At 71.7% G+C, this 55,786-nt stretch carries 54 protein-coding genes (1 of these 54 only partly in view); 32 read left to right on the top strand and 22 right to left on the bottom strand.

All coding sequences use genetic code 11. The features are described 5' to 3' along the window. The 3 genes from ABZ915_RS14565 to msrA form a co-directional block, all read left to right on the top strand. Window positions 1-558 carry the 3' portion of a hypothetical protein gene (locus ABZ915_RS14565; RefSeq protein WP_361801335.1) on the top strand. Its footprint begins 399 nt before the window's first position, so 558 of the gene's 957 nt are visible here — the last part of the coding sequence; its start codon lies beyond the left edge, outside the window; its stop codon occupies window positions 556-558. Window positions 559-920: 362 nt separating this feature from the next. Further along, window positions 921-2,045: a S8 family peptidase gene (locus ABZ915_RS14560; RefSeq protein WP_361802443.1), complete on the top strand. Its 1,125-nt coding sequence runs from the start codon at window positions 921-923 to the stop codon at window positions 2,043-2,045. A 212-nt stretch (window positions 2,046-2,257) separates the two neighbouring features. Next, complete coding sequence (gene msrA, locus ABZ915_RS14555) at window positions 2,258-2,779, top strand: peptide-methionine (S)-S-oxide reductase MsrA (RefSeq protein ID WP_361801332.1); 522 nt, start codon at window positions 2,258-2,260, stop codon at window positions 2,777-2,779. A 54-nt stretch (window positions 2,780-2,833) separates the two neighbouring features. On the opposite strand, the gene ABZ915_RS14550 is transcribed toward msrA, so the two are convergent. The 4 genes from ABZ915_RS14550 to ABZ915_RS14535 form a co-directional block, all read right to left on the bottom strand. Beyond that, a complete protein-coding gene (locus ABZ915_RS14550) occupies window positions 2,834-3,907 on the bottom strand; it encodes an acyl-CoA desaturase (protein WP_361801329.1) in 1,074 nt (357 codons plus the stop codon). Between the two features lie 134 nt (window positions 3,908-4,041). Further along, window positions 4,042-5,079 carry an NlpC/P60 family protein gene (locus ABZ915_RS14545; protein WP_361801326.1) on the bottom strand — a complete coding sequence of 346 codons (1,038 nt, stop codon included), beginning with the start codon at window positions 5,077-5,079 and terminating at the stop codon, window positions 4,042-4,044. Between the two features lie 136 nt (window positions 5,080-5,215). Further along, window positions 5,216-6,379, bottom strand: coding sequence for a permease (locus ABZ915_RS14540; RefSeq protein WP_361801323.1), 1,164 nt, complete (start codon window positions 6,377-6,379; stop codon window positions 5,216-5,218). Window positions 6,380-6,476: 97 nt separating this feature from the next. Beyond that, window positions 6,477-7,142, bottom strand: a complete 666-nt coding sequence (locus ABZ915_RS14535) for a TetR/AcrR family transcriptional regulator (RefSeq protein ID WP_361801320.1) — start codon at window positions 7,140-7,142, stop codon at window positions 6,477-6,479. A 109-nt stretch (window positions 7,143-7,251) separates the two neighbouring features. On the opposite strand from ABZ915_RS14535, the gene ABZ915_RS14530 reads away from it, so the two are divergent. Further along, window positions 7,252-8,679, top strand: a complete 1,428-nt coding sequence (locus tag ABZ915_RS14530) for an MFS transporter (protein WP_361801317.1) — start codon at window positions 7,252-7,254, stop codon at window positions 8,677-8,679. Between the two features lie 217 nt (window positions 8,680-8,896). Here ABZ915_RS14530 and ABZ915_RS14525 read toward each other — a convergent pair whose 3' ends face one another. Then, the gene (locus tag ABZ915_RS14525) at window positions 8,897-9,169 is read right to left on the bottom strand and encodes an SHOCT domain-containing protein (protein ID WP_361801314.1); all 273 of its coding nucleotides are present in this window, start codon (window positions 9,167-9,169) and stop codon (window positions 8,897-8,899) included. A 237-nt stretch (window positions 9,170-9,406) separates the two neighbouring features. Between ABZ915_RS14525 and ABZ915_RS14520 the strand changes: the two genes are divergently transcribed. Further along, on the top strand, window positions 9,407-12,040 hold the full coding sequence (locus ABZ915_RS14520) for a glycosyl hydrolase (protein ID WP_361801312.1): 2,634 nt from the start codon (window positions 9,407-9,409) through the stop codon (window positions 12,038-12,040). A gap of 49 nt (window positions 12,041-12,089) precedes the next feature. On the opposite strand, the gene ABZ915_RS14515 is transcribed toward ABZ915_RS14520, so the two are convergent. Then, a complete protein-coding gene (locus ABZ915_RS14515; RefSeq protein ID WP_361801309.1) occupies window positions 12,090-12,671 on the bottom strand; it encodes a hypothetical protein in 582 nt (193 codons plus the stop codon). Window positions 12,672-12,856: 185 nt separating this feature from the next. On the opposite strand from ABZ915_RS14515, the gene ABZ915_RS14510 reads away from it, so the two are divergent. Next, window positions 12,857-13,822: a D-2-hydroxyacid dehydrogenase family protein gene (locus tag ABZ915_RS14510; RefSeq protein ID WP_361801306.1), complete on the top strand. Its 966-nt coding sequence runs from the start codon at window positions 12,857-12,859 to the stop codon at window positions 13,820-13,822. After that, the gene (locus ABZ915_RS14505; RefSeq protein WP_361801303.1) at window positions 13,807-14,151 is read left to right on the top strand and encodes a hypothetical protein; all 345 of its coding nucleotides are present in this window, start codon (window positions 13,807-13,809) and stop codon (window positions 14,149-14,151) included. The genes ABZ915_RS14510 and ABZ915_RS14505 overlap by 16 nt, the downstream gene beginning before the upstream one ends. Window positions 14,152-14,182: 31 nt before the next feature. On the opposite strand, the gene ABZ915_RS14500 is transcribed toward ABZ915_RS14505, so the two are convergent. Both ABZ915_RS14500 and ABZ915_RS14495 read right to left on the bottom strand, forming a co-directional pair. Continuing rightward, entirely contained in the window at window positions 14,183-14,407 is a 225-nt protein-coding gene (locus ABZ915_RS14500; protein ID WP_361801300.1) for a helix-turn-helix transcriptional regulator, read from the bottom strand. Then, window positions 14,407-14,667, bottom strand: a complete 261-nt coding sequence (locus ABZ915_RS14495) for a hypothetical protein (RefSeq protein ID WP_361801297.1) — start codon at window positions 14,665-14,667, stop codon at window positions 14,407-14,409. Before ABZ915_RS14495 ends, ABZ915_RS14500 begins: the two co-directional genes overlap by 1 nt. 141 nt (window positions 14,668-14,808) lie before the next feature. Between ABZ915_RS14495 and ABZ915_RS14490 the strand changes: the two genes are divergently transcribed. Both ABZ915_RS14490 and ABZ915_RS14485 read left to right on the top strand, forming a co-directional pair. Beyond that, window positions 14,809-15,861 carry an NAD(+)/NADH kinase gene (locus tag ABZ915_RS14490; RefSeq protein WP_361801294.1) on the top strand — a complete coding sequence of 351 codons (1,053 nt, stop codon included), beginning with the start codon at window positions 14,809-14,811 and terminating at the stop codon, window positions 15,859-15,861. A gap of 48 nt (window positions 15,862-15,909) precedes the next feature. After that, window positions 15,910-18,468, top strand: coding sequence for a SpoIIE family protein phosphatase (locus ABZ915_RS14485; protein ID WP_361801291.1), 2,559 nt, complete (start codon window positions 15,910-15,912; stop codon window positions 18,466-18,468). On the opposite strand, the gene ABZ915_RS14480 is transcribed toward ABZ915_RS14485, so the two are convergent. The 3 genes from ABZ915_RS14480 to ABZ915_RS14470 all read right to left on the bottom strand — a co-directional run bounded on the left by ABZ915_RS14480 (window position 18,435) and on the right by ABZ915_RS14470 (window position 20,253). Then, window positions 18,435-19,142: an SDR family NAD(P)-dependent oxidoreductase gene (locus ABZ915_RS14480; RefSeq protein WP_361801288.1), complete on the bottom strand. Its 708-nt coding sequence runs from the start codon at window positions 19,140-19,142 to the stop codon at window positions 18,435-18,437. The genes ABZ915_RS14485 and ABZ915_RS14480 overlap by 34 nt on opposite strands. A gap of 81 nt (window positions 19,143-19,223) precedes the next feature. Beyond that, window positions 19,224-19,883 (bottom strand): YceI family protein, encoded by a 660-nt coding sequence (locus ABZ915_RS14475; RefSeq protein ID WP_361801285.1) that lies wholly within the window; start codon window positions 19,881-19,883, stop codon window positions 19,224-19,226. 199 nt (window positions 19,884-20,082) lie between these two features. Then, window positions 20,083-20,253 (bottom strand): hypothetical protein, encoded by a 171-nt coding sequence (locus ABZ915_RS14470; RefSeq protein WP_361801282.1) that lies wholly within the window; start codon window positions 20,251-20,253, stop codon window positions 20,083-20,085. Window positions 20,254-20,428: 175 nt separating this feature from the next. Between ABZ915_RS14470 and ABZ915_RS14465 the strand changes: the two genes are divergently transcribed. The 4 genes from ABZ915_RS14465 (at window position 20,429) to ABZ915_RS14450 (ending at window position 26,353) form a co-directional block, all read left to right on the top strand. Further along, window positions 20,429-22,513 (top strand): molybdopterin cofactor-binding domain-containing protein, encoded by a 2,085-nt coding sequence (locus ABZ915_RS14465; RefSeq protein WP_361802440.1) that lies wholly within the window; start codon window positions 20,429-20,431, stop codon window positions 22,511-22,513. A gap of 10 nt (window positions 22,514-22,523) precedes the next feature. After that, window positions 22,524-22,979 (top strand): (2Fe-2S)-binding protein, encoded by a 456-nt coding sequence (locus tag ABZ915_RS14460; RefSeq protein ID WP_361801279.1) that lies wholly within the window; start codon window positions 22,524-22,526, stop codon window positions 22,977-22,979. 96 nt (window positions 22,980-23,075) lie between these two features. Beyond that, window positions 23,076-23,837: an intradiol ring-cleavage dioxygenase gene (locus ABZ915_RS14455; protein WP_361801276.1), complete on the top strand. Its 762-nt coding sequence runs from the start codon at window positions 23,076-23,078 to the stop codon at window positions 23,835-23,837. Window positions 23,838-23,899: 62 nt separating this feature from the next. Continuing rightward, window positions 23,900-26,353 (top strand): tetratricopeptide repeat protein, encoded by a 2,454-nt coding sequence (locus tag ABZ915_RS14450; protein WP_361801273.1) that lies wholly within the window; start codon window positions 23,900-23,902, stop codon window positions 26,351-26,353. A gap of 10 nt (window positions 26,354-26,363) precedes the next feature. Here ABZ915_RS14450 and ABZ915_RS14445 read toward each other — a convergent pair whose 3' ends face one another. Then, the gene (locus tag ABZ915_RS14445; protein ID WP_361801270.1) at window positions 26,364-27,299 is read right to left on the bottom strand and encodes a serine hydrolase; all 936 of its coding nucleotides are present in this window, start codon (window positions 27,297-27,299) and stop codon (window positions 26,364-26,366) included. Continuing rightward, window positions 27,296-28,276: a LysR family transcriptional regulator gene (locus ABZ915_RS14440; protein WP_361801267.1), complete on the bottom strand. Its 981-nt coding sequence runs from the start codon at window positions 28,274-28,276 to the stop codon at window positions 27,296-27,298. Before ABZ915_RS14440 ends, ABZ915_RS14445 begins: the two co-directional genes overlap by 4 nt. Before the next feature lie 81 nt (window positions 28,277-28,357). On the opposite strand from ABZ915_RS14440, the gene bla reads away from it, so the two are divergent. Then, window positions 28,358-29,278: a class A beta-lactamase gene (bla, locus tag ABZ915_RS14435; protein WP_361801264.1), complete on the top strand. Its 921-nt coding sequence runs from the start codon at window positions 28,358-28,360 to the stop codon at window positions 29,276-29,278. Window positions 29,279-29,320: 42 nt separating this feature from the next. On the opposite strand, the gene ABZ915_RS14430 is transcribed toward bla, so the two are convergent. Next, window positions 29,321-30,499, bottom strand: coding sequence for a PP2C family protein-serine/threonine phosphatase (locus ABZ915_RS14430; RefSeq protein WP_361801261.1), 1,179 nt, complete (start codon window positions 30,497-30,499; stop codon window positions 29,321-29,323). A 141-nt stretch (window positions 30,500-30,640) separates the two neighbouring features. Between ABZ915_RS14430 and ABZ915_RS14425 the strand changes: the two genes are divergently transcribed. The 6 genes from ABZ915_RS14425 to pqqB all read left to right on the top strand — a co-directional run bounded on the left by ABZ915_RS14425 (window position 30,641) and on the right by pqqB (window position 35,034). Further along, on the top strand, window positions 30,641-31,120 hold the full coding sequence (locus ABZ915_RS14425) for an SRPBCC family protein (protein WP_361801258.1): 480 nt from the start codon (window positions 30,641-30,643) through the stop codon (window positions 31,118-31,120). Window positions 31,121-31,298: 178 nt separating this feature from the next. Next, window positions 31,299-32,267, top strand: coding sequence for a pyridoxal-phosphate dependent enzyme (locus ABZ915_RS14420; RefSeq protein ID WP_361801255.1), 969 nt, complete (start codon window positions 31,299-31,301; stop codon window positions 32,265-32,267). Between the two features lie 251 nt (window positions 32,268-32,518). Beyond that, complete coding sequence (locus ABZ915_RS14415; RefSeq protein WP_361801252.1) at window positions 32,519-32,926, top strand: SseB family protein; 408 nt, start codon at window positions 32,519-32,521, stop codon at window positions 32,924-32,926. A 48-nt stretch (window positions 32,927-32,974) separates the two neighbouring features. Next, on the top strand, window positions 32,975-33,811 hold the full coding sequence (locus ABZ915_RS14410) for a hypothetical protein (RefSeq protein ID WP_361801249.1): 837 nt from the start codon (window positions 32,975-32,977) through the stop codon (window positions 33,809-33,811). Continuing rightward, a complete protein-coding gene (locus ABZ915_RS14405; RefSeq protein ID WP_361801246.1) occupies window positions 33,715-34,080 on the top strand; it encodes a hypothetical protein in 366 nt (121 codons plus the stop codon). Before ABZ915_RS14410 ends, ABZ915_RS14405 begins: the two co-directional genes overlap by 97 nt. A gap of 63 nt (window positions 34,081-34,143) precedes the next feature. After that, on the top strand, window positions 34,144-35,034 hold the full coding sequence (pqqB, locus tag ABZ915_RS14400) for a pyrroloquinoline quinone biosynthesis protein PqqB (protein ID WP_361801243.1): 891 nt from the start codon (window positions 34,144-34,146) through the stop codon (window positions 35,032-35,034). On the opposite strand, the gene ABZ915_RS14395 is transcribed toward pqqB, so the two are convergent. From ABZ915_RS14395 to ABZ915_RS14380, 4 genes are all read right to left on the bottom strand, one after another. Further along, window positions 35,031-35,429 (bottom strand): MarR family transcriptional regulator, encoded by a 399-nt coding sequence (locus ABZ915_RS14395; RefSeq protein WP_361801240.1) that lies wholly within the window; start codon window positions 35,427-35,429, stop codon window positions 35,031-35,033. The genes pqqB and ABZ915_RS14395 overlap by 4 nt on opposite strands. Before the next feature lie 95 nt (window positions 35,430-35,524). Next, window positions 35,525-35,875 carry a VOC family protein gene (locus tag ABZ915_RS14390; RefSeq protein ID WP_361801237.1) on the bottom strand — a complete coding sequence of 117 codons (351 nt, stop codon included), beginning with the start codon at window positions 35,873-35,875 and terminating at the stop codon, window positions 35,525-35,527. Between the two features lie 117 nt (window positions 35,876-35,992). Next, the gene (locus tag ABZ915_RS14385) at window positions 35,993-38,302 is read right to left on the bottom strand and encodes an FtsX-like permease family protein (protein ID WP_361801234.1); all 2,310 of its coding nucleotides are present in this window, start codon (window positions 38,300-38,302) and stop codon (window positions 35,993-35,995) included. Further along, entirely contained in the window at window positions 38,299-39,006 is a 708-nt protein-coding gene (locus ABZ915_RS14380) for an ABC transporter ATP-binding protein (RefSeq protein ID WP_361801231.1), read from the bottom strand. Before ABZ915_RS14380 ends, ABZ915_RS14385 begins: the two co-directional genes overlap by 4 nt. A 140-nt stretch (window positions 39,007-39,146) precedes the next feature. On the opposite strand from ABZ915_RS14380, the gene ABZ915_RS14375 reads away from it, so the two are divergent. Together ABZ915_RS14375 and ABZ915_RS14370 are read left to right on the top strand one after the other, a co-directional pair. Further along, entirely contained in the window at window positions 39,147-40,001 is an 855-nt protein-coding gene (locus tag ABZ915_RS14375; RefSeq protein ID WP_361801228.1) for a histidine kinase, read from the top strand. Beyond that, entirely contained in the window at window positions 39,998-40,681 is a 684-nt protein-coding gene (locus ABZ915_RS14370; protein WP_361801225.1) for a response regulator transcription factor, read from the top strand. Before ABZ915_RS14375 ends, ABZ915_RS14370 begins: the two co-directional genes overlap by 4 nt. Before the next feature lie 9 nt (window positions 40,682-40,690). On the opposite strand, the gene ABZ915_RS14365 is transcribed toward ABZ915_RS14370, so the two are convergent. From ABZ915_RS14365 to ABZ915_RS14350, 4 genes are read right to left on the bottom strand one after another with little or no spacing between them, the layout of a single operon-like run. Further along, window positions 40,691-41,725 (bottom strand): LacI family DNA-binding transcriptional regulator, encoded by a 1,035-nt coding sequence (locus ABZ915_RS14365; RefSeq protein ID WP_361801222.1) that lies wholly within the window; start codon window positions 41,723-41,725, stop codon window positions 40,691-40,693. Next, a complete protein-coding gene (locus tag ABZ915_RS14360) occupies window positions 41,722-42,627 on the bottom strand; it encodes a carbohydrate ABC transporter permease (protein ID WP_361801219.1) in 906 nt (301 codons plus the stop codon). The genes ABZ915_RS14365 and ABZ915_RS14360 overlap by 4 nt, the downstream gene beginning before the upstream one ends. Beyond that, window positions 42,624-43,547 carry a sugar ABC transporter permease gene (locus ABZ915_RS14355; RefSeq protein WP_361801216.1) on the bottom strand — a complete coding sequence of 308 codons (924 nt, stop codon included), beginning with the start codon at window positions 43,545-43,547 and terminating at the stop codon, window positions 42,624-42,626. Before ABZ915_RS14355 ends, ABZ915_RS14360 begins: the two co-directional genes overlap by 4 nt. After that, on the bottom strand, window positions 43,544-44,857 hold the full coding sequence (locus tag ABZ915_RS14350; protein ID WP_361801213.1) for an extracellular solute-binding protein: 1,314 nt from the start codon (window positions 44,855-44,857) through the stop codon (window positions 43,544-43,546). Before ABZ915_RS14350 ends, ABZ915_RS14355 begins: the two co-directional genes overlap by 4 nt. A 230-nt stretch (window positions 44,858-45,087) precedes the next feature. On the opposite strand from ABZ915_RS14350, the gene ABZ915_RS14345 reads away from it, so the two are divergent. The 10 genes from ABZ915_RS14345 to ABZ915_RS14300 all read left to right on the top strand — a co-directional run bounded on the left by ABZ915_RS14345 (window position 45,088) and on the right by ABZ915_RS14300 (window position 55,642). After that, entirely contained in the window at window positions 45,088-47,115 is a 2,028-nt protein-coding gene (locus tag ABZ915_RS14345) for a beta-galactosidase (RefSeq protein ID WP_361801210.1), read from the top strand. 198 nt (window positions 47,116-47,313) lie between these two features. Further along, on the top strand, window positions 47,314-48,873 hold the full coding sequence (locus ABZ915_RS14340) for a glycosyl hydrolase 53 family protein (RefSeq protein WP_361801207.1): 1,560 nt from the start codon (window positions 47,314-47,316) through the stop codon (window positions 48,871-48,873). 193 nt (window positions 48,874-49,066) lie between these two features. Continuing rightward, complete coding sequence (locus tag ABZ915_RS14335; protein WP_361801204.1) at window positions 49,067-49,354, top strand: ArsR family transcriptional regulator; 288 nt, start codon at window positions 49,067-49,069, stop codon at window positions 49,352-49,354. Between the two features lie 83 nt (window positions 49,355-49,437). Beyond that, a complete protein-coding gene (locus ABZ915_RS14330; protein WP_361801201.1) occupies window positions 49,438-50,400 on the top strand; it encodes an SMP-30/gluconolactonase/LRE family protein in 963 nt (320 codons plus the stop codon). 78 nt (window positions 50,401-50,478) lie between these two features. Further along, complete coding sequence (crcB, locus tag ABZ915_RS14325) at window positions 50,479-50,994, top strand: fluoride efflux transporter CrcB (protein ID WP_361801198.1); 516 nt, start codon at window positions 50,479-50,481, stop codon at window positions 50,992-50,994. After that, window positions 50,991-51,356, top strand: coding sequence for a fluoride efflux transporter CrcB (gene crcB / locus ABZ915_RS14320; RefSeq protein WP_361801195.1), 366 nt, complete (start codon window positions 50,991-50,993; stop codon window positions 51,354-51,356). Before crcB (ABZ915_RS14325) ends, crcB (ABZ915_RS14320) begins: the two co-directional genes overlap by 4 nt. Before the next feature lie 75 nt (window positions 51,357-51,431). After that, entirely contained in the window at window positions 51,432-52,268 is an 837-nt protein-coding gene (locus ABZ915_RS14315) for an undecaprenyl-diphosphate phosphatase (protein ID WP_361801192.1), read from the top strand. Between the two features lie 148 nt (window positions 52,269-52,416). After that, a complete protein-coding gene (locus ABZ915_RS14310) occupies window positions 52,417-53,148 on the top strand; it encodes a FadR/GntR family transcriptional regulator (protein WP_361801189.1) in 732 nt (243 codons plus the stop codon). Next, window positions 53,145-54,581, top strand: coding sequence for an amino acid permease (locus tag ABZ915_RS14305; protein ID WP_361801186.1), 1,437 nt, complete (start codon window positions 53,145-53,147; stop codon window positions 54,579-54,581). The genes ABZ915_RS14310 and ABZ915_RS14305 overlap by 4 nt, the downstream gene beginning before the upstream one ends. 44 nt (window positions 54,582-54,625) lie before the next feature. Further along, a complete protein-coding gene (locus tag ABZ915_RS14300) occupies window positions 54,626-55,642 on the top strand; it encodes an asparaginase (protein WP_361801183.1) in 1,017 nt (338 codons plus the stop codon). Window positions 55,643-55,786: the final 144 nt, after the last annotated feature.

Here is a 55,786-nt window from a genome sequence, read left to right as displayed (position 1 = left end):
TGGGTGGTCGCCCTGAGTGCGGCACGCCTGGAACGCTGGGAGCAGCCGCAGGTCTTCGGAGTGTGGAACGAGGTGCTCGTGCGCGACCGCTGGAACCGCGAGGCCTACCAGAACATGCTGGGCTATCTCACCCCGGAGGAAGCGGGGTCGCGCATCCAGGTGCTGGAGTTCGTGGATGCCCTGCGCGCGCGCATGCCCGCGAACGTGCCCTGCGCGGCGACGGAACTCACCGCCCAGGTCCTCCAGTACCACTCCGTCCTCGGCCGGGGAGGCTTCGAAGCGCTGGTGGCGCGGAACCACTGGTCCCAGATGATGGCCGCCCAGGCCCTCGACCGCGTGGCCCACATCTGGGTGCGGCCGGGATCGATCCCGCACGCCAGGGCACTCGCCGACCTCAACGTCCTCGCCTACGCGCTGATGGCCGCCGACCGGCGTCACGAGGCCCGTGCGGTCTTCGAGGCGCTCGGCGGCGTCGTCACCCCTTGGCCCTGGCAGACGGGCGGCGACCCTCTGGACGAGTTCGAACAGGCACAGCGGAGGGCGTCCGTCGGCGGGTGATCCGCCTCCCGGCGGGGGCCCGTGGGCAGAAGGTGAAGAAATCGGCACGGATAATTCTGGGCTGTTCCTTGGTGATTCAACCAGCGTGACGTGCTGCACGTTTGCGCGTGGGTTGCCTCGTATGTGCGTGAATCCTGTGGAGATCCCTCATTCCCGAGCTGTCAGGGACCCAGCCAGGGATTGATCTGCTCGCGACAAGTCGGCACTCTCCTCAACACGCGCAGCGCTGCCGTTCGAACGCAAATCCCCCCACTCCACTCACGAGGAGACCCCTCTTGACGGCGCATCACAAACGCACGGGCAAGGCCAAGACCGCCACCGCGATCGCGGCCGCCGCAACCGTTGCCGGTACCGCCTTCTACGTGTCCCCCGTCGCCCAGGCGGGACAGCCCGCGGAGGGCACGGTCTACGGTCTGAACGCCCAAGGAGCCGTGGCCGGCAGCTACATCGTCCTTCTGGACCAGAAGGCGTCCACGGCCGACAAACGGGACCTGGCCACCGAGTACGGCGGCAAAATCGGCCGGACCTTCGGTTCGGCGGTCAACGGCTTCTCCGCCGACAGCCTCACCCGGACGGAGGCCAAGCGCCTCGCCGCGGACCCGGCGGTGGCCACGGTGGTCCAGAACAAGAAGTTCCACATCGACGCCACCCAGGACAACCCGCCGTCCTGGGGTCTGGACCGCATCGACCAGAAGGACACGGCCGGCGACGGCAAGTACACCTACCCGGACAAGGCCGGTGAAGGTGTGACCGCGTACGTCATCGACACCGGCGTACGCATCAGCCACAAGGACTTCGAGGGCCGGGCCAGTTACGGGTTCGACGCCGTCGACAACGACGACAAGGCCGACGACGGCAACGGCCACGGCACCCATGTGGCGGGCACCATCGCCGGCGCCGCCCACGGTGTGGCCAAGAAGGCCAAGGTCGTCGCGGTCAGAGTCCTCGACAACAACGGCTCCGGAACCACCGAGCAGGTCGTCGCCGGCATCGACTGGGTGACCAGGAACCACCACGGCCCCTCGGTGGCCAACATGAGCCTCGGCGGAGGCGCGGACCCCGCTCTCGACGAGGCGGTCAAGAAGGCCATCGCCTCGGGTGTCACCTTCGCGGTCGCCGCCGGCAACGAGACGGCGGACGCGGGGCAGAGTTCACCGGCCCGCGTCCCCGAGGCCATCACGGTCGCCTCCAGCACCAAGGACGACGCCCAGTCGGACTTCTCCAACTTCGGCAAGGTCGTGGACCTGTACGCACCGGGCTCGGACATCACCTCCGACTGGAACGACAGCGACCAGGGGACCAAGACGATCTCCGGCACCTCCATGGCCACGCCCCACGTCACCGGAGCCGCCGCCGTCTACCTGGCCGGACACCCGGACGCCACACCCGCTCAGGTCGCCACCGCGCTCACCGGCGCGGCAACCAGCGACAAGATCAGCAACCCGGGCGGCGGAACGCCCAACAAGCTGCTGAAGGTGACCGAGTAGGTCCGCAAGGTCACGAAAGCCCGGCGGTGCCGCCAGCGCGCGGCGGCACCGCCGTCAGGTGCGGCGAACGCCGGCCTCGTGCGGCGAGCAGGCCCGCTCCGCGCAACCGGCCCGCCCGATGATTACCCGCCGGTAGTAATAAGCTGGATGGACGTGAGAACCATATGTGAACGACCGTGCCGGACAGCGGCTCGACCGTGAGGGAGCAACCGATGACATCGCAAACCGAGCGTGCCGTGCTGGCGGGCGGTTGTTTCTGGGGCATGCAGGACCTGATCCGCAAGCAGCCGGGCGTGGTGTCCACCCGCGTCGGGTACAGCGGCGGCGACACGCCGAACGCCACGTACCGCAACCATGGCGACCACGCCGAGGCCATCGAGATCCTCTTCGATCCCATGACCACGAGCTACCGCGACGTCCTGGAGTTCTTCTTCCAGATCCACGACCCGACCACGAGCGACCGCCAGGGCAACGACATCGGGCGCAGCTACCGGTCCGCGATCTTCTACACCGACGAGGAACAGCACCGCGTCGCCCTCGACACCATCGCGGACGTCGAGGCCAGCGGCCTGTGGCCGGGCAAGGTGGTCACCGAGGTCGAGCCCGTGGGCGACTTCTGGGAGGCCGAGCCCGAGCACCAGGACTATCTGGAGCGCTATCCGAACGGCTACACCTGCCACTTCCCGCGAGCGAACTGGAAGCTGCCGCGCCGGACCTCGTCCCCGACGAGCTGAAGCCCATGGGGGAACGTGCCTCGTTCTGCTGCCGAGGCACGTTCCCCCTGCTGATCAGGCCCTGCGCCGCTGCCTGATCGGCTCTCCCACGCGGTGCATGTGCGTCAGGGCCTCGCGGTAGGACTGGATCAGTCCGGTCTCGTGGTACGCCACCCCGATCTCGGCGCAGTACTGCCGCACGATCACCTGGGCCCGACGCAGATGGACCGTGGGCATGCTCGGGAACAGGTGGTGCTCGATCTGGTAGTTGAGCCCGCCCAGCATCACGTCGGTGAACCGGCCGCCGCGCACGTTGCGCGACGTCAGCACCTGGCGCCGCAGGAAGTCGAGTTGCTGATCACCGGTGATCGTCGGCATGCCCTTGTGGTTGGGAGCGAAGGTGCAGCCCAGGTAGACGCCGAACAAGCACTGGTTCACTGCGAGGAACGCCACCGCCTTGCCCGGTGAGAGCACCAGGAACAGGGCGGAGAGAAGAGCGGCGAGGTGCAGCAGGAGCAGAGCGCCCTCCAGCAGCCGGTTCCTCATGGACGGTGAGCGCAGCGCCCGCAGGCTCGCGACGTGCAGGTTGAAGCCTTCCAGGGTCAGCAACGGGAAGAACAGCAGGGCCTGATGACCACCGACGAGGCGGGCCAGGCCCCGGCTGGCGCGGGCCTGTTCGGCGGACCACACCAGGATGTCCGGGGAGACGTCGGGGTCCAGCTCCTCATGGTTGGGATGGGCGTGGTGGCGGGTGTGCTTGTTCATCCACCACCCGTAGCTCATGCCGATACCGAGGTTGCCGAACAGCCGTCCTCCGATCTCGCTGTGCCGGCGACGCCGGAAGACCTGCCGGTGAGCCAGGTCGTGCGCCACCAGGGCGACCTGCCCGAACACCAGGGCCAGAAAGGCGGCCACGGCCAGTTGCCACCAGGTGTCGCCGAGAACGAGGAAGGCTCCCCAGCCGGCGGCGAACAGCCCGATCACGAGACCGAGCCGCACCGTGTAGTAGCCGGGGCGCCGCTCCAGCAGGCCTGCCTCGGCCATCCGTTGGGAGAGTCTGGCGAAGTCACTGCCGGAACCGGGACGCGGCGTGCCCGCGTCGACGGCGGAGCGACGGGTTGCGACGGAGGCATCGGGAGGGATCGTCATGCCGAGAATTCTGGTGACGGCCGTACGTCCCGAAGAAGCCTGCCAGCCACCGTATGCGCACGAGGCCCGCCCCACCATCCTCGGGGGGTTTTCCCCAGGGAGCGTCCGTCATCCCGGTTGAGCAGGGGTACGGGTCAGACGCGCACGCCGAACATGAACGGGCCGCCGATGGTGTCCATCGACTCGTACCGTACGACCGTGCCGGTGCGAGGGGCGTGGAGGATCTGGCCGTTGCCCGCGTACAGGCCGACGTGGTGCAGGTCGTTGAAGAAGAAGACCAGGTCGCCGACCTGGAGCTGGCTCCGTGTGAGGCGGGTGCCGATACCCGTCTGGGCCTCGGAGGTGCGGGGGATGGAGACGCCGGCCTGGGCGTAGGCCCAGGAGGTCAGGCCCGAGCAGTCGTAGGAGGAGGGGCCGGTGGCGCCGTAGACGTAGGGCGTGCCGATCTTGCTCTGGGCGGCGGCGAAGGCGGCGGCGGCACGGCCGGAGGCGGTCGGGGTGTCACCGAGGTCGACGCGCTCGGTGGAGGAGCGGTTGGCACGGTCCTGCTCGGCGGCGAGATCCGCCTTCTCCTTGGCGGTGAGGGTGTTGAGCACCTTCTGCGCCTCGGCGAGCTTGCTCTGGACTTCCTTCTTCTTGTTGCCCAGCTCGGTGCGGGTGGAGGCGAGGTCCTTGAGCTTCTCGGTCGCCTCGGCGCGCTCCTGGGCGAGTTCGCGCTGTTTGTCCTGGATCTTCTTCAGGGCCTCGACCTGCTGGCTGCTCAACTGGTCGAGCGTGGAGGCCTTGTCGAGGTAGTCGTCCGGGTCGGAGGACAGGAACAGCTGGACCGAGGGGTCGATGCCGCCGGAGCGGTACTGGGCGGTGGCCATCGAACCCAGGCCGTCGCGCAGCTTGTTGAGGTCCTCCTGGCCGCGGGCGACGCTGTCCTGGATGGAGGAGATCTCCTTCTGGAGCTTCCCCTGCTTCTCCTTGGCCCCGTTGTACTTCTCGGTGGCCTGCTCCGCCTCCTCGTAGAGCTTGTCGACCTTCGCCTTCACCTCGCTCTTGCTCGGCTTCTCGCTGGGCGCGGCGTTGGCGGCGTTCGCGCTGAGCGCGACAGCGGCTGCCGCTGCTGTGGTCAGCACGGTCACGCGCGTGCGACTGGGTTGCCTGGGCCGACGATGGGACGCCACGGTCACTCCTTCTGAGTGATCACCTGAGGGGGTTCGATCAGACCTTAATGACTTTCTTACGATCAGATCAAATGTTTGCATGGAGAACCCCGTTGGCTGTGCGCTGTCTTGCCCGCCGTTCGCGGTCGCCCCGGCGTCAGGAGCGACTGGGGTCACCGTGGGCCGGGTGATCGGGTGAGCCGCCCATCATCCGCAGCATCGCCGGACCGCCGGTGCGCAGGAAGCGCACCACCAGGGCCGCTGCCAGCAGCAGGAAGGCGATGTTGAGCCAGGTCGTGTAGTTCCAGCTCACACCCTCCTCGGGGATGCTCGCGTCGGCCTGGTCGGGGACGAGGCCCAGGCCGCCGAAGAGGAACTCCACGACGTACCCGGCGACCACCATGGCGGCGTAGAAGGTGGCCAGCAGGAACGCGGCCGTCCGGCCTCCGTAGTACTTCCGGTAGATGTTGAGGATCGGCAGGATCAGCAGGTCCGCGTAGATGAAGGCGATCACCCCGCCGAAACTGATGCCGCCCTTCCACAGCACCACCGCGAGCGGCACATTGCCGATGGAGCACACGAACGTCGCGATGGCCACCAGCGGTCCGACGAGCGGGCCGATCAGCTTCGCCGCGAGGGGGTGGCCGTCGAGGAAGAACGTGCGCCAGAAGTCGGCGGGCACCCATGCGGCGATCGCACCCGCGATCAGCAGTCCGGCCACCAGATCGCGCAGGATCGCCGCCCACTCCATGACGAAGATGTGCGACACCGAGGTGAAGCCGTTCCTGGACAACAGCCGGCGGGTGAAGCCGCCTTCGCCCCGCACGGACATGTCCATCGCCGCATGCCCCTCCATGGACCCCGCCAGTCCGCGCTCGGCCTGTTCCCGTGCTCGGCGCAGCAACCGCTCACGGAGGAACACGCGGAACAGCACGGCGAGTACGACGATCATGACCGGCCCGCCGACGAACTCCGCGGCGGTGAACTGCCAGCCCATCAGCAGGGCGAGGATCACTCCCAGTTCGACGACCAGGTTGGTCGACGCGATCTCGAAGGCCATGGCCGCGGTGAAGTCCGCGCCCTTGCGGAACAGCGAGCGGGCCAGGGCGACGGCGGCGTAGGAGCACGAGGACGAGGCCGCGCCGAACCCGGTCGACAACGCCAGCGTGCGCGGCCGGTCGTCCCCGAGCAGCCGTACGACCGTCTCCCGGCGGACCACGGCCTGCACGACGGCGGACAGCAGGAAGCCGAGGATCAGCGCCCAGGTGATCTCCCAGGTCATCGATCCGGCAATGGACAAGGCGTGTCCGATCGCGTGCATCGCTTCCGCACCCTTCGCCTCACGGGTACCGCAACCGCAACAGGTATCCCCCGAGGGGTACGGCACACACATCGGGCCCGCCATCCGGACCGGGCGGCTAGGACGCGGCGGGCCGCGGCGCGTAGTGGCCGAGGAACATGTCGACGCCGCCGGTGGTCACCCGGTCGGTGAGGTCGTTGTCGATGGCCGTGCCGTAGGCACTGAAGACGAGGTGCGGGAAAAGCAGGAGCGAGTACAGCTGGACGACGGCCACCTCGATGTCCGGGACGACGAGGCGCCCGTCGTCGACGAGGCGTTGCAGGGCTCCGGTCACCGCGGGGTGATGGCGTTCCGGTCCCGCCTCGTGCCACACGGTCCCGAGCTCGGGGAAACGGTGCAGCTCGCGAGCGACCACGTTGCGCAGGGCGAGGACATCGGGGTTGGTGCGGAGCTCGTGGACCCAGGATCGGGCGGCCGCGACAAGGACCTCCCGCAGGTCGTCGGAGTCCGTGAGGCGGTCGATCGCCGTGACCAGAGTGGCCCCGAGCGGGGCGTCGAGCGAGTCCTTGACGACCCCGATGAACAGGGCTTCCTTGCTGCCGAAGTGGTTGTAGACGGTCACTTTGGAGGCTCCGGCCGCCGCGGCGATCGCATCCACGCTCACGTCGAACCCCTCGCGCAGGAACAGCTCGCGGGCCGCCTTGACGATGGCCTGCCGCTTGGCCTCGGCGCGAGCGCCGGTGGGGGGTCGCTTGGCGGGTGACTCGGCGTCCATGGAGGTCATGGCCTCAGTCTACCGGCTACCTGAACTGAACGGTTGAGTTCATATGTACTGTGCCGTACAGTTCAGTTGCTCGATCGCGTCCATCACTCGTCCCTGCGAAGGGTTCGCCATGAGCCACGCCCACCACAGCCTCTCCGCGGAGCACATTCCCGCGCCGCCCTTACCGCGACGCTGGACCATGCTGGCGCTGCTCTGCCTGGCCCAGTTCATGCTGATCCTGGACGTCACGGTCGTGAACGTCGCCCTGCCCGACATGGCCGCCGACCTGCACCTCGGCCGCGAGGCACTCACCTGGGTCGTGACCGCCTACACCCTGTGCTTCGGTGGGCTGATGCTGCTCGGCGGCCGGCTCGCGGACGCCCTGGGCGCCCACCGCACGGTGCCGGCCGGCCTGACGGTGTTCACCGCGGCCTCCCTGGTCACCGGGCTCTCCAACGGCGCGCCGATGCTGCTGACCGGACGCGTCTTCCAGGGCATCGGCGCCGCGCTCCTGTCACCGGCCGCCCTGTCGGTCCTCACCACCAGCTTCCACGGCCCCGAGCGCAACAAGGCCCTCGGCATCTGGGCTGCGCTCGGCGGCACCGGATCCGCCGCCGGCGTCCTGCTCGGAGGCGCCCTGACCGACGGGCCGGGCTGGCAGTGGGCGTTCTACGTCAACGTGCCCGTCGGCATCGTCGCGCTGGTCGCCCTGCCCGCTCTGCTCCCACGTCGTGCCCCACAGCCCGCGCGCCTCGATCTGCCCGGCGCGGCCCTGGTCACCGCCGGTACGGGAGCGCTCATCTACGGGCTGGTGAAGGCGGGTGACGCGGGCTGGGGCAGCGCGACCGCCGTCCTGCCGCTGCTCGGAGCCGTCGTCCTCTACGCCCTGTTCGCCGCCGTCGAGCGGGCCAGCCGGGCCCCGTTGATGGACCTGCGGCTGCTCACCCGGCGTCCCGTGGTGGCGGGCGCGTTCCTGATGCTCGTCGCCACCACACTGCTCATCGGCTTCTTCTTCCTCGGCTCGGTCTACCTCCAGCAGCTGCGCGGCTACAGCCCGCTCAGGACCGGCCTCCTCTTCCTGCCGGTCGCGGTGGCCACGGGCATCGGCGCCCACCTCGGCTCACGGCTCGTCGGCCGGATCGGCAGTCGTGTGACCGCGGTGTCGGGTCTGGCCGTCGCGGCGGGCGGAATGGTGCCGCTGGCCTGGCTCCCCGCGGACGGCAGTGTGTACGCGCGGCTGCTGCCCGGTCTGACCGCCGCCTCGCTCGGCGTCGGCGCGGTCTTCGTCACCGCCACCGCCACCGCCCTCGCCCTGGTCGAGCCACAGCGGGCCGGGCTGGCCTCCGGCGTCGTCAACACCTTCCACGAGGTGGGCGGCTCGGTCGGCGTCGCCGTGCTGTCCACCGTCGCCGCCTCCGGCATCGACCAGGGTGCGGTCGGCGGATTCCGGGACGCCTTCGCCTTCAGTGCGATCGTGGCCGTGGTGGCTGCGGTGGCCTGCCTCGTCCTCGTACCGCACCTCAAGCCGCGGACGACCGACATCCCACATGTGCACTGACGAGCGGGGGCGACCGCGCGCTGCCGCCTGCCGCCTGCCGCTCGCGCCCGGCGACGCCGGCGGCATGCCCGGCGCATCCGGGAGCGTGACGGCCGGCTGCGCCGCTTCTGCGCCCTGGCGCCGCCGTGCCGACGGTCCGACGACTGCTCGAGCCGCTGATGGTCGCCGTCGCCGACGATCACCGACTGCGCCGTCCACCGCACCGGCTCCAGCCCGGTCACCGAGGTCTCGACTTGTGGGCGGCGAGGCGTTCGCGGGCCTGTGTGTAGGCGTCCGCGTCGATCTCACCGGAGGCGAAGCGACGGTCGAGGATCTCCTCCGGCGTCTCTCGTGGTGGCCGGCCGTGGTCGAGGCCGCTGTCGCGACCGGTGGCGTGCTGCGTGAGCCGGACCACCGCCCACACGACGACGCCGATCAGCACGATCCACAGCAGGGGCATGAAGGCCATCCAGGTCCAGCCACCGCCGTCCCAGTACATCACTGTGCCCACCTCCCCAGGAGGCTTCCTCTTCCACTGTCCTTCCTGACCGGGGGAGGCGCCAGGGCTCTTCGGCCCCCGTGCCGAGCCGTTCGGCACCTCTGGCCGGCCCGGCCCGCCCGGCGAGGTGGGCCGCCCGCGGTCGAGTGACAGGTTCGGGTCAAGGATTGACCAAACGTCAGAAGTTCCCTCCCTCAAGTGATCGGGTCTCCTGCGACGGCCGTATCACTGCCCGTTTGGGAGGTTCTGGTGTCTGCACCAACCCGTAAGAGACGATGGCTCACGATCTGCGCCATCGTCGCGTCCGCCGGACTCGTCGCGATACCCGTGAGCGCCGCGCCCGGTGGGCACGGCAGCCCCTTCGGGGCCCGTTCACTCGCCCGACTCGCCGCCCAGCGCGAGCACTCGGTGGGCACCGTCTCACCCAAGGTGAAGGCGGAGGACGACGACGGCAACGAGGCCGACGAGATAGCCGAGGGCGCGGACCAGTACGCCGAGGCCCGCACCTCGCCCGGGATCGTCGCGCCGGGCGCGTACGGCGCGGCCTGGCGCGGTCTGACCAAACTATCCAGTACGGGCGGCAGTTGGCGGCACATCACCGGGCTGCCGTACAACTCCGACGACCCGCGCTACCGGGACGTCGACTCCAACTCCAGCGGCGGCTCGGGCAACGTCACCGGGCGGATGGCCGCGATGGCCGCGGACGACGACGGCTACGTGTACGCGGGCAGCGCGGGCGGCGGAGTGTGGCGCTCGCGCACCGGCGGCGGGCACTGGCGGTCCATCAGCGACCGGCTGCCCTCCCAGTCCACGGGCGCGCTCGCCCTCGACGGCACCGGACGGCTGTGGCTGGGCACCGGCGAGGCGAACACCAACGCCGACGCGTACCTCGGCAGCGGCGTGTACGTGCTGTCCCACCCGCACCACGGCACCTTCTCCACCCGCAGCCGGGTCGGCGGTGACGAACTGGAGAGCACCACCATCCGCCAACTGCGGTTCGGCGGCGGCAAGGTGTGGGCGGCGACCAGCGAAGGCGTGTGGAGTCACTCCACGAAGCGCCTGAGCGGCCCCTGGAAGCTCGAGTTCGCGCCCAACCCCGACTATCTGCCGGGCGGTTCGAAGGCGACCGACGACGACGCCGCGTACAAGAACATCACCAACGACATAGCCATCGACCCCAAGGACCCCGCCAAGGTGATCCTCGCGGTCGGCTGGCGCAGCGGCGACGACTACAACGGCTTCTACAGCAGGGCCGGTGGCAGCTGGCAGCGGATCACCAGCGGTTTCGGTGACCTGCCGACCGACGCGGACAACGTCGGCACGGTCACCTTCGCCCGCTCCGCCGACGGCTCGCGCTACTACGCCATCGACCAGTCGCCCGAGCAGATGGCGTCCAACCCGGACAGCGGACTGGCAGGCATCTACAGCGCCGCCTCGCCGTTCGGCCCCTGGACGAAGGTCGCCGACTACAAGCAGCTGGCCGCCGACGGCTCGGCGCTGACCACCGCCGGGTACATGCCGGGAGTGCAGGCCTGGTACAACCAGTTCCTGACCGTCGACCCGGCCGACCCCAAGCACGTCTACGCGGGTCTGGAGGAGGTCTACGAGTCCAAGGACGGCGGCAGCACCTGGTCGACCGTGGGCCCGTACTGGAACTTCCCGTTCTCCTGCTGGAGCATCGACCCGGCCGCGCAGACCGGCAGCTGCAACCAGACGACGCACTCCGACCAGCACGGCGTCGCGATCGGCCGCTACCACGGCAAGAGCTACGTGTACGCCGGTAACGACGGCGGTGCCTACAAGCGCCCCGTCGATGGCGCCCAGGACACCTCCGGACACGCCACCGACTGGACGTCCCTCAACGACGGCACCATCGACACCCTCCAGTACTACTCGGTGGGCATCGGCAAGGACCTGGACCACGGCGGCGTCTCCGTCACCGGCGGCCTCCAGGACAACGGGCAGTCCGTCCTGCGCGGCGACGACAAGGTGATGGGCTCCAACTTCGGCGGCGACGGCGGCGACACCCTCACCGACCCCGCCAACGGCTGCGACATCGCCGAGGAGTACGTGTACCTCTCCGTCCAGGTCACCCAGAACTGCGCCGTCAACGACGGCTCCTGGACCAGCGACCCCGGCAGGGCCACGTCGTACAACGTCGCGCCGGCCGACAACGCCACCAGCGAGGCCCGCTTCATCGCCCCGCTGTCGACGGACCTGAAGAACAGCGCGACCTGGATCGCGGGCGGTCGTCACATCTGGGTGCAGACCCAGGGCTACGCCATCCGCAGCGGCTCGGACTGGAAGAGCGTGTACGACCTCGGCGCCGGCCGCACCGCCACCGCCGTCGCCGCCTCGGGCGGCAAGGTCTACGCGGCCTGGTGCGGCCCCTGCAACAACCAGGGCTTCGCCCGCGGTATCTCCGTCGGCAACGCGGACGGCACCGGCTGGCACGACATCAACCTGCCGGTGGCCGGGACCGTACCCAACCGCTACCTCAGCGGATTCGCCGTCGACCCCGGCAACGCCGATCATGTGTACCTCGCGGTCAACGGCTTCTCCCGGCACTGGACCGAAGGACCCGGCGCGGGTGTCGGCCACGTCTTCGAGTCCAAGGACGGCGGCACCACCTGGAAGGACATCTCCGCGAACCTCCCCGACGTGCCCACCAACTCCGCGGTGGTCACGGCGAACGGCGGCCTCGCCCTCGCCACCGACCTCGGTGTCGTCTACCGCGCGCCGGGCCGGACGACGTGGCAGCGCGTCGGCTCCCTCCCGGCCGTCGCCGTGCTGCAACTGAAGCTCAGCCCCGACGGCAGGACCCTGTACGCGGCCACGCACGGCCGCGGCATCTACACGATCAGGGTGCGCGACTGCGACTGAGGCCCACCCACGGCCGACGACGCGGTGGAGGGGTGGCCCCGGCTCGGGGTCACCCCTCCTTCGGGTGAGGGACCACACTCACGTCGACGGTGAAGGCGACGCGCGCCGCGCCCGCCACGTCCGGCTCCTTCGCCAGCGCGGTGACCCGGGCCGCACCGGCCCGTGTGCTCGCGCAGCGCAGGGTGGCGCGGGCGGTGCCGTCCGCGTCCACACGCCATCCGGACGCGAGCACGAAGACCGGCGCGGAACTCCGCACGGCCGTCCACCGCTTGCCGTCCGCCCGGGGCCGCAGGACCAGGGACAACACGGTCCCGGGCCGCGCGCACAGCCGCTGCCCGGGGGCGCCACCGGGGGCCGCGGTGACCTCCGCATGCCCGGAGACACAGCCACCCGCCGAACCGGAGGGCGTGGTGGCGGAGGCGGACGGTCCCGGCCGGCTGGGGCTCGTGGCCCTGGTCGAGGACGGGGCCGTGGACGGAGACGCGGAGGTGTGCACCGGCGCACCGGTCGACGGCTCTGTCGAAGGGCTGCCGGTCGGACCGCCCGCCCCCGCTCCGCCACCGGCTGACGTGCCGCATGCCGCGAGGACGAGCACCCCACCGACCAGCCACCCCGCGACCCACCACCGCATACCGGCACCTCCGCGTCCGCCCGTACGCGTACCAGCATGCCCCCGCATCGCCTGCGGGGTCTCCCCGGCGCGCAACTCCCGGCCGCGGACCAGCGGACGCCCGGTCCGGGACCGCTCCGGTGAGGACCGATGAGAGGGCGCACCCCCCGCCCGGCGTGCGAACCGGTGAAAGGCAGAATGTCCGCATGACCCTCCACTGCGCTGTGCTGGACGACTACCAGGGTGCCGCCCTGACCCTGGCGGACTGGAGCCCCCTCGCCGGGCAGGTCGAGGTACGCGCGCTCCGCGAACACCTCACCGACCGGGACGCACTCGTGGCCGCGCTCGCCGACTGCGAGATCATCGTGGCCATGCGGGAGCGGACTCCCTTCGACGCCGATCTCCTGCGCCGTCTGCCCCGGCTGCGGCTGCTGGTGACCACCGGCATGCGCAACGCCTCCATCGACCTCGCCACGGCGGCGGCCCAGGGCGTGACCGTCTGCGGTACGGCGAGCAGCTCCACCCCGCCCGTCGAACTGACCTGGGCGCTCCTCCTCGGCCTCGCCCGGCACGTCACCGCCGAGAACCGGGCCCTGCGCGAAGGTGGCCCCTGGCAGTCCACCGTCGGCCAGGACCTGCACGGCCGGACCCTGGGCCTGCTCGGACTCGGCAAGATCGGGACCCGGGTCGCCCGCGTCGCCACCGCCTTCGGCATGGAGGTCCTCGCCTGGAGCGAGAACCTCACCGCCGAGCGGGCGGCCGACGCCGGAGCGCAACTCGCGGCGAGTAAGGAGGACCTGCTGCGCCGCAGCGACTTCGTGTCCGTCCACCTCGTCCTCTCCGACCGCACCCGCGGCCTGCTCGGCGAGGCGGAACTGCGCGCGATGCGTCCGCACGCCCACCTGGTCAACACCTCCCGCGCCGCCATCGTCGACCGGAGCGCACTCCTGCGCGCCCTGCGGGACGGCTGGATCGCCGGGGCGGGGCTCGACGTCTTCGAGACCGAGCCGCTCCCCGCGGACGACCCCCTGCGCTCCCTGCCGAACGTGCTCGCCACCCCGCACCTCGGTTACGTCAGCGAGCAGAACTACCGCACCTTCTACACGCAGGCGGTGGAGGACATCACCGCCTTCCTCGCCGGCACCCCCGTCCGCCCGTGCACAGCAGCCTGACGGAGCACGCCCGGTGTCTCTACGGAGACGAGTACCGCCCGACGCCGGAGTGCGGCCTCGAACACCGGGAGCACTGCTTCGTCGAGGAGCTGACGTTCGCCGACGCGGACGCGATACTCGCGATGCTGCTTGAACTCTGCCCGCACGTGGTCGACGGCCGGCTGCCGGTCTGGGTCCGGAACCTCGCCTACCGGCTGGCGCTCCTGCAACGGCCGGACGATCCGGCACTGCTGCGCGAGGCGGCCCAGAACCTTTGGCTGCACGGCCCGGACTGGGACGAGATCGCGGCGGAGCTGACGAGGCGGGCCGAAGCCCTGGAAGCCGGCTGACGACGTCCGGGTATCCGCTCGCCACCCGTTGCTACCCGTCGTCCGCGCCGTCGTCGGGCACCCAGCGCAGCACGTCGCCGGGCTGACAGCCGAGGGTGCGGCAGATCGCGTCGAGCGTCGTGAACCGGACCGCCTTCGCGCGACCGTTCTTCAGTACGGCGACGTTGGCGGGCGTGATGCCCACGGCCTCGGCGAACTCACCGACCGACAGGCGCCGTTCGGCGAGCAGGACGTCGAGGTCGACGATGATCGCCATCAGACCACCTCGGCCGTCTCGTTCTGTAGATCCGTCGCCTTGAGCAAGAGGCTCCGCATGACGACGACGAGCATCGCGAACGACGCCCCCACGCCGACGCCGACCCCCACGATCGCGGCGCCCAGCGCGCCGACGACGTCCATGCCGTCCCCGGGGGAGGCGATGTCGGCCAGCGTCAGATGCCCGGTGACGCCGAAGAGACCGAGCGGGATCGCTGTGACGATGCCGACTCGGAGGATGGCGATGAAGGAGCGATGCATATATCGATTGTCGATCGGTTTCGATCGACAATCAATCGTCTCCGGTCGAAGACCTCGGTGCACCCGGCGGTGTGGCAGGTGGCGTCGGCGGGTTACTCGGGGTGTATTGGTGGCCGGTCCCGAGGTGATGCGGAGGCGGACGTGACGGTGAGTCGGCTCGGATTGGTCGTGCACGGTGGGCGCGCGGAAGCCGCGGAGGCCGCCCGTGCCGTACGGGAGTGGTGTGCCGAGCACGCCGTGCCGTGCACGGACATCGATGTGTGGCGGGACGGGGTGCGGCGCAGCGCGGGGGAGGAGGTGGAGGCCGCCGGCGATCCCGACCTCATCGTCACGCTGGGCGGCGACGGCACCTTCCTGCGCGGCGCACGGCTGGCCGCCGAGCACGACGCCCTGGTCCTCGGCGTCGACCTGGGACGGGTGGGCTTCCTGACGGAGGTGCCCGTCGCCGAGGTGCGCGCGGCACTGGACGCCGTACGGGACGATCGGGTGGCCGTGGAGCACCGCCTGTTGCTGACCATGCGCGCCTCGTGCCGGCTGCGGGTGCCGTCCGACATGGAAGCGCTGCTGCGGTACGGGCGCGGGCCGCTCCTGCCGCCTCCCCCGGTGCGCACCGACTGCGAGACCGGCGACGAGTGGGGCGTGCCGCTGAACGTCTTCGCGCTGAACGACATCGTCCTGGAGAAGCTGTCGAGGGACCGCCAGGTGTCGGTCGGGGTCTACGTCGGGGGCCGGCTCCTGGCGTCCTACTCCGCCGACGCCCTGATGGTGGCCACCCCGACGGGCTCGACCGCCTACAGCTTCGCCGCCGGCGGCCCCGTCGTCTCGCCGCGCGCCGAGGCGCTGGTCTTCACGCCGGTCGCCCCGCACATGGCGTTCAACCGGTCGGTCGTGACCGCCCCGGACGAACCCGTGGGGCTGCGCGTCCTCGAACGGTCGGGTCAGGCCGCGGTCAGCATCGACGGCCAGCTGCGCGGCGTGCTCGGGCCGGGCGACTGGATCGGTGTGTACGCGGCGCCGCGCCGGCTGCGGGCGGTCCGGCTGGGGCCGATGGACTTCTACGGCCGTCTGCGCGAGCGGATGAACCTGACCGACGCCCCGGCGGCGGTGGCCGACGGACCCGCCGCCCCGCTGTGGTCGGTCACCACCCCGCCGCCCGGAGACCTCGCCCACCTCACGCTGCTCAGGGAGCCCTGACGACCTACTGTTGATGTCAGCAGACTCGGTACGGACCGGGGAGGCGACGTGACGGCCGGTATCTCCGGGCGCGCCGGTCGCGCCGAAGGGCTGGGGTCCGCACGCCTGCGACTGCTGGAAACCGCGGCCGGAGACCAGCCGGACGCCGTCGCCCTGCCGCTGGCGCTCCAGCAGGCGACCGCCGGCCTGCACGGCCTGGGCGGCCTGCTGCACCACCGGGACCCCGGCGGCACCGGCCCGCTGCGCCTCGTGGCGCTCAGCGGCCTGCCGCTCGGGACCGTCGGAGGGTGGGCCCGGATCGGGCAGGACGCGGACGCGCCGCCCGCCCGGGCCGTGCGCGGCGGCGAGTACGTCTGGCTGGGCGAGGACGTCCTGGGCATCGGGGCCGCGGGTGTCGTCTCGGTTCCGCTGCCGGGCCGGGCCGGACCCGTCGGGGCCCTCACGGTGCTGACGGCGGAGCCCGGCGAGCCGGACCCGGCGCGGCGCCGCCTCCTGCACGCGGTGGCCGGATGGGCGTCGGGGCGCCTGGGTGCCGGCCCAGCTCTCGGCGGCACCGGCACAGGAACGGGGCCGGACCCCGTCGTGCGCGCGCTCGACACGATGGCGGACGGCTTCCTCACCGTCGACGAGGACTGGCGGATCACCTTCCTCAACCGGGCGGCCGAGCGCCACCTCGGCGTGGGCGGGGCGGCGCTCGGCAGCACCCTGTGGGACGTCCCGGCCGGCCACGTCCGGGCCATGGAATGCCATTGCCGCAGGGCGTCCGCCGAGCGGGCGCCGCTGACCTTCGACCTGTCCCGGCCGGGCGACCGGCGGGTGAGCCGGGTACGCCTGGTGCCGCTGCCGGAGAGCGGGCTGGCGATCTTCTTCGCCGACGTCACACCGCAGCGGATCGACGAGGAGACGGCCGGCGAGCGCGGCGCGGCGGAGCGCACCGCGCGTGTGGGCGAGCTGACGGTCGCGCTCACCGAGGCCGTGTCGTCCCGGGACGTGGTCCGTGTCGTCGCCGAGCACGTCCTGCCGCCGTTCGGCGCCGACGGACTGGTGGTCGAGAGGCTGGAGGGCGGCCGGGTGCGTGTGGTCGACTCCGTCGGATACGGACCGGACTTCCTGAGCCTGATCGACGGGATTCCGCTGGGCGACAACACGGCGGTCTCCGACGCGCTGCGTACCCGTACCCCCATGTTCGTGGAGTCGAAGGCCCAGTTCCGCAGGCAGTACGGGGAACTGAGAGGGGTGACCGTGAAGTCGACCAAGAACGCGTGGGCGTTCCTCCCGCTCATCGCGTCCGGTCGTCCGATCGGCTGCTGCGTCATGTCGTTCGCCCGTCAGCGCTCCTTCAGCCAGGAGGAGCGCACCCTGCTCACCGCGGTCAGCGGTCTGGTCGCCCAGGCACTGGAACGCGCGCGCCTGTACGACATGGAGCACACCAGGGCCCAGGGACTCCAGCGCGGCCTGCTCCCCAAGTCGCTGCCCTCCCCGCCCGCCGTCTCCGCCGCCGCCCGCTATCTGCCCGCGGGCCGGGGCGACGAGGTGGGCGGAGACTGGTACGACCTGATCCCGCTCTCCGCCGACCGTGTCGCCCTGGTGATCGGCGACGTCATGGGCCACGGCATCGCCGAGGCCGCGACCATGGGCCGGCTGCGTACGGCGGTGCGCACGCTCGTCGACCTGGAACTGGAGCCGGACGAACTGCTCGGCCACCTCAACGAGATCGTCGGCGAGCTGGGGGACGACTACTACGCCACCTTCTCGTACGCCGTCTACGACCCGGTCGCCCGGACCTGTGCGCTCGCCCTGGCCGGGCATCCGCCGCCGGTCGTCGTCCACCCGGACGGCACGGTCCGCCGCCCCGAGGTGTCCGTCAATCCACCGCTCGGCGCCGCCGAGCCGCCCTTCGACGTCCACGAGGTGGACCTGCCGGAGGAGAGCCTGCTGGTGTTCTGCACCGACGGTCTCGTGGACGCGGCCGGCCGGGACATCGACGAGGGCCTCGCCCAGCTCCGGCGGACTCTGGAGGAGGCCGTCGCGCGGACCTCGTACTTCCCTGACGGGCGGTCGGACGAGCGCACGGACCGGCTCGAAGCCCTGTGCGACCACCTGGTGGCGACGCTGCTGCCCGACCGCGAGCAGACCAGTGACGACGCGGCCCTGCTGATCGCGCACACCCGCGCCACACCTCCCGGTGACGTCGCCTGGTGCAGCCTGCCGCAAGACCCCAGGGCGGCCGGCCAGGCCCGCGAGTTCGTCCGCCGCCGACTGGCCGCATGGGGCCTTGAAGAGCTCGAGATGACCACCGAGCTGCTGGTCAGCGAGCTGGTCGGCAACGTCGTCCGGCACGCCAGGGGCCCCGTGCGGCTGCGTCTGCTGCACAGCCGGTCACTGATCTGCGAGGTGTACGACGGCAGCCTCACCACCCCGCGCATCCGGCGCGCCGGATACACGGACGAGGGCGGCCGGGGCCTGCACCTGGTCGCCGCCCTGTCACAGCGCTGGGGCACGCGCTTCCTCGGCGACGGCAAGTGCATCTGGACCGAGCAGGACCTGCCGTCGGTGAGCCGGGCCGGTACGGATCACCAGGGAAGGGTGCCTTCGGCGTCGAAGTAGCCGCCCGTGGGACCGTCGGGGCCCACCTGCGCCATGCGCACGATGATCTCGGCGCCCTGTTCGACGGTCTGGATGCCGGTGTTGCCGTTGAGGTCGGTCTTGGTGAAGCCGGGCTCCACCGCGTTGATCCGCATGTGGGGGAACGCCTTCGCGTACTGCACCGTGATCATGTTGACGGCGGTCTTCGACGCCGGATAGGCGACGCCCGGGTAGGCGTACGTCGGGGTGCCGGCGTCGGTGACCCGGGTCAGGGAGGCCAGCCCGCTGCTGAGGTTGACCACCACGGGGGCGGCCGAACGCCGGAGGAGCGGCAGGAAGGCGTGCAGGACGCGCACCGTGCCGAAGACGTTGGTCTCGAACGTGTTCCGCATGGTGTCGGCCGTGACGTCCGCGGCGCCGATCACGGCGTTGCCGTCGGCCCTTTCCTCGACACCGGCGTTGTTGATCAGTACGTCCAGGCCTCCGTCGGCCTCGATGGCCGCCGCGGCGGTCCGCACGGAGTCGTCGTCGGTGACGTCCAGCCGGACCGTGCGCGCACCCAGTCGCTCGGCGGCCCGGCGGCCGCGTTCGGCGTCGCGGCTGCCGATGTAGACGGTGTGTCCCGCCTCGACGAGGCGGCGGGCGGTCTCGAAGCCGAGACCCTTGTTCGCTCCTGTTATCAGTGTTGTGGTCATGCGTCCACTGTGCGACCGGGCGGTGCGGGAAGCCAGTGCCCCCCGGTTCCTGGTAGTACGGGGACCAGGAACCCCGGCCGGTCAGCCCATGGGCGTGGCGCGGATGGCGGCGATGTCGAACTGGAGACGTACCTTCTCGCTCACCATGGCGCCGCCCTCGGCGAGCCGGGCGTCGTACGTCAGGCCCCATTCGGAGCGGTCGATGGTGGTGGTGCCGTCGAATCCGACCCGCTCGTAGCCGAAGGGGTCGGTGACGTGTCCTATGTAGGTGAGCTCCAGGACGACGGGACGGGTGACGTCCTTGATGGTGAGGTCCCCGGTCATACGGTAGACCTCGGGGCTCGCGAGCCGCACGGCCGTACTGGTGAAACGCATACGGGGATAAGCGGCGGAGTCCAGGAAGCCACGACCGGCCAAGTGGGCGTCACGCTGTTCCACGCCGGTGTCGACGCTCGCGGTGGACAATGTGATCTCCGCCCGCGAGCGACCCGGATTCCGGCCGTCGAAGTAGAGCCGGCTCTCGTACTCGGTGAATGCCCCCCGCACCGTCGTCACCATGGCATGCCGGACGGAGAAGCCGATCCGGCTGTGCGCCGGGTCGATCATCCACTCTCCGGTCAGCGCCGCCAGGGCGGGATCGAGGACGGCGTCAGAGGCCAAGTTCTGTGGCTCGGCGGTGAGTTGGGCTGTGGTGGAGGATGCCGAGCGGCGGAGTGACGCACCGCGGTGGAACAGGTTCATGATTCACGTGATTACTGCACGACGGATTTCGCCGCAAGCCTCCTCCGTGAACAGCGGTGGCGCGAATCAGTACCGACACGGTTATACGCCACCACTTCGCGCCCGGCGGGTACGACATCCACACATGTTCGCCACGGAATCGTCAGCGACCGGGCGGTGTGAATTTCCCGCATTTCATCGGTGACGCCTTATCGGGTGCCTATGTCTTTTTCACCACGCCCCAGTGGAGCCGGGACCGCCACGCGTCGGTCTTCACCGAACTGCGGAGGGTGACGTACCTGCCGTCGACGACGATCGAGGCCCAGGCGTCGAGGCCGGCCGTGCTCACGTTCATGAGCGCCTCGCCGCCCTGCCGCGCGGAGATCGGCAAGGCGTCGCGCAGGATGCCCGTTCACGCGACGGCCAAGAAAGTCCCAAGCGACGGCCAGGCGCAGGCAACCCCCGGGCTCGCCGGCGCCTCCTACCAGACGGCACACGCAGCCGGAGCGACCCGGCACCCCCGTAAGGAGCGTCTGTTGGCCCGTCAGCTGTCCCGTCGCAGATTCATGGCCTACTCCCTCGCGGCGTCCACTCTGACCGTCGCGGCCCCCCTCGGCTGCGACGCGTCGCCCGCGGAGGGCGCGGAGGCCGCCGGTGAGCGGTCCGACGTCCTGGCGACCGGTACGGACGAGGAGATGCTGGTCCTCGAGGTCACGGCGGCGAACAAGGTCGTCGTACGGCTGCCGCGCGTCGAGGTCGGCCAGGGTGTCACCACCGCGGTCGCCATGATGATCGCCGAGGAACTGGACGCCCGGCTCGCCGACGTCGACATCCCGCTCGCCGAGGCCCGCGCCAAGGGCAACCAGTACACCGGCGGCTCCAGTTCGGTCAGTTCGCTGTACGGCCCGGCCCGAGCGCTGGCCGCCCTGGCGCGCGCCAAGCTGGTGACGGCGGCGGCCAAGCGGTGGCGGCTCCCCGCGTGGTCCCTGCGTACCCGGGACACGCAGGTGATCGCGCCGGACGGGCGGTCGGCCACCTTCGGATCACTGACCGAGAGCGCCGCGCGGGTCCGCCGGCCGGCCGTGTCGAGCAAGCCCAAGCCGGCCTCCCGGCACCGGGTGATCGGCCGGCCGACGAACCGGATCGACGCCCGGGACATCGTCACCGGCAGGGCCGAGTACACCGGGGACCTGACGGTGGCCGGAGCGAAGCCCACCGTGGTGGCCCGGCCGCCCACGCTCGGCGGCAAGGTCGTGTCCGTCGACGACCGGGCGGCGCGTGCGATGCCGGGGGTCCACGCCGTCGTCAGGATCGCCGGCGGGGTCGCCGTGGTGGCCGAGTCCTTCCACCACGCCTTCAAGGCCAGGGACGCCCTGCACATCACCTGGGGTCCGGGCCCCCTTGCCTCGCTGTCCGACGCCGCGATCCGCTCCCGGCTGCGGGCGGCCGTGCCCCGCATGGGCACCCCGCCGCGTGGATCGGCCCAGGTCGAGGGCGAGTTCGAGTTCGCCTTCGTCAGCCATGCGCCGATGGAGGTGCTGACCGCGGTGGCGGACGTGCGTGCCGGGCACGCCGAGATCTGGTTCTCCTCCCAGACACCGATGGACGCGCGGGACAGCATCGCCTCGGCGGTCGGGCTGCCCGCGTCGAAGGTACGGGTCCATGTCATCCGGGGCGGCGGTTCGTTCGGCCGCCGGCTGAACTACGACGCCGCGATCGAGGCGGCCGTCATCTCGAAGGCGGCACGCCGGCCGGTGAAGCTGATGTGGAGCCGCGCCGACGACACCCGGCACGGCAGGATGCGCCCGGCCGACCACCACCGGATCCGGGCCAGCCACGCAGGGGGCAGGGTGGTGGCCTTCACCCACGTCACGGCCTCGGTGAGCGAGTCCTCCGGGGGGAAGGGGGCGACTGCCCAGGGCGGGATCGTCCGGGCCGGGTCGCGTGCCGCCGGTCCGCTGCCCAGCGGGAGCGGCCTGTACAACTTCGGCCGGGTCTCCGGGGACTCGGGCTCGGTCGAACTGGCGATGCCGCTCGGCGCCTGGCGGTCGGTGGACTCCGGGACGATGCGCGCCGCCGAGGAGGTCATGGTCGACGAGGTCGCCGCGAGCCTGGGCAAGGACCCGATCGCCTTCCGGCGCACCACGCTCCGGAACAAGGCCGTCAAGGCCGTGCTCGACAAGGTCGCGGAAGCCGGGGACTGGGGCCGGACCATGCCGGCCGGCCAGGCGCAGGGCATCGCCGTCCACGAGGAGTACGGCTCGTGCGTCGCCTGCCTGACCGAGATCGACGCCGGCGATCCGAAGAACCCCCGGGTGACCAAGGTGGTGATGGCGGCCGACGTCGGAACGGCCGTCAACCCGCGGGGACTTCAGGCCCAGCTGATGGGCACCGCCATCGACGGCATCTCCACCGTCCTCCAGGCAGGCCTCCACATCGACCGGGGCGCCGTCCGCGAGAGCAGCTACGCCGACTTCCACTACGCCCGCCAGCGGCACGCCCCGCTGCACTTCGAGGCGCACATCGTGGCCTCCGGCCGGGAACCGGGCGGGGCGGGCGAACTCGGCGTGCCGGCCGCGGCCGGTGCCGTCGCCAACGCCTACGCCCGGGCCACCGGCACCAAGCCCCGCCGCTTCCCCCTCACCTTCTGAAAGAGTGCCGATGCCGTCCTACTCCTTCGTCCTCAACGGCAAGCCGGTCACCGTCGAGGCCCCGGCCGACATGCCGCTGCTGTGGGTCCTGCGGGACCTGCTGCACGTCACCGGGCCCAAGTACGGCTGCGGTGTGGGGGTCTGCCGGGCCTGCACCAGTCACCTCGACGGCGAGGAGGTCCAGCCCTGCGTCGTGCCGGTCGCCGACTGCGCGGACCGTCAGGTCACCACCATCGAGGGCCTGGCCGACGGCGACACCCTGCACCCCGTGCAGCAGGCCTGGCTCGACTGCGACGTCGCCCAGTGCGGCTTCTGCCAGCCGGGCCAGATCATGGCGGCGGCGGCCCTGCTGAAGAAGACCGCCCACCCGACCGACGACGACATCGACCGGATCGAGAACGTGTGCCGCTGCGGTACGTACTCCCGCATCCGCGAAGCGATCAAGAAGGCCGCGACGAACGGGTGACCGCTGCCGGCCGGCGTCGGGGGAGTTTCGTAACGCCCCCGAATCATGGGTCGTCCGACCGATCCCGTGGAGCGTCGCACGCGTCATCGTCGCAGCATGACTGACACCCCCCACCACGACCGGCGATCCGTCATCGCCACCCTGGGCGGCGCGACCCTCGGCGTGGCCGCCCTCGGGCTCACGGCCGCGCAGGCGACCGCGGCCACCGACCGGAACACCGCCACGCGGCAGCCGGCCCGGCCGGCGGCCGCCTGTGTGCTCACGCCCGAGCAGACCGAAGGGCCGTACTACCTGGACCTGGAGACGGTCCGCAAGGACATCACCGAGGGCAGGGCCGGCGTACCGCTGACGCTGCGCGTCACCGTGGTCGACAGCAGGACCTGCGCCCCGCTGCCCGGCACCGCTGTCGACATCTGGCACTGCGACGCCCTCGGGGTCTACTCCGGTTACGTCGCGGGCGGTTCCACCCCGGACACGACCTTCCTGCGCGGCGTCCAGCTGACCGACTCCGCCGGCGTCACGGAGTTCACCACGATCTACCCCGGCTGGTACGTGGGCCGGGCCCTCCACATCCACGTCAAGACGCACGCCGGCGGCACGGTGTCCGACGGGACGTACCACGGCGGCCACGTCTCCCACACCGGCCAGCTCTACTTCCCGGAGACGTACAACACCAGGATTGCCGCCCGCGCTCCCTACCGGAACAACACGGCCACCCGCACGCTCAACGCCCGGGACGGCATCTACCGCAACGGCGGATCCTCGACCCTGCTGACCGTCACCCCGGCGGGCAGCGACCTCGGGAAGGGAGTGACCGGCACCGTCGTCCTGGGCGTCGACCCCACCGCAACGCCCTGACCGCGCGCGCCGGAGCGGAAAGTGAGGGTTTCGCTCCGGGGGCGCGCGGCCAGGAATCCGGGATGAGCCGGAGTCGGACGTGCGAGTCGTGCGGTGCGGCGCTGACGGGGAGACCGCACGGCGGCCGGCCGGCTCGCTACTGCTCCAACGCGTGCCGGCAACGGGCGCTCAGACGGCGGTCGGCTCGCCCGGATCCGGGCGCCCGGGGTCTCGTCCCGCCCCGGGCGCTCGACTCCTTCGTGGGCCGGCGGCAGGAGCTGGCGCGGCTGCGCACCCTGCTGAGGACATCGCGCCTGCTCACCCTGACCGGTACCGGAGGCGTCGGCAAGACGCGGCTGGCGCTGGAGTTCGCCGGGGGCCTGTCCGGCCGCGGCACCCGGGTGGACCTGGTGGAGCTCGACTCGCTGCACGACGGAGAGCTCCTCGCGCAGTCCGTGGCCGCCGCCCTGGCCGTCGGCGAACAGGCCGGCCGGTCCGGCGTGGACGTCCTCGTCGGCGCGATCGGTGGCGCCTCGCGGCTGCTGATCCTCGACAACTGCGAGCATCTGGCCGAGCCGTGCGCGCGACTGGCGGCGGCCCTGCTGCGGCACTGCCCCCGGCTGCGGATCCTGGCCACCAGCCGGGAGGCCCTGCGGGTGCCCGGGGAGACCGTGCTCCGGGTCGGCGAGCTGTCCCTGCCCCCGGCCGGCGACGAGGACGATCCGGCGGTCCTCCTGCGGGCCGACGCCGTCCGGCTGTTCACCGAGCGTGCCGCCGCCCGGGCACCCGGATTCACCCTGCACCGCGGCAACGGCAGGACCGTCGCCGAGATATGCCGCCGGCTGGACGGGCTGACCCTCGCCGTCGAACTCGCGGCCGGACGTGTCGGCACCCTCGCGCCGGGGGACATCCTGGCCGGCCTGGACGACCAGCTGTCCCAGCTGCCACTCCTCACCGGCGGAAGCAGGACCGGGCCACGGCGGCACAGCGAACTGGCCGCCGCGATCGACTGGAGCCATCGGCTGCTCGATCCGGCGGAACAGGCCGTCTTCCGGCGTCTCGCGGTCCTCGTCGGCGGGTTCGGGACGCACGCGGCGCGGACCGTCTGCGCCGGTGACGGCATCACGCAGCAGCAGATCCTCCGCATCCTGTGCGCCCTCGAGGCCAAGTCGCTGATCGTCCGTCTGCCCGGGGACGCCGAGCCCGCACGGTTCAGACAACTGACGGCCATCCGGGCCTACGCGATGGAGTGCCTGGTCGCCTCCGGTGAGCTGCACACCACCCGGCGGCGGGCCCTCCAATGGCTCACCGGGCTCGCCGACCGGGCCGGTGAGGAGGTGTTCGCCGACCAGGCCGACGGCCCGCTCGTCGGGGAGCGCGACAACCTCGCGGCGGCCCTGTCCACCGGCGGCGGCCGCGACACCGCCCCGCCCGCACGGCTGACGCTCGAACTGGCCCGTGTGCACTATCAGCAGGAACAGCCCTCGGCCGCCCGCGCGCTGCTGACCGGGCTGCTGCGCACCGCAGACGGCCGGGCACTCGGCGGTACGGTCCCGGCGCTGGCGGCGCGCGTCGCCTGCCAGCAGGCCGAGCTGAGCCAGGCACTGCTCCTGGGCGAGCGAGCGGTGGCCGCGGAGCGCGCACGCGACCACCCCGCCGGTCTCGCCAACGCCCTGGACGCGCGCGCCGCGGCACGGCTGTGCCGGGGTGAACCCGACGCGGCCGTCACGGACCTGCGGGAGTGCCTGGACGTCCTCACCCCGCTCGGCAGACCGCACGACACCGCGTGGTGCACCCACCATCTGGCCTGGGCCCTGCTCCAGACGGGCCGGGAGGCCGAGGCCGACGCGCTGATGTCCCGCTGCCTGCCGCTGATACGGGCACACGCGCCCTGGCGCCGGACCGCGGCGGCGCTGCACACCGCGGGCGCCGTGCGGCTGGCGCTGGGACGGCTGGAGAGCGCCGAGGCACTGTTCGCCGAAGTGCTGCGGATCGTCCCCGAAGCGGGTTTCCACGCGCTCTACCCCGTCGAGGGCCTGGCGCTGGTGGCCGCCGAGAGCGGCGACCCGCAGCGGGCCCTGCGCCTGTACGAGGCGAGCGCGCAGGCCCGCCGCCGGCTGGACACCGAGCCGGAGGATCCGTGGCGGCGGCAGGTGGAACAGACGGCGGAGCGGGCGCGTACCGGGCTGTCGGCGACCGCGCGGGACGCGGCCGTCAGCGTCGGCCGCCGGCTGCGCGGGGACCGGCTGGTCGCCTACGCCCTGCGCACACCGGGCGGCGGGCACCGCGCGACGAGGGACACCGCGGGAGCCGCCGACGGCCAGTACCCGCTCACCGCCCGGGAGTTCATGGTGGCCGAACTCGTCGCCGAGGGGCTGACCAACGGGCGGATCGGGGAGCGGCTCGGTCTTTCCGCCCGTACCGTGGCCACGCATCTGGACAAAGTCCGCGACAAGCTGGGCATGCGATCGCGCACCCAGATCGCCCTGTGGGTCGTGGGACGGGCCGGGAACCGGGTCGGCGGCCGGCCCGGGTGAACGGTGACTCTCAGCGGCGCAGCGCTTCGAAGGCCTGCCGGGCGGCGATCCCGATCGCGAGGTCGATGTCCGGTGCCAGGTTGGCCCGGCGGTCGGAGCGGGTGAGCGCGGCCACCGCCACGCGGTCGCCGGACTCGGCCTCCACCACGCCGATCTCGTGCCGCAGATGGAGGAACGTGCCCGTCTTGCCGCTGACCCGGACGGTGTCCGCGCGCAGTTCGGCCGCCAGGCGGTGCGTGAAGACCTGAAGTCCCATCAGCCGGCGGAGTTCCGCGGTCGCGCCGGCATGGGCGATCTCGTCCCGCCACACGCGCTGGAGCAGGGTGACGAGCGACGCGGCGGTGCCGAGGTTGGCGTGGGCCGGGTCCAGCGTCTCGATGGTGTGCCGCCCCGAGCGGTCGTCGCGGATGGCCAGTTCCAGGGCGAGCGAGAAGTCGTTGCCCGCGGCGCCCGCGGCGCACTGGTACATGTGGTGGAGCCGGTGCCGCATCCGTATGCCGGAACACCCCCACGCGGTCAGCCGGGCGTCGACGTCCGCCACCGGGACGAGGTCGAGCAACGCGTCGGCGGCGGTGTTGTCGCTGACCGCGAGCATGAGGAGGACCAGGTCGCCGACGGCCACGGTGGCCGGGTGCCGGAAGGCCGCGAGCCCGGTCGGGCCGACGCTGCCGGTGGCCGGGTCGACGGTCACCGGCCGTGCGGCGTCGAGTTCTCCGGCCGCGATCCGGTCCAGCACGACCAGTGCGAGCGGGACCTTGACCACCGAGGCGAGGGGCACCGGTTCGTCGGCGTCGAAGCCGAGTTGCTCGCCGGTGTCGAGGTTGCGGGCGAGGAACGAGCCGCGGACGCCGAGCTCCGCCCAGTCGGCGGCGATCGCCTCCGCGACCTCGAGGAGCGCGGCGTCGCCGGCCGTACAGGCGGGGCGGTGGACCGGGCCGGCGCTCATCCGCGCGCCGCCAGTCGCGAGGAGGCCTCCGCGGCCTCGTACGCCGTGGCCGCTCCGGTCGTCGCGGCACCGACCGCGGCCGCCAGCAGCGCGACCAGCCAGCCCGGCACGGTCGCCGCACCCTGACGTTCCGCCGAGCCCGGTTCGTACCCCCGGTGCAGCGACGCGTCGCCCAGCGGCGCCCAGCTCGCGCCGTGCCGCCGTGCGAACGGCTCCGCGCACAGCAGCGTCACCCGCCCGGCGAGGGTCTCGGCGAGCGCGGTCGCCGTCGGCCCGGCGGCACGGACCACGTCCTCGGGCAGCCCGGCGCGAGCCGCCGCACGCCGCAACCGGTCCTGTGCGTACGGGACTTGGTCCTCGGCCAGGCTGAGGACCGGCACCGGTGCCCGCCGCCCGTCCCGCGCGCCGTGGCCGCGCCGTGGCCGCAGGTCCTCCAGGTGGACCGGGCGCGGTCGCGGGCGGGGACGCCTCTCGTCCGGAGCGTCGGGCGGCGGCGCGGAGGCCAGGCCGAGCGGCACGCGGAGGGCGGCGTTCTCCGGGGGCACCCGCAGCAGCGCGTACGTCAGCGATCCGGCGGACAGGCCCGACACCCGTTCCTGAGGCGGCAGTTCGTGCACGCCGAGCGGAATGCCGTGCTCCGTACCGGCGCGGATGACTCGCGCCAGTGCCGCCGGGCCGCAGTCCGCGGGCACGCCGACGGCCCGTACCGCCGTCTGCCGGGCCGCCCCCGCGACATGCCGCAACCGCTGGGCCCGGTCCAGTACGTCCTGGGCGTACGGCAGGAGGAGCCGGCCGAACTCGGTGACCGTGACCTGACGTCGGGAACGGTCGAAGAGCAGACCGCCGAAGTGCTCCTCCAGCGTCTTGACGCGCCGGCTGAGAAGCGGCTGGGCGATCCCGAGCCGGTCGGCGGCACGCGAGAAGCTCGCCTCGTCCACGGTCGCGACGTACGCCTCGAGGTGCGCCAGCAGATCCATCCAGCCTTCATATCAATAAGTTATGAGTGCTTCAAAGATCACTCTTGGACATGGACGGTGTGCGCCTGTTTCGCTGGGCGCATGACCACTGCCACCTCCTTTCCGCGACGAGGCCTGCTCAAGGCCGGTCTCGCCGTGTCCACCGCCGTGCTCACCGCCGCCTCGTCGGCGCCTACCGCGTCGGCCGCCTCGGGCTCACAACCGGCGGACGCGGAAGGTGAGTTGCGCGACCTGGAGCAGCAGTACGCCGCCCGCCTCGGTGTGTACGCCCGCAACCTCCGCACCGGCCAGGTCGTTTCCTACCGGGCGCAGGAGCGGTTCGCCCTGTGCTCGACGTTCAAGGCGTTCGCCGCGGCGGCGATCCTCCGCGATCATGGCCACTGCGCGCCGCTGGACAAGGTGATCCACTACCCGCCGGCGGACGTGGTGCTGCCGAACTGCCCGATCACCGGGGACCACGTCGACACCGGCATGACGGTGGGCGACCTGTGCGCGGCCGCGATCCAGTACAGCGACAACGCGGCGGGCAACCTGCTGCTGCGTCAGATCGGCGGGCCGGACGGGCTCACCCGGTTCTTCCGGTCGATCGGCGACCCGGTCAGCCGGCTCGACCGCTGGGAGACCGACCTGAACTCCGCCGTCCCCGGCGACCTGCGCGACACCACCACGCCGGAGGCTGTCGGCGGCAGCTTCACGCGGCTGACGCAGGGCCGGTCCCTGGCGGCCGCCGACCGCGAGCAGCTCGTCACCTGGCTGAAGGGCAACACCACCAGCGGCGAGCGGTTCCGCCGCGGTCTGCCGCAGGACTGGGTCGTCGCCGACAAGACCGGCACCGGTGACTACGCGACCGGCAACGACATCGGCCTCGCCTGGACCACCAAGGGGACACCGGTCGTGCTGACCGTGCTGTCGTCGAAGACCACCCGGGACGCGGTGGTGGACAACGGGCTGATCTCCGACACGGCACGCGTGCTCGCGCGCACCCTCGCCCCGGGGGAGTGAGGAGGAGGCCGCGGTTCCGGTTCGCCGTCGCCCGTCCGGCCGTCAGGCCCGGGGCCGCGCACCGGAGCTGTGGTGCAGTCCCTCGAAGACGGGGTGCCGGCCGTGCTGGCGCTGGACCGCGGGCGTGCGGTGGAGGGCGATGAGGGCCGCGTCGTCGTCCAGGCGGCCCCCGGTGTGGGCGAGCAGGTCACGGCGGATGTGGTGCATCAGCGCCTCGGGGCCGGCCTCGGTCCAGCGCGCGACGCGCTCCGCCAGCGGATAGAAGCGGCCGTCGGCGTCGCGGGCCTCGATGACGCCGTCGGTGTAGAGCAGGAGGGTGTCGCCGGGCTCGAAGGAGAACACGTCCAGCGTGTAGTCCGTCGAGCCCGTGGTCCCGACGCCCAGTGGGGGCGCGGGGTGCAGGCTCGGCACGGTGACCACGTGCCCCGGGCTGAGCAGCAGCGGGGGAGGATGGCCGCAGCTGGTCATCCTGGTGATCGGGTCGGTGTCGGGGATCTCGACGAACAGCGCGGTGGCGAAGCGTTCACCGGCCTCCTCGGGCGGTTCGAAGTCGGCGCTGTACCGGGTCACGCTCTGCTCCAGCGTGGCGGCCAGCGCGGGCAGGGAGGTCTGCCGGTGCGCGGCCTCCCGGAAGGCGCCCAGCAGCAGCGCGGCCTCGCCGATCGCGGCGAGGCCCTTGCCGCGCACGTCGCCGATCATGACGCGTACGGCGCCGTCGCAGCGGGTGGCGGCGTACAGGTCACCGCCGATCTGCGCCTCGTCCTCGGCGGCCATGTACAGCGAGGCGATCCGCAGCGGGCCGATGTGCTCCGGCAGCGGCCACATCAGGACGTGCTGGGCGGCCTCGGCCACCGACCGGACCTGCGCCAGCTGGGCGCGCCGCCGGTCGCGTATCACGCTGTAGATCACCACCATGACCGTGAACACGGCGAGCGTGATGAGCTGCACGATGTGGTTCGCGGTGGTCAGCCCGCCGTGGAGGACCGCGATGAGGAACTGGGCCGCGATGGCGAGCACGCCCACCAGGCCGGTCGCCACGGGCCCCGCGAACGACGGCGTCAGCGCGGGGGCGATGACCAGCGCGGGCCCCAGATGGACGTCCTCGGGCGTGCGGATGTCCACCACGGTGATCACCACGATGAGCGCGATCGGAAGCAGCAACAGCGCATGGCTCGACTGCCACGACCGCCGCAGCGTCGCCATGCTCCGCCATGGACTCATGCCACCAGCGTGCCTCACACCCGGGCCACCGGCCATCGCGCCGATCCGCCCCGGTTGTTGTGATCGGGCCGGTCACCGGGGTACCCGGGGGGCCGGCCGACGAGAGCCGATGGACGAAAGCCGACCGATGAAGGAGGGCTCATGAGCACGGTCAAGGAAACGGTTGAGGTCGAGGTCCCCCTCCACACCGTCTACAACCAGTGGACGCAGTTCGAGCAGTTCCCGCGGTTCATGGAGGGAGTGGAGGAGGTCAGGCAGCTCGACGACCGCCACAACCACTGGACGACCAAGATCGGCGGAGTGAAGCGCGAGTTCGACACCGAGATCGTCGACCAGCTCCCCGACGAGCGGATCACCTGGCGCACCATCAGCGGTGACACCGACCAGAAGGGGTCGGTCCGCTTCCAGCGCCTGGACGACACGCACACGCGCGTGGAGCTCATCATGGACGTCGAGCCGGGAGGCATGGCGGAGAAGGGCGCGGACGCGCTGGGCATGATCGACCGGCGCGTCAAGGGCGACATGCGCCGCTTCAAGGACTACATCGAGCACCGTGGCGGCGAGACCGGCGCCTGGCGCGGGCGCATCAAGCCCGGCGACCCCGGCCAGGCGCCGCTCTGAGGACGGGCAGGCCACGACTCCGGCTGGGCGCTGCCGTCCCCGGGAGCGACCGGAGGGCTGTGCGGACTGGACTTTCCGTCTAGATGCTGGACAATGATTCCAGCCCGGAATGGTCCGGCGTCCGGCGACCGGCACCCGGTGACCGCGGCGCCGGCAGCGCCCAGAACGGAGTTCGCACATGCCCGACACCCCGCCCGTCAGCCTCGACGACGTCCGGGACGCCGCCGCACGGATCGAGGGCGTCGCCCACCGGACGCCCGTACTGCGCTCGCGGACCCTGGACGAGCTGGTGGGCGCCGAGGTCTTCGTCAAATGCGAGAACCTCCAGCGTGTCGGCGCCTTCAAGTTCCGCGGAGCCTACAACGCCGCGTCCCGGCTGTCCCCGGAACACCTGGCCAAGGGCATCGCCGCCTACTCCTCCGGCAACCACGCCCAGGCCGTCGCCCTGGCCGCCCGTGAGCTCGGCACCACCGCCGTCATCGTGATGCCCGAGGACACCCCCCGCGCCAAGCTGGAGGCGACCGCCGGGTACGGCGCGGAGATCGTCACCTACGACCGCTACACCGGCGACCGGGTCGCGATCGGGGAGGCCCTCGCCGCCGACCGCGGACTGGCGCTGATCCCGCCGTACGAACACCCCCACGTCATCGCCGGGCAGGGAACGGCGGCCCTGGAACTGATCGAGGAGGCCGGCGACCTGGACGCCCTGGTCGTGCCGGTCGGCGGCGGCGGACTGATCGCCGGAAGCGCGACCTCGGCCAAGGGACTCCTGCCGGACATCCGGGTGATCGGCGTGGAGCCGGAGGCCGGGGACGACACCAAGCGGTCCCTGGAGGCAGGCCGGCGCGTCTCCATCCCCGTACCCCGCACCATCGCCGACGGCCAGGCCGCGGACATCCCCGGCGAACTCACCTTCTCCATCAACCGGCGGCTGCTCGACGGCATCACCCTGGTCGACGACGACCAGATCCGCGAGGGGATGCGGTTCGCCTTCGAGCGCCTGAAGACCGTGGTCGAACCCAGCGGAGCGAGCGCCCTGGCCGCCCTGCTGGCCCACCGCGTGGAGCCGCTGCCCCGCCGGATCGGCGTCATCCTCTCCGGCGGCAACATCGGCGCCCGGCGCTTCGCCGAACTCCTCGGCGACTGAGGGCCCCGCCCGGCCCGGCGTCCGCCCGCTGAACACCATCGGCCCAGGCGGCACGGTCGCCGACGCCGACGCCTCTGCCGGCTGATCCGCGCGCGGGCGGCCTCCGGGGCCCGCCACGGTTCACCGAACCGTCATCCGCCCGGCGCCGTCCGGCCGGAATGCCCTCGGGCCTGCTGGGTACGCGCTCAGGACCGCGCCCGCGGCCGAGTGCCAACGGCGACCGCACGACCGCCGCTAGCAGGGGATCTGCCATGGAGACACCCGCGTACGACGACATGCCGACGCCGGCCCAGCGGGCGCTGGACGCGCTGGCCGAGAACGCCGAGGACCCGGCCGCGCTGCACACGCTCGCCAGCAGCGACGTGCTGCTGCCCGTGCCGGACGACGCCGCCACCGAGGACGCCACCGACCCCTCCGCGGTGGCACTGCCCGTCCTGGAGAGGCCGGGGGACAACCCCGTCGTGCCGGTGTTCACCTCGGAGGTGGAGATGGCCGAGCTGCTGCCCTTCGTCTCCCGCTACCGCCTCGTGCCCCTCGGCGCGCTCGCCTCCCAGTGGCCGGCCGACGACATCTCGCTCACCATCGACGGCAGCTCCGAGCACGGCCTGACCCTCACCTCCGAGGGGGTGCGCACCCTGCTGGCCCGTGCGGCGGGCTGAGCACGGCCGATCCCCGCGGCGCCCCCGGCCGCGGTCCACAATGGCCGCATGGAATGGCTCTCCGGCGTGGCCGGGGCACTGGTTCTGGCACTGGTACTCAGCAGTGTCCCGCGCACCCTCGTGGTTCCCCGGGGGCTGTACTCCGCGCTGGTGATCCGCCTGTGGTGGGTGCTGCGCCGCCTGCTGCGCCTCACCACACCCCACGGCGGATACGACGCCATCGACCGGGCCCAGACCTGGCTCGCCCCGCTGATGCTGATCGGGATGCTCACCGGCTGGCTCGCCGGGGCCCTGCTCGCCTTCGGCCTGCTGCTGAACGCGCTGTCCCCGCTGTCCTGGACCACCGCCTTCCGGGAGGCCGGCTCCAGCATGTTCACCCTCGGTTTCGCCAGCGGCGACCGGCTGAAGCTGTCCGTGCTGGACTTCGTCGCCGCCGCCACCGGACCCGTCCTCATCGCCCTGCAGATCGCCTATCTGCCCACCCTGTACAGCGCCTACAGCCGGCGCGAACTGGAGGTCACCCTCCTGCCAGTCCAGGGCGGGCGAGCCCGCCTGGGGCCCGGAGATCCTGGCCCGGCAGTGGCTGGTCGACACCGAGACGGCGCCCCCGGAGCTGTACCGGGCCTGGGAGCGGCTGGCCTCGGGCATGGGCGAGAGTCACTCCACGTACCCGATCCTGCTGACCTTCCGCTCCCCGCGCGCGCTCCGCAGCTGGCTGGTCGGCCTGGTCGCCGTCATGGACGCGGCGGCCCTCCAGCTCGCCCTGACCCCGCGCGGCGCCCCGCCTGGTGCTGCGCGCCGGATTCTCCGCGCTGCGCGACATCGCCCGCGCGCTGCGCATCCCCTTCGGCCCCGACCCGGACCCGGACACCCGGATCCGGCTGACCTACGCCGAGTTCGACGCGGCGGCGGAGATGGTGGAGAGCGCCGGTTTCCGGGCCGAGCGCGCGACGAAGGACGCCTGGCCGCACTTCCAGGGCCGGCGGGTCAACTACGAGGCCATCGCCTGCGCCCTGTGCCGTCGCTGCGATGCCGTACCCGCCCTGTGGACCGGCCCGCGCGACTTCCCCGGCGGTGCCATCCCGCCCCGCCGCCCGGTGGACCGGCGGCCGCCCGGCCGAGGTCGGCCGGAACTGCCCCCCGACAAGGGGTAGTCCGCGCGGCTCGGGAGGGAAGATCCCAGCGGGGGGCCGGGCGAGCGAGAGGGACGGATGGTCGTGAGGATCGTCCTGCTGGGTACTGCGGCCGGCGGCGGCTTCCCGCAGTGGAACTGCGCCTGCGCGCTGTGCTCGGCCGCCCGGGACGGCAAGCTGCCCTCGCGCACCCAGGAGTGCGTGGCCCTCACCGGCAACGGCCGCGACTGGTGGCTGCTGAACGCCTCGCCCGACATCCGCGTCCAGCTCGCCGCCACCCCCGCGCTCCGGCCCGGCCCCGGGCCCCGGGACACCCCGCTGCGGGGCGTGCTGCTGACCGACGCGGAGGCCGACCACGTCATGGGCCTGACCGTGCTGCGCGGCGCGGCCGGCCTGCGGGTCTACGCCGCCCCGCCGGTCCGCGCCGCACTCGCCCCGGTCCGCGGCGCCCTCGACCGCTACGCCCCCTGGGAGTGGTGCGACAGCCTGGCCGACGGCGGCTTCGTGCTGGCGGGCGGCCTGGTGGTCACGGCCCACCCGGTGGGCGCCAAGGCCCCCAAGTACGTACCGGCCCCCGTCCCGGACGGCCGCTGGGTGACGGCGTACCGGATCGAGGACCTGGCCACCGGGGGAGTGCTGGTGTACGCGCCCTGCGTGGCCGCCTGGGGCGAGGCGCTGGACGAGCTGTGCGCGACGGCCGACGGTGTGCTGCTGGACGGCACGTTCTTCGCGGCCGACGAGATGGGCGCGGCGGTACGGTCGGGGAGCGGGAGCGGACAGGCGGCCATGGGGCATCTTCCGGTCACCGGCCCGCACGGCAGTCTCGCCGCGCTGGCCCGTCACCCGCGGCCGCGCCGGATCTACACCCACCTCAACAACACGAACCCGCTGCTCGATCCCGCCTCCCCGGCCCGGGCGCAGGTGGCCGGAACCGGCGTGGAAGTCCTCGCGGACGGGGCCGAGTTCGTCCTCTAGGCCGGCTGCTCCTGCAGTACGCGGGCCAGCGCCGCCCGCTGTAGCGGCAGCACCCGCGCGTGCAGTTCGCGGCCCTTGCCGGTCAGCGCGACCCAGACGCCCCGCCGGTCCTCGGCGCAGACCGAGCGCTCCACGAGGCCGTCCTTCTCCAGCCGCCCGATGAGGCGGGACAGCGCGCTCTGGCTGAGGTGCACCCGGCCGACCAGGTTCTGCACCCGGCACTGGTCGCCCTGCTCGCGCGGCTCGGAGGCGAGCAGATCCAGCACCTCGAAGTCGCTCGCGCCCAGCCCGTGGGGGTGCAGCGCCCGGTCGATCTCGCACATCGTGCGCGCGTGGACCGACAGGATGTCCCGCCACTGTTCCTCGAGCCGTGCGTCGGCCGTCTTCGCTGCCATATCCGCACCGTAGCACCAAACCGGCCAATTGTTGAGTGTGCAACTAGTGCGGGTGCAAGGAGTCGGCGAGGAGTCGGCGAGGAGTCGTACGAGGCTCAGGCGGCCGGGTCCTGGAGGAGCCCCACCAGGTTGCCGTCGGGGTCCTTCACCGAGGCGATCAGCCGGCCGTTGCCGACGTCGCGCACGTCCTGGAGCAGTTCCGCGCCCGCTTCGAGCAGTGCGGCGAGCCGCTCCCGGAGATCGGTGACGTGCCAGTACGGCACCGGTCCGGTCATGCCCTGCGCGTGCCCGTTCGGGTCGAGGCCGACGTCCTGCCCGGCGGCCTTGAAACCGACGTAGTAGGGCGCGTCGGCATAGGGCTCGACGCCCAGCAGGGCGGTGAACAGGGGCTTGGCCTTGTCCAGGTCCTTGACCGGGTAGATGATCGTCTGCAGGCCTGCGGTCATGGGACTCACTCCTCGGGGTGGGCGGCCCGACGGCTTTCCGTCGGTGCTCTCACGCTATGGCCGGGGAGCCCGCTCCGGCTTCTTCGATCCTGACCGGTTGCGGGCTCCCCGCCGGCCCTACTCGTTGTGCAGCACCTCCGCGACGGTGAGGCGGGCCGCGCGGTGGGCGGGGATCAGGGCGCCCATGACGGCGATCAGGACACCCGCCAGGGCCAGGAGCGCCAGGATCGGCGCATGCCAGACATCCGTCATGTACGACGGCAGGGTGATGTCCACCCCGGCCGCCATGCGGGGCATCACCACCTCGTAGGCGGCGATGCCCAGGGGGATGCCGAGCACGGACCCCAGTGCGCCGAGCACGGCCATCGAGGTCACCGTCATCACCGTCACCTGGCCCGGGGTCATGCCGATCGACTTGAGCATGCCGAGGTCGCGGCGCCGGTCGTGGGTGTTGAGCACGGCCGTGTTGAAGACACCGAGGGAGGCGACGAGGGCCAGCATCAGGGTGAGGCCGGTCGCGGAGCCGACGATGGTGCCGGTGACACTGTTCGAGCCGCTCAGCTGTACGGACAGCCCCGGGTCGGCGGCCCGGACGGCGCGTGCGTACGCCTCCTGGGCCGTGCCCTCGCGCAGCTTGACGTGATAGGCGATGGGCTTCACGTCCGGCATCAGGGCGGTGACCGTCGGCCAGCCGCCGATGACCAGCCGGTCGTCGGTGTCCATCGTCTCGCCGACGACGGTCACCTCCTCCTCGTGGCCGTCCTGCCGCAGCCGCAGCCGGTCCCCGAGGCGCACTCCGTTGCGGCGCAGGAACGGCGTCCCGACCACGACCTCTCCGGTCCGGTGCATCCAGCGACCCCTGAAGAGCACGCTGTCCAGGGACGGTCCGCCGCGCCGGCCCTCGAACATGACCACCTGGGTGCTGCCGGCGAGGAGCACCTCGTCGTCCGAGCGCGCCGTCACATGGGTGGCACCCGGCAACGCGGCCAGCAGCGACTGGAGTCGACGGTCGCTGTGCACCGGCTGCACCTCCTTGCCGTGCCGGTAGCCGCCCACGTAGACGGTGACGTCGTAGGTGTGGTGACCGTCGTTCCCGTAACTGTTCAGGGTCGCCGCCAGACCGGTCGCGAACGTCACCGTCGTCACCCCCAGCACCACGGCGGCCAGCGTGAGCGCGCTGCGCGCCGGACGGGTGAACGGCAGACCCGCGCCGAGACTCACCGACCGGGGCAACCGCACGCTCGCCAGGCGCCGCTGGATGCCGAGAGCCCGCCCGGCACGCGGGGCACTGCCCGCGCTGATGGCCCGCGCCGCCGACAGCCGCTGCGCCCGCAGGGAGGGGCCGAGCGCGGCGAGCAGGCAGACCAGCGGCATACCGAGCAGCGCGAGCAGATTCACCCAGGGCGCGATCCCCAGGCTGCTGTGCAGCACGCCCGACGCCGGCCCGGTGAACACGAACTGGAAGAACGGTCCGGCCAACAGGTTGCCGGTGAACGTGCCGAGCACACAGCCCAGCACGGCGGGCACGGAGATCATCACCAGGTAGACGCCCAGCACCTGCCCCGGAGTGAAGCCCAGTGCCTTGAGGATGCCGATGTGCCGGAACCCGGAGACCACGGCACCGCCCACCACGTTGGCGACGATGAGCACCGCCACCAGGATGCCGAGGACACCGAACGCCATCAGATACGGCGCGTAGGCGCGCGCGTTGCTGCCGATCCGGTGCTTCAGCGCCAGGTACGTCTGCGATCCGGCGAGCGCGCCCCTCGGCAGCCCGCCGGTCACCTCGGACAACTCGGCACGCAGCGCGCCCTCCGACGACGCGTCGCGGAACCTGAAGAGCATCTGCCTGCCGGTCGGGTGCAGGGCCCGGATCTGGTCCGGGGTGACCCACGCGTCCGCCGTGTGACTCAGGTCGAAGGCGAATCCGACGATGGTGAGGGTCGGGCCCGACGGCACGTGGAGCTTCTTGCCGAGGTCGTCGGCGGTCCAGTCGGACTCCCGGTTCAGGACCGTCTCACCGGGCCGGGAGGGCCACCGGCCCGCCCACAGGTCGACCCGGTCCACCGGACCTCCGGGACCGGACCGGCCCACGACCGTGATCTCGCCGCCGAGACCGAAGTCCGCCGCGTGACGCGGAATGCCGACCGTCGCCTGCGGGAACGGTCCCGCCACCGCCTCGACCCCCGGCTGCCGTGCCGCGCGTGCCAGTCGTGCGTCCGACACCTTGCCGCTGTCGAACGCGGCCACGACATGCGGTCCGTGCAGTTTCCCGAAGGCGTGGTCGAACGGCGCCGACGCCGCGTCCACCAGACCCAGCGCGACCACGATCGACCCCGTCGACACCAGCGTGACCAGCCAGATGACCAGCGTCTGAAGTCTCCGCCTGCGTACGGCCGCCCGCGCGGCCTTCCACACCGCCCTCATACGGACGGCTCCAGGGTGTGCTCACCGGTGACCCGGCCGTCCGCCAGCTCCACCAGACGGCTGGCACAGCGCTGGGCGAGATGCCGGTCGTGGGTGACGATGACGAGCGTCTGCCCGATCTGGTTCAGGTCGATCAGCAGGTCCATCACCTGCTCCCCGGCCCGGCTGTCCAGCGCACCGGTCGGCTCGTCGGCCAGCAGCAGCGCGGGCCGGTTCATCAACGCCCGGGCCACGGCGACGCGTTGGCGCTCGCCGCCGCTGAGCACCGCCGGATAGGCGTTGCGGCGGTCGGCGATCCCCAGTTCCTCGAACAGCTCCAGCGCGCGGCGCCGGGCCTGCCGGGCCGGGGTACCGGTCAACTGGGCGGCCAGCGCCACGTTGTCGAGGGCCGACAGGTCGTCGATGAGGTTGAAGAACTGGAAGATCATGCCGATCCGGCGCCGCCGGTACAGCGCGAGGCCCCTCTCGCTCAACTCCCCGACGTTCTCGCCGTGCACGACGACCGCGCCGCCCGTGGGCCGGTCCAGCCCGGCGATCATGTTGAGCAGGGTGGACTTGCCGCACCCCGAGGGTCCCATCACCGCGACCGCCTCCCCGGCCCGGATCTCCAGCGACACCCCGTCGAGCGCGACCGTCTCGCCGTACTCCTTGCGCACGCCGTCGAGTCGTACGACGGCCTCTCCCGTTTGCACCTCGGTGACCATGGTGAGGACGCTAAGGGCGCGGCCGGTCGCCCGGCATCCCTCCCCGGATCGCACCTCGGCCCGCGCCTCATCCCCCAGATGCAGGGAGCTGGATCCACAGGCCGATGCCGGATGTCAGAGGCGTCTGCCAGAGTGAGGGCATGGGGGAACGGGAGCTGTTGGCGGTGCTGCTGGGGGTGGCGTGCGCGGCCGTCGCGGGGCTGGCCGTGGCGCTGCTGCGGACCCGGCGCCGGTGGCAGGCGGCCGTGGGGGAGCGGGGCTGGCTGCTCGAGCGGGAGCGGGAGAGCGCCTCGCACGCGGCCGTCGCCGCCGAACGGGACCGTATCGCCCGCGAGTTGCACGACATCGTGAGCCACAACGTGAGCCTCATGGTCGTCCAGGCGAGCGCGGCCCGGGAAGTGCTGGGGACCATGCCGGACGAGGCCGCGTCCGCCCTGCGGGCCGTCGAGGACGCGGGGCGCGGCGCGATGACCGACCTGCGGCATCTGCTGGGGCTGCTGGCACCGTCACCGAGCGGCGAGGACAGCGCGGACGGCGATCCGGCGCCGGCGGAGATCCACCCGGACCTGACCCCGCAGCCCGGCCTCGGCCGCCTGGGCTCCCTCGTCGACCGGATATCGTTCGCCGGACTGCCCGTCGAGGTACGGATATCCGGTGACCCGTGCCGCCTCCCGCAGGGCATCGACGTGACCGCGTACCGCATCATCCAGGAGGCCCTCACCAATGCGCTCAGGTACGGCGACGGCGGCAAGGCGGAGGTGACCGTGCGCTACGCCGACCACGCGCTGCGCGTCGAGGTCCTCAACACCGGCCCCAGCGTGCTGACCGGCACGGGCACCGGCACCCCTCCCGCACCGCGGCGCCATGACGGCGCGGGCCGTGGTCTGCTGGGGCTGCGCGAGCGGGTCGCCGTGTACGGCGGCGACCTCGACGCCCGCCGCAGACTCGGCGGCGGCTACCGGGTCCGGGCCCGCATACCGCTGGACCGCCCATGACCTCGGCCGCGCCCGAGCGGGCGCCCCGGGTGCTGATCGTCGACGACCAGACGCTGATCCGCACCGGCTTCCGGTTGATCCTGACCGCCCGGGGCATCGAGGTGGTGGGCGAGGCCGCCGACGGGGCCGAGGCGGTCGCCGCGGCAGTCGAGCTGAAGCCGGACGTCGTGCTCATGGACATCCGCATGCCCACCATGGACGGCCTGGAAGCCACGCGGCGCATCCTGGAGCGGGCCGCCGACTGCCGGGTGCTCATGCTGACCACCTTCGACCTGGACCGGTACGTGTACACGGCCCTGTCGATCGGAGCCAGCGGCTTCCTGCTCAAGGACGTCACCCCGGAGCACCTCGCCGCGGCCGTCCGGCTCGTCGGCACCGGCGACGCCCTGCTCGCACCGCAGATCACCCGGCGCCTGGTCGAGCGGTACGCGGCCGAGGCGGAGCGGACGCCCGACACCGTCCCCGCCGACCTGGCCGCTCTGACGCCCCGCGAGCGCGAGGTGCTGACCCTGCTGGGCCGTGGCCTGTCCAACACCGAACTGGCCGCCGAGCTGACCCTCAGCGAGGCCACGGTCAAGTCCCACGTGGCCCGCATCTTCGCCAAGCTGGGTCTGCGCGACCGTGCCCAGGCGGTCGTGCTCGCGTACGAGACGGGACTGGTCGCACCGAGGGAGCGGTGACGCGCCGGCTCAGGCGGAACCGCGGCGCACCAGTTCCGTCGGCAGGATCACCGCGGCCGGGTCCTCGCCGCCGATCTGCGCGAGGAGCACGCGGACCATCTCGGAGCTGATCCGGTCCCAGGGCTGGCGGATGGTGGTGAGGGCGGGGCTGACGGCGGTCGCCGCGGGGGAGTCGTCGAAGCCGCCGACAGCGATGTCCTCGGGCACCCGCCTGCCCGCCCGCTGGAGCGCCGTGAGCACGCCCTGCGCCATCAGGTCGGAGGCGACGAAGACGGCGTCCATGTCCGGGGCCAGCGCCAGCAGCCGCTCCGCCCCCGCCTCGCCGCTGACCCGGCTGTAGTCGCCGGAGACGATGAGCCTGTCGTCGACGCCGACACCCGCCTCGCCGAGCACCTCCTTGTAACCGGCGAGCCGCTCGACACCGCCGGGCGTGTCCAGCGGGCCGGTGACCACGCCGATCCGGCGGCGGCCCAGCGACAGCAGGTGGCGCACCATGTCACGGGCCCCGTCGCGGTCGTCGGCGGCCACGTAACTGACCTTCGAGCCCAGCCCGATCGGCTTGCCGCAGGCGACCAGCGGCACGCCCGCCTCCCGCAGCTCCTCGGCCACCGGGTCGCCGGAGTGGCTGGAGACCAGCAGCACCCCGTCGACGTGCCCGGCGGTGATGTACCGCGCTATGCGCCGCCGTTCGTCCTCCGTGCCGGCCAGCATCAGCAGCAGCGGCACGTCGTGCGCGGCCAGCGCCTGCGTGCACCCGCGCAGCAGGACGTTGAAGTTGGGGTCCTCGAAGAAGCGCTCCTGCGGCTCGGTCAGCAGGAAGCCGACCGAGTCCGAGCGCCCCGTGATCAGCGAACGGGCGTGCCGGTTCACGACGTACCCCGTCCTGCGGATGGCGGCGTTCACCGCCTCCTGCGCGGCCGGGCTGACGTAGTGCCCGCCGTTGAGCACACGCGAGACGGTGCCCCGGGAGACGCCTGCCTCGCGCGCCACGTCGTGGATCGTCGGCGGTCTGCGCCGACCCCCCGCATTGCTGCTCATGGTCATGACTTTACGGCCCCGGACAGCAGATCCAGGCTCCAGAACCGTTGAATGACCAGGAAGAGCGCGATCAGCGGCAGCACGGCCAGACCGGCCCCGGTGATCACCAGGGTGTACAGCGCCGGGGTGTTGGAGCCCTGTTCGAGGAGCGTGTACAGGCCGAGCGGGATCGGGAACTTCTCGTCGTCGCTCAGCATGATGAACGGCAGCAGGAAGTTGTTCCACACCGCCACGAACTGGAACAGGAAGACCGTCACCAGGCCGGGCACCATCATCGGCAGCGAGATCCGGGTGAAGATCCGCCATTCGCTCGCGCCGTCCATCCGCCCGGCCTCGACCACGTCACCGGGCACGGCGGCGGCCGCGTAGATGCGCGAGAGGTAGACGCCGTACGGGGCGAGGATCTGCGGGAGCAGCACGGACAGGTAGGTGTCCGTGAGGTTCGCCTTCGCCAGCAGCAGGTACTGCGGGACGGCGAGGATCACCGGCGGCATCAGCACGCCCATGAGCAGGACGTTGAAGATCGTTTCGCGGCCCCGGAAGCGATAGGTCGCCAGCGCGTACCCGCTGCACGCCGACACGGCCGTCGACAGCAGGGCGCCGAGACCGGAATAGAGGGCGGAGTTGCCCAGCCACGTCCAGTAGATGCCGTCGCGGTAGGCGCTGAGGTCCTTGAGGTTGCCGGCGAGGCCGGTGCCCGGCAGGAAGGTGAACGTGGAGAACAGCTCGTGCCCGGACTTGGTGGACGCGATCACCACCCAGGCGACCGGCAGCAGGGTGTAGATCGCGCCGAGCAGCAGCGTGAGGGTCGGGACCAGCGCGATCCGGCGGCGCAGCGGCGGGCCCTGGGCGGTGCCGGGGGTGGTGCCGTCGGCCGGGGCGGCCTTGCGGACGGCAAGAGAACTCATCCTGCTTCCTCCTGCTTGTTGCGGCGGTTCGCGGCCCGCAGGAAGCCGAACGACAGGACCAGCGTGGCCAGGGCGATCAGCGTCGCCTCGGCGGCCGCCGAGTAGATGTCGTTGCGGTGGAAGGCGTCCTGGTACACCTTCATCAGCGGACTCCAGCTGGTGTTGACGGAGTTGGTGAGCGGGTGGAGGGTGGTCGGCTCGTTGAACACCTGGAGTGTCGCGATGATCGAGAAGAAGAAGGTCAGCACCAGCGAGGGCGCCACCATCGGGATCTTGATCCTCAGCGCGATCTGGAGCCGGGTGGCGCCGTCCAGCCTGGCCGCCTCGTACACCTCGGCGGGGATGGCCCGCAGCGAGGTGTAGATGACGATCATGTTGAAGCCGGTGCCGCCCCACACCGCGATGTTGGACAGGGCGAGGTAGAGCGGACCGCCGTCCAGCAGGTCCGGCTGCGGCAGGCCGAACTTGTCGAGCAGGTAGTAGAAGGGGCTGACGTCCGGCAGATACAGGAAGCCCCACAGCAGCGCGGCCACCACGCCAGGGATGGCGTACGGCAGGAAGATCGCGAGCCGGGTGAACGGGGCGAGGCGCACCTTCTCGGAGTCGAGCATCAGCGCGAACAGCAGGGCGAGGCCGAGCATCACCGGGACGACGATGCAGCCGTAGCCGAGTACGCGCAGTGCGCCGTCGAGGAGTTCGCTGTCACCGAGGGCGTCGGTGTAGTTCTCCAGGCCGGCCCAGACCTCCTTCCGCGCGCCCGCCCCCAGGCCGAGACCGGAGACGTGCACCTTGCGGAAGCTGAGCCAGACCGCGTACCCGATGGGCAGCGCGAAGAACAGGGCGAAGAGGATCGTCGCGGGCAGGAGGAAGGCGTACGGGGCCCCCTTGACCCCGTACGCCTTCCGGCTTGTGCTGGTCACTGAGAAACCTCGAAGCCCTGCTTCTTCATGTCGGCGACCGTGGCGTCCTGCATCTTGGCCAGGGCGGCGGCGAAGTCCGACTTGTCCTTGGCGGCGGTGCCGAACGCGTCGTTGAAGGTCGCGTAGGCGACGTTGACGTTCGGGCCCCAGGCGGACGGCGCGGTGGTGTTCGCGATCTTGGCGGCCTGCGGGTAGAAGTCCGCCTGGTTGGAGAAGTACTCCGGCGGGTTGCTGAAGGCGCCGCTGAGCTGGGCGGAGGTGGAGGCCGGGTAGATGCCGCCGTCCTTCGCCAGTGCGTTGAGCGCGTCGTGGTCGGTGTTCAGCCAGGCGGCGAACTTGGCCGCGGCGGCCTGGTGCTGGGAGTCGGTGGTGACGGCGGTCGAGGAGCCGCCCCAACTGCCGGTGACGTTCTCGCTCGCGGACCACTGGGGGAGCGGGGCCATGGCCCACTTGCCCTTGGTGTCGGGTGCGGCGGTGGTGAGCGTGCCCGGCGCCCACACGGCGCTGACCCAGGCGATCTGCTTGCCGGTGTTCAGCGCCTTGTTCCAGGACGGGGTGTACATCGGCTGGTTGTCGATGGCGCCCTCCTTGACCAGGCCGCCCCAGAACTTGGCGACCTTCTGGGTGGCCGCGTCGTCGATCGCGACCTTCCACTTGTCGCCGGAGGTGGTCCACCACTTGGCGCCGGCCTGCTGGGCGAGGCCCGCGAAGAGTCCGGAGTCGTTGGCCGAGAAGGTGGTCAGGTCCTTGTCGGGGGCGGCCTTCTTCAGCGCGCGGGCGGTCTCGGCGAACTGGTCCCAGGTCGTGGGGACCTTCAGCTTGTACTTCTTGAACAGGTCCTCGCGGTAGTAGAACATCATCGGCCCGATGTCCTGCGGGATCGCGTAGACCGCGTCCGTGCCCAGCGTGGTCTGCTGCCAGACGCCGTCGGCGAACTTGCCCTTGACGGCGCCGGCCTCCTTGGAGATGTCGGCCAGCGCGTCATTGCTGACCAGCGTCGGCAGTGCCTGGTACTCGGCCTGCACCAGGTCAGGTGCCTTCTTCGCCTTGTGCGCGGTGAGGATCTTGGTGACCAGCGTGTCGCCGGACGCCTGCTTCTTCACCGTGACGGTGATCTGGTCCTTCTTGCCCGGCCCCTTGTTCCACAGGTCCACGACCTTGTCCATGCCGGGCGTCCAGGTCCAGTACGTCAGCGAGACCGGGCCCGACTCGGCCTTGCTGTCCTCGGAGCCGCAGGCGGCGAGGGCGGTGGCGCCGAGCGAGACGGCGACGGCGGTTGTCACGAGGCGGCGGCGCTTCGTGTGCGGCATGGATCTCTCCCCTGACCTGGGTCCCCGCCCGCTGCGGGAACCTGCCCTGCAGAAACCGGCTGACCTGGGCCCTCGCCCGTCGCGAGGCCCTGCCGTGGTTCTGTGAGCGTTCACAGTAGAGAAACATCCCGGACACTTGTCAATGGTTGTTGCTGTGCGGTTATGTTGGGCTCGCACCGCCGTCGATGTGTGTGCACGTTCCCAAATGATCGATAACCCGGGAGAGATCCATGCCGGAGACCACCCCCAGGGGCCTCACCAGGCTCGCCTTCGGTGGGGACTACAACCCCGAGCAGTGGCCGGAAGACGTCTGGCTCGAGGACGTCCGGCTGATGCGGGAGGCCGGCGTCACGATGGTGAGTGCCGGGATCTTCTCCTGGGCGCTGCTGGAGCCCGCACCCGGGGAGTACGACTTCGGCTGGCTGGACCGGATCCTGGACCTGCTGCACGAGAGCGGCATCCGCGTCGACCTCGGCACGCCCACCGTGGCGCCGCCCGCCTGGTTCTACCGGGCGCATCCCGAGGCCCTGCCGGTCACCGCCGAGGGCGTGCGCCACGAGTTCGGCTCACGCGGCGCGATCTGCCACAGCAACGCCGACTACCGCGCCGCCGCCGCGAACATCACCACCCGGCTCGCCGAGCGCTACGGCGGCCACCCGGCCCTGGCGATGTGGCACGTCCACAACGAGTACGGCGTCCCCGTCTCCGCCTGCTACTGCGACTCCTGCGCCGCCCACTTCCGCCGCTGGCTCGCGGACACCTACGGCGACGTCGACGCGGTCAACGAGGCCTGGGGCACCGCCTTCTGGGGCCAGCACTACACCGGCCTCGACCAGATCAACCCGCCGCGCGCCACCCCCACGGTCGGCAACCCGGGCCAGGCGCTGGACTACAAGCGGTTCGCCGACGCCACCATCCGCGAGAACTTCCGTATGGAGCGGGACATCCTGCACCGCCTCTCGCCCGGCATCCCGGTCACCACCAACTTCATGACCGCGCTCAGCCAGTGCGACTCCATGGACTACTGGGCGTGGGGCCGCGAGGTCGACCTCGTCACCAACGACCACTACCTGATCACCGACGGCCGCCGCACCCACGTCAACCTCGCGATGGCCGCCGACCTCACCCGCTCGGTCGCCGGGGGAGCCCCCTGGCTGCTCCTGGAGCACTCCACCTCCGGCGTCAACTGGCAGCCCCGCAACCCGGCCAAGGCCCCCGGTGAGATGGCCCGCAACTCCCTCGCGCACGTCGCACGGGGCTCCGAGGGCGCCATGTTCTTCCAGTGGCGGCAGTCCCGGCGCGGCGCCGAGAAGTTCCACTCGGCGATGCTGCCGCACGGCGGCACCGGGACCCGCGTGTGGCGCGAGGCCGTCGAACTCGGCGCGAGCATCGACTCGCTGAGCCCGATCCGCGGCACCCGCACCCGGGCCGACGTGGCCGTCCTGTGGGACTGGCAGTCCTGGTGGGCGCAGAACCTCCAGTGGCGCCCGAGCGAGGACCACGACCCGCGCGAGCGCGCCGACTCCTTCTACGAGGCCCTCTACGACCGCCATCTCACCGTCGACTTCGCCCACCCGGAAGCCGACTTGTCGCGATATCCCCTTGTCGTCGTACCGGCGCTGTACCTGATGACGGAGGCCGCCGGCAACAACGTCAAGGAGTACGTGGAGAACGGAGGCACCCTCGTGGTGTCGTACTTCTCCGGCATCGTCGACGAGCACGACGCCGTGCACGACGGCGCCTACCCGGGCCCGCTGCGGGACGTCCTCGGCCTGACCGTGGAGGAGTTCTCGCCCCTGCTCGAGAACCAGCGGGTGCGCATCACCGGCCCCGACGCCGCCGAGCTCACCGGGGACGTGTGGACCGAGTTCGTGGTGCCGCGCGGCGCCGAGACCGTCTGGACGTACGCCGACGGCCTCACCGCGGGCCGCCCCGCCGTCACCCGGCACCGGCTCGGGGAGGGCACCGCCTGGTACGTCTCCACCCGCCTCGACACCCACGGCCTGGACGAGGTGCTCGCCCGGGCCGCCGCGGACGCCCGGATCGCGCCGCGCGCCGACCTGCCCCGGGACGTCGAAGTGGTGCGCCGCACCGACGAGTCGGGCACCCGCACCTTCCTGTTCGCGATCAACCACACCGCCACCGACGCCAAGGTGCCGCTGGACACACCCGGCACCGAACTGCTGACGGGCGAACGCGCCGCGGGCCGCCTCGCGGTCCCCGCGGGAGCCGTCCGCGTCGTACGACTCGACGGCTAGCCCCTTCCCCCACCGGCTCCCCTCCGCCCGCGCGAGCCGAACGAGCCGCGGGCGGAGGGGCTCTCCTCCCACCCCCACGGAGGACACCCCCGCGGACGACACCCCCGCGGAGGACACCCCCGCGGAGGACACCTCCACGGAGGACACCCCCGCGGAGGACACCCCCAACCCATCACGTCGAAGGGACGACGGACGACGATGTTCCATCCCAGACGCACCCTGAGAGCCCTGCTGCTGCCGCTCGCGGCCGGGCTCGCCCTCACCGCCCTGCCCGCCCAGACCGCCCAGGCGGCGAGCACCCTCACCAACGGCGGCTTCGAGTCCGACGGCACGGGCGTGGCCACGCCCAGCGGCTGGTCGGAGTACGGCGACACCGGCGCCTCGTACACCGAGTCCGGCGGCCACGGCGGGAGTTACCGGCTGAGCCACTACTCGTCCTCCGCCTACAAGGTGGAGACGTACCAGTACCTGTCCGGGCTGGCCAACGGCACCTACACCCTCACCGCCTGGGTCCGCTCCAGCGGTGGGCAGAACTCCGCCTACATGTCCCTGAAGAACTGCGGGAGTTCGGAGCAGCGCACCGACCTGCCGGTGTCCACCAGCAGCTGGGTCCGCATCGTCGCCTCCGTCGCGGTGACGAACAACCAGTGCACGATCGGCATCGACTCCGACGCCAACGCGGGCAACTGGATCAACGTCGACGACCTGAGCTTCACCTCGGGCAGAACGGGCCTCGCCGTCAAGGGCGCCGACATCTCCTCCCTCGCCAAGAGCGAGGCCAAGGGCGGTGTGTACAGGACGAGTTCCGGCACCGCGGGCGACGCGGTCACCATCCTGAAGAACGCCGGCATGAACTACGCGCGCCTGAAGGTCTGGGTGAACCCCGCCGACGGCTACAACAACAAGACGCGCGTACTGGCCATGGCCAAGCGCATCAAGGCCGCCGGCATGAAGCTGCTGGTCGACTTCCACTACTCGGACAACTGGGCCGACCCGGGCAAGCAGACCAAGCCCGCCGCCTGGGCCTCGCACTCCTACAGCCAGCTCAAGACCGACGTCTACAACCACACGTACGACGTCCTGAACGCGCTGAAGGCGCAGGGCACCACCGCCGACATGGTGCAGATCGGCAACGAGATCAACGGCGGCATGCTGTGGTCCGAGGGCTCCACGGACAACTGGTCGCAGCTCGCCGGCCTGATCAACTCCGGCTACAGCGCCACGAAGGCGGTGTCGTCCGGCACGCAGGTCGCGCTGCACCTGGCCAACGCCGGTGACGACGCCACCGTCCGCTGGTGGTTCGACAACGCCAAGACGTACGGCATCAGCTACGACGCGATCGGCCTGTCGTACTACGGCTACTGGCACGGCTCGCTGGCCGCCGCGCAGACCACTCTGGACGACACGGCCTCCCGCTACGGCAAGCCGGTCTTCATCGCCGAGACGGCCTACCCCTTCCGCCTCGACAGCGACGACTCGCTCACCAACCAGATCGACACCACCGGCGAGCTCGTCTCCGGCTACCCGGCGACGGTGGCCGGCCAGACCCGGTGGATGAACGACGTGGCGAGCATCGTGGAGGCCGTCCCGAACGGCCGCGGCCTCGGCGTCTTCTACTGGGAGGCCACCTGGACCGCCGTCACCGGCAACGGCTGGGACCCCACCGACGCCACCTCCGGCAACGGCTGGGAGAACCAGGCCCTGTTCGGCTACGACGACAAGGCCCTGTCCTCCATGACGTGGTTCAGCCACCGCTGAACCGTACCGACGGGCCCGGCCGGGTGGGGGCGGCTGGGCCCGTCCGGCTCCCCTACCGGGCCGAAGCCCCAACTGCGCCGCGCACAAGGGCCGTTCGGTACCGGACAAGGGTCGATGAGTCCCGTACGTGGCGGTAGCGGCTGCGGAAGAGTGGGAAGACGGAACAGAGGGAGGCGCGGACGGAGGCGATGCGATGCAGAGGACTCCCGCGGGCGAACGACGCCTGGAGATCTTGGAGTGGCTCAAGGACCCGGCCGCGCACTTCCCACCGCAACGCCACGCCGACCCGGCCGAGGACGGCGTCACCGCACGCGCCGTCGCCGCCAAGCTCGGCGTGCCCCGCCGGGTCGCCGCGACCCACCTCGGCCTGCTCACCCGCATCGGCCTGCTGCGCGCCAAACGGATCCGGCGCCGCACCTACTACCGGCGGGACGAGGTCCGGATCGCCGAGGTGGCCCGGATGTTCGAGAAAGGCTGGTAGGGGCACCCACGAGCAGCGAGCATGGGGCTCCACCGACCGGCCTCTCGGACCGGGTCTCTTTCGACAGCGAAAGGCAGGCGCGCATGGACCGTCCCACCGCACTCGTTCCCCGCCATTACGTGGCGATCGGCGGTCGGGGCCCCGAGGACGTGGTGGCCGACGACCGGGGCCGCGTCCTGACCGGCGTCGAGGACGGCCGCATCCTCCGCCTCGACGGCCTGGCCGACCCCGGCACGGCCCGCGTCGAGGTGCTCGCCGAGACCGGCGGCCGGCCCCTCGGCCTCGAACTCCTCCCGGACGGCGACCTGATCGTGTGCGACGCCGAACGCGGCCTGCTGCGCGTCGCACCGGGCGACGGCTCCGTCCAGGTGCTGGCCGACTCGGTGGCGGGGGAGCCGCTGCGGTTCTGCAGCAACGTGGTGGCCCTGTCCGACGGCAGCCTGTGCTTCACCGTCTCCAGCCGTCGTCACCCGCTGCGGCACTGGATGGCCGACCTCGTCGAACACAGCGGCACCGGACGCCTGTTGCGCCTCCCGCCCGGCGGTGGCAGCCCCGAGGTGCTGCTGGAGGGGCTCCAGTTCGCCAACGGCGTCGCCCCGAGCGCGGACGAGTCCTTCCTGGTCGTGGCCGAGACCGGCGCCCGCCGGCTGACCCGCTTCCGGCTCACCGGCCCCCGGGCGGGCACCGCCGAGCCGTTCGCCGACGGCCTCCCGGGCATGCCCGACAACATCTGGCGCGCCGGGAAGTCCGGCCCGATCTGGGTGGCCCTCGCCGGACCGCCGGTCCCTCCGCTGGACCTGCTGCACCGCACCCCGCCCGCAGTACGCCGAGCCGCGGCCCGGGCCGCCGCGCACGCCCCCTTCCGCCCGACGGGCTACGCCGGCGTCCTGGCCGTCGACGACGACGGCACCACCGTCCACCACCTCACCCGCCCCCACTCCGGCTTCCGCATGGTCACCAGCGTCTGCGAGAGCGACGGCCACCTGGTCCTGGGCAGCCTGTGGGAGCGCGGGGTCGCGGTCTGCGAGGCGCCCGCCGCGAGGTGACCCGCGGGTACACCCGGGCGGTACCCTGATGCCCGGCCGTGATCCAGTCGACGGGGCCGGATCAGGAGACGTACGACCATGACAGCCCCGGAAGCCGAGAGCCTCCGCGTCCGGCCCGGCCCCGCACGGCGACCGGCCTGGCGCGCACAGGCACCCGTGGTCGCGGTGGTCGCACTCGGTGGCGCGCTCGGTGCGACGGCCCGCTACGCACTGTCCCTGGCCTGGCCCACGCCCCCCGGCGGTTTTCCCTGGGCGACCTTCTGGACCAACGTCGGCGGCTGCGCCGTGATCGGCGTGTTCATGGTGGTCATCACCGAGGCGTGGGCCGCCCACCACCTCGTCCGCCCGTTCTTCGGCACCGGCGTGCTCGGCGGCTTCACCACCTTCTCCACCTACGCCGTCGACATCCAGAGGCTCCTCGACGGCGGCCGCCCCGGCACCGCGCTGGCCTATCTCGCCGTGACCCTGCTCGCGGCCCTGGCGGCGGTGTGGGCCGCCGCCGCGGCGACCCGTGGCGTCCTGAAGCCGCGACCCGGCCCGACTGAAGGAACGATTCCGGGCAAAACGGCCGGGAAGGGTGAGAAGTCGTTGTGAACTGGCTGTTGGTCGTCCTCGGGGCCATGGTCGGTGCTCCACTGCGCTACCTGACGGACCGTGCGGTGCAGTCCCGGCACGACTCGGGCTTGCCCTGGGGCACGTTCGTGGTGAACGTCACCGGCTGTCTGGTCCTGGGCCTGCTGACCGGCGCGTCCTCGGCCGATCCGCACCTGCGGCTGCTGCTGGGCACCGGCCTGTGCGGGGCCCTGACGACGTACTCGACCTTCTCCTGGGAGACTCTGAGGCTGACCGAGACCGGTGCGGGGCTCTACGCTGCCGCCAATGCCGTCGCGAGCGTGACGGCGGGCCTCGGTGCGGCCTTCGCCGGCGTGTCGCTCGCCCAGGCGGTGTGGGCGTAGGCACGGGCCGTACAACCGGGCATAGTAAGACTGTCTACAGCACTGTCGACCAACTTCTGAGCAGAACTGGATCCCATGAGCGCCATCTCCGTCGGTCAAGCCGTCGTCCTCGGTGTCGTCGAGGGGGTGACCGAATTCCTCCCCGTGTCCTCGACCGGCCACCTCAAGATCACCGAGGGGCTCATGAACATCCCCGTCGACGACAAGTCCGTGGTCGGCTTCTCGGCGGTCATCCAGGTCGGCGCCATCGCCGCCGTGCTGGTGTACTTCTTCAAGGACATCGTGCGGATCGTCTCCGCCTGGGGCCGCGGCATCCGCAACAAGGAAGAGCGCTACCACCACGACTACAAGTTCGCCTGGTGGGTGATCTACGCGACCATCCCGATCGTCGCGGTGGGGCTGGCCGCCAAGCCGCTGATCGAGGGCCCGCTCGCCTCGCTGTGGGTGGTCGCGGGCTCGCTGATCGTCGGGTCCGGCGTGATGTGGGCCGCGGACCAGATGGGCCGGCACAAGCGCGGCGAGGACGACACCTCGTTCAAGGACGCGATGCTGGTCGGCTGCTCCCAGATCCTCGCCCTGCTCTTCCCCGGCTTCTCCCGCTCCGGCGCCACCATGTCCACCGCGCTCATCCTCGACCTGGACCGCGTCGCCGCCACCCGTCTGTCCTTCTTCCTCGGCATCCCGGCCCTGACCGGCGCCGGCCTGTACGAGCTGAAGGACGCCCTGGGGGCGGGCGTGGGTGCCGCCCCGCTGGCAGTCGGAACGATCGTGTCCTTCGTGGTCGCCTACGCCTCCATCGCCTGGCTGTTGAAGTTCGTCGCCAAGCACTCCTTCAACGCCTTCGTGCTGTACCGGATCGTCATCGGCGTGGCGCTCTTCGGTCTGCTGGGCACCGGGGTGCTCGACAGCTGACCGGCGTCCGGCCGTCGGCAGCCGGCGGGTCCGGTCGTCCGTGATCTCCCCACGGGGTGTGATGCAGAGATTCATGCATCACACCCCGTGAATGTTTCCTTTCCAGGTGTCTTGACAGTGCCGTCCCGTAACCCGCAGGATCGAGCCCGTGAACCTGTCAGACAGCCAGACAGGTGGCCCGGTTCCCCGGCGCGTCAGCGCCATGGAAGCCGTACTCGGCCACCTCCGCGGTGCCATCGAACGCGGTGAGTACGCGATCGGCGACAAGCTCCCCTCCGAGGCGGAGCTCTGCCGCACGCTCGAGGTGTCCCGGCCCGTGCTCCGCGAGGCGCTGCGGGCCCTTCAGACGATGGGACTGACGGTCTCCCGGACCGGCAAGGGCACCTTCGTCCTGGCCAGCGCCGTCGAGGACCCCACCTTCGGCGACTACGCGGCCAGCGACCTGCTGGAGGTGCGCCGGCACATCGAGATCCCGGTCGCCGGGTACGCGGCGGTGCGCCGCACCCCCGAGAACCTCGACCACCTCGCCCACCTGCTCGACCGCATGGAGCGGGAGACGGACACCACCGCGTGGGTCGCGATGGACACCCTCTTCCACCTCGCCGTGGCCGAGGCCGCCCAGAACCCGGTCTTCCGCCGGGTCATCGAGGAGATCCGCGACGCACTGGCGCGTCAGTCGGCCTTCCTCAACGAGCTGGGCGGCCGCCGCGAGCAGTCCAACCGCGAGCACCGGGCGATCGTCGAGGCGCTGACCGACGGCTGCGAGCACGACGCGGTGGAGGCCATGAGCCACCACCTCGACCGCGTCGAGACGACCCTGACCGACATCGTGCGCTCCCCGCGCGCGGACACCCCCACGGAAGGCGGACCCGAGGCGTGAGCGAGCACCTCAAAGAAGAGACGCGGCCCTCGTCCGGTCACGTCGACGCCGGAGACGCGGGCTACAGCAAGTCCCTGAAGTCCCGGCACGTCAACATGATCGCCATCGGCGGCGCCATCGGCACCGGCCTCTTCCTCGGCGCCGGCGGCCGTCTCGCCGACGCCGGCCCCTCCCTGTTCGTCGCGTACGCGGTCTGCGGCGTCTTCGCCTTCCTCGTCGTCCGCGCCCTCGGCGAACTCGTGCTGTACCGGCCGTCCTCCGGCGCCTTCGTGTCGTACGCCCGGGAGTTCCTCGGCGAGAAGGGCGCGTACACCGCGGGCTGGATGTACTTCCTGAACTGGGCGACCACCGGCATCGCCGACATCACCGCGGTGGCCACCTACACCCACTACTGGGGCATGTTCTCCGACATCCCGCAGTGGGTGATCGCGCTGGTCGCCCTGGCCGTCGTCCTCACCGTGAACCTGATCTCGGTGAAGATCTTCGGCGAGATGGAGTTCTGGTTCGCGATCGTCAAGGTCAGCGCGCTGGTCGTGTTCATGTGCATCGGCATCTACCTGCTGGTCACCCAGCACCCGGTCGACGGCAGCCACCCCGGCCCGTCCCTGATCACCGACAACGGCGGCGTCTTCCCCAACGGCCTGATGCCCATGCTGCTGATCATCCAGGGCGTCGTGTTCGCCTACGCCTCCGTCGAACTGGTCGGCGTCGCCGCCGGTGAGACCGAGAACCCCGAGAAGATCATGCCGAAGGCGATCAACTCGATCATGTGGCGCGTCGGCCTCTTCTACGTAGGCTCGGTCGTCCTGCTGTCGATGCTGCTGCCCTGGAACAAGTACTCGGCGGGGGAGAGCCCCTTCGTCACCGTGCTGTCCCACATCGGTGTCCCGGCGGCCGGCGGCGTGATGAACCTGGTCGTCCTCACCGCGGCGATGTCCTCGCTCAACTCCGGCCTGTACTCCACCGGCCGCATCCTGCGCTCGATGGCGGTCAGCGGCTCGGCCCCGAAGTTCACCGCGAGGATGAGCCGCAGCCACGTGCCGTACGGCGGGATCCTCCTCACCAGCGGTATCTGTGTCCTGGGCGTCGGCCTCAACTTCGTCGTCCCCGCGGACGCCTTCGAGATCGTGCTCAACTTCGCGGCGATCGGTATCCTTGCCACCTGGGGCATGATCATGATCTGTCACCTGTTCTTCTGGCGGAAGACCCAGAAGGGCGAACTGACCCGGCCCGGATACCGGCTGCCGGGCTCCCCCTGGACCGAACTCGTGACGCTGGCGTTCCTCGCCTCCGTCCTGGTCCTGATGTACGCCGACGGCGGCGCCGGACGCACCACCGTGCTGTGCCTGCCGCTGATCGTCGGAGCGCTGGTCGCCGGCTGGTACGCCATCCGCGGCCGTACGGCGCGCCAGTCCGCCGGGACCGACGCGTGAACGTCGCGCCGGTCCACCACACCCAACCAGTGATACAGGCAGTGATGTACAGCAGTTCCCCCGCGGAGGCACCCCTCGTCCGCGAGCCGCTCCACGCTCCCGTCGCCCACCTGATACGCGGCGGGATCGTCGAGGGCGTCCACTACGGTTCCGTCGTCGTCCTCGATGGCGAGGGCCAGGTCCGGCTCCAACTCGGCGACATCGAGGCGGCCTTCTACCCCCGTTCGGCCCTCAAGCCCATACAGGCCGTGGCCATGGTGCGGCTCGGGCTGCCGCTCGACGGCGCCCTGCTGTCCCTGGCCGCGGCGAGCCACTCCGGCGAGGAGTACCACCTCGCCGGCACCCGGCGGATCCTCGAACTCGCCGAGCTCACCGAGGACGACCTGCGCAACGTGCCCGACCTGCCGTACGACCCCGTCGTGCGGGACGCCTGGGTCCGGGAGGGCCGGCTGCCCTCCCGGCTCGCCCAGAACTGCTCCGGCAAGCACGCGGCGATGCTGTGGACCGCCAAGCTCAACGGCTGGTCCCTGAAGGACTATCTGGACCCGGCGCACCCCCTCCAGCAGGCGATCGCGGAGACCGTCGAGGAGCTCACCGGCCAGCGCGTCGCCGGCGTGACCGTCGACGGCTGCGGCGCCCCGCTGTTCTCCGTCTCCCTGCACGGCCTCGCCCGGGCCGCGGCCCGGATCACCACCGCGGCGCCCAGCACGGCGGAGGCCCAGGTCGCCGACGCCATGCGCGAGCACGCCGAGATGGCCTCCGGCTCCGGCCGCGACGTGGCCGCCCTGATGCGGGCCGTGCCCGGTCTGCTGGCCAAGGACGGCTTCGAGGGCGTCCAGGTCGCCGCCCTCCCGGACGGCCGGGCCGTCGCCGTCAAGATCGCCGACGGCGCCAACCGGGCCCGCGTCCCGGTCGCCGCCGCCGCCCTCGCCCGCGCGGGCGTCGACCCCGCCCTCCTCACCGAGTTCACGGGCGAGCCACTGCTCGGCGGCGGGGAGCCCGTGGGCTGCGTACGCGCGGTCCGCGCCCTGGACCCGCTCCCGCTGACGGCCTGCGCGTAGCCGCGGCGCTCGGCTTCGGCGGGGTCCGCGGTGTTGTCTGCGACGCTTGGGCGGTCGGCTCGGTGGGCGGTGTCCGTGGTGTCGGCCGGGTCTGGGTCTCGGGCGGTGTCCGCGGTGCCTGTCGAGTGTGATCGCCCTGCCGCG

The sequence above is a fragment of the Streptomyces sp. NPDC046915 genome (assembly GCF_040644935.1).
Taxonomy (GTDB): domain Bacteria; phylum Actinomycetota; class Actinomycetes; order Streptomycetales; family Streptomycetaceae; genus Streptomyces.
This window is presented reverse-complemented; position numbering and strand designations above follow the sequence as displayed.

What these genes read in the sequence shown, in the direction of transcription:
- ABZ915_RS14420 (WP_361801255.1), top strand. Translation starts at nt 31,299, where the DNA reads ATGCCCGACACCCCGCCCGTCAGCCTCGACGACGTCCGGGACGCCGCC.
- ABZ915_RS14300 (WP_361801183.1), top strand. Translation starts at nt 54,626, where the DNA reads ATGTACAGCAGTTCCCCCGCGGAGGCACCCCTCGTCCGCGAGCCGCTC.
- ABZ915_RS14500 (WP_361801300.1), bottom strand. Translation starts at nt 14,407, where the DNA reads ATGGCGATCATCGTCGACCTCGACGTCCTGCTCGCCGAACGGCGCCTG.
- crcB (WP_361801198.1), top strand. Translation starts at nt 50,479, where the DNA reads ATGACAGCCCCGGAAGCCGAGAGCCTCCGCGTCCGGCCCGGCCCCGCA.
- ABZ915_RS14550 (WP_361801329.1), bottom strand. Translation starts at nt 3,907, where the DNA reads ATGACGATCCCTCCCGATGCCTCCGTCGCAACCCGTCGCTCCGCCGTC.
- ABZ915_RS14515 (WP_361801309.1), bottom strand. Translation starts at nt 12,671, where the DNA reads ATGCGGTGGTGGGTCGCGGGGTGGCTGGTCGGTGGGGTGCTCGTCCTC.
- ABZ915_RS14480 (WP_361801288.1), bottom strand. Translation starts at nt 19,142, where the DNA reads ATGACCACAACACTGATAACAGGAGCGAACAAGGGTCTCGGCTTCGAG.
- ABZ915_RS14350 (WP_361801213.1), bottom strand. Translation starts at nt 44,857, where the DNA reads ATGCCGCACACGAAGCGCCGCCGCCTCGTGACAACCGCCGTCGCCGTC.
- ABZ915_RS14380 (WP_361801231.1), bottom strand. Translation starts at nt 39,006, where the DNA reads ATGGTCACCGAGGTGCAAACGGGAGAGGCCGTCGTACGACTCGACGGC.
- ABZ915_RS14455 (WP_361801276.1), top strand. Translation starts at nt 23,076, where the DNA reads ATGACTGACACCCCCCACCACGACCGGCGATCCGTCATCGCCACCCTG.
- ABZ915_RS14450 (WP_361801273.1), top strand. Translation starts at nt 23,900, where the DNA reads ATGAGCCGGAGTCGGACGTGCGAGTCGTGCGGTGCGGCGCTGACGGGG.
- ABZ915_RS14335 (WP_361801204.1), top strand. Translation starts at nt 49,067, where the DNA reads ATGCAGAGGACTCCCGCGGGCGAACGACGCCTGGAGATCTTGGAGTGG.
- ABZ915_RS14495 (WP_361801297.1), bottom strand. Translation starts at nt 14,667, where the DNA reads ATGCATCGCTCCTTCATCGCCATCCTCCGAGTCGGCATCGTCACAGCG.
- ABZ915_RS14460 (WP_361801279.1), top strand. Translation starts at nt 22,524, where the DNA reads ATGCCGTCCTACTCCTTCGTCCTCAACGGCAAGCCGGTCACCGTCGAG.
- ABZ915_RS14365 (WP_361801222.1), bottom strand. Translation starts at nt 41,725, where the DNA reads ATGACCATGAGCAGCAATGCGGGGGGTCGGCGCAGACCGCCGACGATC.
- ABZ915_RS14360 (WP_361801219.1), bottom strand. Translation starts at nt 42,627, where the DNA reads ATGAGTTCTCTTGCCGTCCGCAAGGCCGCCCCGGCCGACGGCACCACC.
- ABZ915_RS14510 (WP_361801306.1), top strand. Translation starts at nt 12,857, where the DNA reads ATGACCCTCCACTGCGCTGTGCTGGACGACTACCAGGGTGCCGCCCTG.
- ABZ915_RS14440 (WP_361801267.1), bottom strand. Translation starts at nt 28,276, where the DNA reads ATGGATCTGCTGGCGCACCTCGAGGCGTACGTCGCGACCGTGGACGAG.
- ABZ915_RS14465 (WP_361802440.1), top strand. Translation starts at nt 20,429, where the DNA reads ATGGCCTACTCCCTCGCGGCGTCCACTCTGACCGTCGCGGCCCCCCTC.
- ABZ915_RS14540 (WP_361801323.1), bottom strand. Translation starts at nt 6,379, where the DNA reads ATGCACGCGATCGGACACGCCTTGTCCATTGCCGGATCGATGACCTGG.
- ABZ915_RS14330 (WP_361801201.1), top strand. Translation starts at nt 49,438, where the DNA reads ATGGACCGTCCCACCGCACTCGTTCCCCGCCATTACGTGGCGATCGGC.
- bla (WP_361801264.1), top strand. Translation starts at nt 28,358, where the DNA reads ATGACCACTGCCACCTCCTTTCCGCGACGAGGCCTGCTCAAGGCCGGT.
- ABZ915_RS14340 (WP_361801207.1), top strand. Translation starts at nt 47,314, where the DNA reads ATGTTCCATCCCAGACGCACCCTGAGAGCCCTGCTGCTGCCGCTCGCG.
- ABZ915_RS14315 (WP_361801192.1), top strand. Translation starts at nt 51,432, where the DNA reads ATGAGCGCCATCTCCGTCGGTCAAGCCGTCGTCCTCGGTGTCGTCGAG.
- ABZ915_RS14345 (WP_361801210.1), top strand. Translation starts at nt 45,088, where the DNA reads ATGCCGGAGACCACCCCCAGGGGCCTCACCAGGCTCGCCTTCGGTGGG.
- msrA (WP_361801332.1), top strand. Translation starts at nt 2,258, where the DNA reads ATGACATCGCAAACCGAGCGTGCCGTGCTGGCGGGCGGTTGTTTCTGG.
- ABZ915_RS14410 (WP_361801249.1), top strand. Translation starts at nt 32,975, where the DNA reads ATGGAATGGCTCTCCGGCGTGGCCGGGGCACTGGTTCTGGCACTGGTA.
- ABZ915_RS14385 (WP_361801234.1), bottom strand. Translation starts at nt 38,302, where the DNA reads ATGAGGGCGGTGTGGAAGGCCGCGCGGGCGGCCGTACGCAGGCGGAGA.
- ABZ915_RS14445 (WP_361801270.1), bottom strand. Translation starts at nt 27,299, where the DNA reads ATGAGCGCCGGCCCGGTCCACCGCCCCGCCTGTACGGCCGGCGACGCC.
- ABZ915_RS14395 (WP_361801240.1), bottom strand. Translation starts at nt 35,429, where the DNA reads ATGGCAGCGAAGACGGCCGACGCACGGCTCGAGGAACAGTGGCGGGAC.
- ABZ915_RS14390 (WP_361801237.1), bottom strand. Translation starts at nt 35,875, where the DNA reads ATGACCGCAGGCCTGCAGACGATCATCTACCCGGTCAAGGACCTGGAC.
- ABZ915_RS14370 (WP_361801225.1), top strand. Translation starts at nt 39,998, where the DNA reads ATGACCTCGGCCGCGCCCGAGCGGGCGCCCCGGGTGCTGATCGTCGAC.
- ABZ915_RS14430 (WP_361801261.1), bottom strand. Translation starts at nt 30,499, where the DNA reads ATGAGTCCATGGCGGAGCATGGCGACGCTGCGGCGGTCGTGGCAGTCG.
- ABZ915_RS14530 (WP_361801317.1), top strand. Translation starts at nt 7,252, where the DNA reads ATGAGCCACGCCCACCACAGCCTCTCCGCGGAGCACATTCCCGCGCCG.
- ABZ915_RS14415 (WP_361801252.1), top strand. Translation starts at nt 32,519, where the DNA reads ATGGAGACACCCGCGTACGACGACATGCCGACGCCGGCCCAGCGGGCG.
- ABZ915_RS14535 (WP_361801320.1), bottom strand. Translation starts at nt 7,142, where the DNA reads ATGACCTCCATGGACGCCGAGTCACCCGCCAAGCGACCCCCCACCGGC.
- ABZ915_RS14375 (WP_361801228.1), top strand. Translation starts at nt 39,147, where the DNA reads ATGGGGGAACGGGAGCTGTTGGCGGTGCTGCTGGGGGTGGCGTGCGCG.
- ABZ915_RS14425 (WP_361801258.1), top strand. Translation starts at nt 30,641, where the DNA reads ATGAGCACGGTCAAGGAAACGGTTGAGGTCGAGGTCCCCCTCCACACC.
- ABZ915_RS14475 (WP_361801285.1), bottom strand. Translation starts at nt 19,883, where the DNA reads ATGAACCTGTTCCACCGCGGTGCGTCACTCCGCCGCTCGGCATCCTCC.